Source organism: Streptomyces sp. NPDC021100, assembly GCF_044333095.1.
GTDB lineage: Bacteria > Actinomycetota > Actinomycetes > Streptomycetales > Streptomycetaceae > Streptomyces.
This window is the reverse complement of sequence record NZ_JBIRQH010000004.1, coordinates 270,288-326,183: the sequence shown is the minus strand read 5'-3', so window position 1 is coordinate 326,183 and position 55,896 is coordinate 270,288. Positions and strand designations below refer to the sequence as shown.

General features: G+C 72.0%; 54 protein-coding genes, 1 tRNA gene and 1 pseudogene (2 of these 56 running past the window's edge). 30 read left to right on the top strand and 26 right to left on the bottom strand.

Features of this window, described 5'->3' with window-relative positions; genetic code table 11:
* A protein-coding gene (locus tag ACH4PU_RS10910; RefSeq protein ID WP_398269299.1) for a glycerophosphodiester phosphodiesterase crosses the window boundary here: on the bottom strand, window positions 1-610 show its 5' portion. 590 nt of this gene lie to the left of the window's left edge; the window shows 610 of its 1,200 coding nt (coding positions 1-610); it begins with the start codon at window positions 608-610; the stop codon falls past the left edge of the window.
* A 254-nt stretch (window positions 611-864) separates the two neighbouring features.
* On the opposite strand from ACH4PU_RS10910, the gene ACH4PU_RS10905 reads away from it, so the two are divergent.
* Window positions 865-1,542 carry a lysophospholipid acyltransferase family protein gene (locus ACH4PU_RS10905; RefSeq protein ID WP_398269295.1) on the top strand — a complete coding sequence of 226 codons (678 nt, stop codon included), beginning with the start codon at window positions 865-867 and terminating at the stop codon, window positions 1,540-1,542.
* Window positions 1,543-1,572: 30 nt separating this feature from the next.
* On the opposite strand, the gene ACH4PU_RS10900 is transcribed toward ACH4PU_RS10905, so the two are convergent.
* The 5 genes from ACH4PU_RS10900 to ACH4PU_RS10880 all read right to left on the bottom strand — a co-directional run bounded on the left by ACH4PU_RS10900 (window position 1,573) and on the right by ACH4PU_RS10880 (window position 7,772).
* Window positions 1,573-2,409 (bottom strand): alpha/beta fold hydrolase, encoded by an 837-nt coding sequence (locus tag ACH4PU_RS10900; RefSeq protein ID WP_398269292.1) that lies wholly within the window; start codon window positions 2,407-2,409, stop codon window positions 1,573-1,575.
* A gap of 232 nt (window positions 2,410-2,641) precedes the next feature.
* Window positions 2,642-4,210: an MFS transporter gene (locus ACH4PU_RS10895; protein WP_398269289.1), complete on the bottom strand. Its 1,569-nt coding sequence runs from the start codon at window positions 4,208-4,210 to the stop codon at window positions 2,642-2,644.
* Entirely contained in the window at window positions 4,207-4,755 is a 549-nt protein-coding gene (locus ACH4PU_RS10890; protein WP_398269286.1) for a TetR/AcrR family transcriptional regulator, read from the bottom strand. Before ACH4PU_RS10890 ends, ACH4PU_RS10895 begins: the two co-directional genes overlap by 4 nt.
* A 289-nt stretch (window positions 4,756-5,044) precedes the next feature.
* Window positions 5,045-6,478, bottom strand: coding sequence for an argininosuccinate lyase (argH, locus tag ACH4PU_RS10885; protein ID WP_398269283.1), 1,434 nt, complete (start codon window positions 6,476-6,478; stop codon window positions 5,045-5,047).
* Between the two features lie 100 nt (window positions 6,479-6,578).
* Complete coding sequence (locus tag ACH4PU_RS10880) at window positions 6,579-7,772, bottom strand: argininosuccinate synthase (RefSeq protein WP_398269280.1); 1,194 nt, start codon at window positions 7,770-7,772, stop codon at window positions 6,579-6,581.
* 154 nt (window positions 7,773-7,926) lie between these two features.
* Here ACH4PU_RS10880 and ACH4PU_RS10875 point away from each other — a divergent pair, with 154 nt between their 5' ends.
* The 5 genes from ACH4PU_RS10875 (at window position 7,927) to ACH4PU_RS10855 (ending at window position 13,908) form a co-directional block, all read left to right on the top strand.
* On the top strand, window positions 7,927-8,550 hold the full coding sequence (locus tag ACH4PU_RS10875; protein ID WP_398269277.1) for a Uma2 family endonuclease: 624 nt from the start codon (window positions 7,927-7,929) through the stop codon (window positions 8,548-8,550).
* 37 nt (window positions 8,551-8,587) lie between these two features.
* Window positions 8,588-9,994: a HEAT repeat domain-containing protein gene (locus ACH4PU_RS10870; RefSeq protein ID WP_398269274.1), complete on the top strand. Its 1,407-nt coding sequence runs from the start codon at window positions 8,588-8,590 to the stop codon at window positions 9,992-9,994.
* 126 nt (window positions 9,995-10,120) lie between these two features.
* Window positions 10,121-10,194 (top strand) — tRNA-Pro (locus ACH4PU_RS10865).
* A 597-nt stretch (window positions 10,195-10,791) separates the two neighbouring features.
* A complete protein-coding gene (locus tag ACH4PU_RS10860; protein ID WP_398269271.1) occupies window positions 10,792-13,230 on the top strand; it encodes a sensor histidine kinase in 2,439 nt (812 codons plus the stop codon).
* A 69-nt stretch (window positions 13,231-13,299) separates the two neighbouring features.
* On the top strand, window positions 13,300-13,908 hold the full coding sequence (locus ACH4PU_RS10855; protein ID WP_398269268.1) for a response regulator transcription factor: 609 nt from the start codon (window positions 13,300-13,302) through the stop codon (window positions 13,906-13,908).
* 174 nt (window positions 13,909-14,082) lie between these two features.
* Here the strand turns inward: ACH4PU_RS10855 and ACH4PU_RS10850 are convergent, their stop codons facing one another.
* The 4 genes from ACH4PU_RS10850 to ACH4PU_RS10835 form a co-directional block, all read right to left on the bottom strand.
* On the bottom strand, window positions 14,083-15,081 hold the full coding sequence (locus tag ACH4PU_RS10850) for a glycerophosphodiester phosphodiesterase family protein (protein WP_398269265.1): 999 nt from the start codon (window positions 15,079-15,081) through the stop codon (window positions 14,083-14,085).
* A 307-nt stretch (window positions 15,082-15,388) separates the two neighbouring features.
* A complete protein-coding gene (locus ACH4PU_RS10845) occupies window positions 15,389-16,102 on the bottom strand; it encodes an NADH oxidase (protein WP_398269262.1) in 714 nt (237 codons plus the stop codon).
* Between the two features lie 129 nt (window positions 16,103-16,231).
* Window positions 16,232-17,518, bottom strand: coding sequence for an IS701 family transposase (locus tag ACH4PU_RS10840; protein ID WP_398269259.1), 1,287 nt, complete (start codon window positions 17,516-17,518; stop codon window positions 16,232-16,234).
* 217 nt (window positions 17,519-17,735) lie between these two features.
* Window positions 17,736-18,071 carry a hypothetical protein gene (locus tag ACH4PU_RS10835; RefSeq protein WP_398269256.1) on the bottom strand — a complete coding sequence of 112 codons (336 nt, stop codon included), beginning with the start codon at window positions 18,069-18,071 and terminating at the stop codon, window positions 17,736-17,738.
* Window positions 18,072-18,208: 137 nt separating this feature from the next.
* Between ACH4PU_RS10835 and ACH4PU_RS10830 the strand changes: the two genes are divergently transcribed.
* The 4 genes from ACH4PU_RS10830 (at window position 18,209) to ACH4PU_RS10815 (ending at window position 20,074) form a co-directional block, all read left to right on the top strand.
* On the top strand, window positions 18,209-19,033 hold the full coding sequence (locus ACH4PU_RS10830; RefSeq protein WP_398269253.1) for a Scr1 family TA system antitoxin-like transcriptional regulator: 825 nt from the start codon (window positions 18,209-18,211) through the stop codon (window positions 19,031-19,033).
* Entirely contained in the window at window positions 19,030-19,221 is a 192-nt protein-coding gene (locus tag ACH4PU_RS10825) for a DUF397 domain-containing protein (RefSeq protein ID WP_398269250.1), read from the top strand. The genes ACH4PU_RS10830 and ACH4PU_RS10825 overlap by 4 nt, the downstream gene beginning before the upstream one ends.
* Before the next feature lie 65 nt (window positions 19,222-19,286).
* Window positions 19,287-19,619, top strand: a complete 333-nt coding sequence (locus ACH4PU_RS10820; RefSeq protein ID WP_398269247.1) for a glyoxalase superfamily protein — start codon at window positions 19,287-19,289, stop codon at window positions 19,617-19,619.
* A 65-nt stretch (window positions 19,620-19,684) separates the two neighbouring features.
* A complete protein-coding gene (locus ACH4PU_RS10815) occupies window positions 19,685-20,074 on the top strand; it encodes a VOC family protein (RefSeq protein ID WP_398269244.1) in 390 nt (129 codons plus the stop codon).
* 741 nt (window positions 20,075-20,815) lie between these two features.
* Here ACH4PU_RS10815 and ACH4PU_RS10810 read toward each other — a convergent pair.
* Window positions 20,816-21,382 carry a TetR/AcrR family transcriptional regulator gene (locus ACH4PU_RS10810; RefSeq protein WP_398269241.1) on the bottom strand — a complete coding sequence of 189 codons (567 nt, stop codon included), beginning with the start codon at window positions 21,380-21,382 and terminating at the stop codon, window positions 20,816-20,818.
* An 87-nt stretch (window positions 21,383-21,469) separates the two neighbouring features.
* Here ACH4PU_RS10810 and ACH4PU_RS10805 point away from each other — a divergent pair, with 87 nt between their 5' ends.
* A complete protein-coding gene (locus ACH4PU_RS10805) occupies window positions 21,470-22,390 on the top strand; it encodes an NADP-dependent oxidoreductase (RefSeq protein ID WP_398269238.1) in 921 nt (306 codons plus the stop codon).
* Between the two features lie 88 nt (window positions 22,391-22,478).
* Here ACH4PU_RS10805 and ACH4PU_RS10800 read toward each other — a convergent pair.
* A protein-coding gene (locus tag ACH4PU_RS10800; protein WP_398269235.1) for an IS5 family transposase occupies window positions 22,479-23,401 on the bottom strand; the annotation gives its coding sequence in 2 pieces (ribosomal slippage) (window positions 22,479-23,057 and window positions 23,060-23,401; 921 coding nt in all).
* A 92-nt stretch (window positions 23,402-23,493) separates the two neighbouring features.
* Between ACH4PU_RS10800 and ACH4PU_RS10795 the strand changes: the two genes are divergently transcribed.
* Window positions 23,494-24,384: a GNAT family N-acetyltransferase gene (locus ACH4PU_RS10795; protein ID WP_398269233.1), complete on the top strand. Its 891-nt coding sequence runs from the start codon at window positions 23,494-23,496 to the stop codon at window positions 24,382-24,384.
* Window positions 24,385-24,495: 111 nt separating this feature from the next.
* Here ACH4PU_RS10795 and ACH4PU_RS10790 read toward each other — a convergent pair whose 3' ends face one another.
* A complete protein-coding gene (locus ACH4PU_RS10790) occupies window positions 24,496-25,479 on the bottom strand; it encodes a BtrH N-terminal domain-containing protein (RefSeq protein ID WP_398269230.1) in 984 nt (327 codons plus the stop codon).
* A 206-nt stretch (window positions 25,480-25,685) separates the two neighbouring features.
* Here ACH4PU_RS10790 and ACH4PU_RS10785 point away from each other — a divergent pair, with 206 nt between their 5' ends.
* From ACH4PU_RS10785 to ACH4PU_RS10765, 5 genes are all read left to right on the top strand, one after another.
* Entirely contained in the window at window positions 25,686-26,252 is a 567-nt protein-coding gene (locus tag ACH4PU_RS10785) for a hypothetical protein (protein WP_398269227.1), read from the top strand.
* Between the two features lie 40 nt (window positions 26,253-26,292).
* Window positions 26,293-26,631, top strand: a complete 339-nt coding sequence (locus ACH4PU_RS10780; RefSeq protein WP_398269224.1) for a hypothetical protein — start codon at window positions 26,293-26,295, stop codon at window positions 26,629-26,631.
* A 168-nt stretch (window positions 26,632-26,799) separates the two neighbouring features.
* On the top strand, window positions 26,800-27,489 hold the full coding sequence (locus tag ACH4PU_RS10775; protein ID WP_398269221.1) for a DUF3800 domain-containing protein: 690 nt from the start codon (window positions 26,800-26,802) through the stop codon (window positions 27,487-27,489).
* Between the two features lie 145 nt (window positions 27,490-27,634).
* Window positions 27,635-29,929, top strand: a complete 2,295-nt coding sequence (locus ACH4PU_RS10770) for a hypothetical protein (RefSeq protein ID WP_398269218.1) — start codon at window positions 27,635-27,637, stop codon at window positions 29,927-29,929.
* A gap of 175 nt (window positions 29,930-30,104) precedes the next feature.
* Entirely contained in the window at window positions 30,105-31,190 is a 1,086-nt protein-coding gene (locus ACH4PU_RS10765; protein WP_398269215.1) for a polyprenyl synthetase family protein, read from the top strand.
* A 23-nt stretch (window positions 31,191-31,213) separates the two neighbouring features.
* Here the strand turns inward: ACH4PU_RS10765 and ACH4PU_RS10760 are convergent, their stop codons facing one another.
* The 6 genes from ACH4PU_RS10760 to ACH4PU_RS10735 all read right to left on the bottom strand — a co-directional run bounded on the left by ACH4PU_RS10760 (window position 31,214) and on the right by ACH4PU_RS10735 (window position 37,463).
* Entirely contained in the window at window positions 31,214-31,756 is a 543-nt protein-coding gene (locus ACH4PU_RS10760) for an arginine repressor (protein ID WP_004952171.1), read from the bottom strand.
* Window positions 31,757-31,763: 7 nt separating this feature from the next.
* The gene (locus ACH4PU_RS10755; protein WP_398269212.1) at window positions 31,764-33,023 is read right to left on the bottom strand and encodes an acetylornithine transaminase; all 1,260 of its coding nucleotides are present in this window, start codon (window positions 33,021-33,023) and stop codon (window positions 31,764-31,766) included.
* Complete coding sequence (gene argB, locus ACH4PU_RS10750) at window positions 33,020-33,979, bottom strand: acetylglutamate kinase (protein ID WP_398269209.1); 960 nt, start codon at window positions 33,977-33,979, stop codon at window positions 33,020-33,022. The genes ACH4PU_RS10755 and argB overlap by 4 nt, the downstream gene beginning before the upstream one ends.
* Window positions 33,976-35,127: a bifunctional glutamate N-acetyltransferase/amino-acid acetyltransferase ArgJ gene (gene argJ / locus ACH4PU_RS10745; RefSeq protein ID WP_398269206.1), complete on the bottom strand. Its 1,152-nt coding sequence runs from the start codon at window positions 35,125-35,127 to the stop codon at window positions 33,976-33,978. The genes argB and argJ overlap by 4 nt, the downstream gene beginning before the upstream one ends.
* Window positions 35,124-36,152: an N-acetyl-gamma-glutamyl-phosphate reductase gene (gene argC / locus ACH4PU_RS10740; RefSeq protein ID WP_398269203.1), complete on the bottom strand. Its 1,029-nt coding sequence runs from the start codon at window positions 36,150-36,152 to the stop codon at window positions 35,124-35,126. The genes argJ and argC overlap by 4 nt, the downstream gene beginning before the upstream one ends.
* A gap of 321 nt (window positions 36,153-36,473) precedes the next feature.
* Window positions 36,474-37,463 carry an alpha/beta hydrolase gene (locus ACH4PU_RS10735; protein ID WP_398269200.1) on the bottom strand — a complete coding sequence of 330 codons (990 nt, stop codon included), beginning with the start codon at window positions 37,461-37,463 and terminating at the stop codon, window positions 36,474-36,476.
* 145 nt (window positions 37,464-37,608) lie between these two features.
* Here ACH4PU_RS10735 and ACH4PU_RS10730 point away from each other — a divergent pair, with 145 nt between their 5' ends.
* Both ACH4PU_RS10730 and ACH4PU_RS10725 read left to right on the top strand, forming a co-directional pair.
* Entirely contained in the window at window positions 37,609-38,274 is a 666-nt protein-coding gene (locus tag ACH4PU_RS10730; protein WP_398269198.1) for a helix-turn-helix domain-containing protein, read from the top strand.
* Between the two features lie 128 nt (window positions 38,275-38,402).
* Window positions 38,403-38,756: a hypothetical protein gene (locus ACH4PU_RS10725; protein ID WP_398269195.1), complete on the top strand. Its 354-nt coding sequence runs from the start codon at window positions 38,403-38,405 to the stop codon at window positions 38,754-38,756.
* 25 nt (window positions 38,757-38,781) lie between these two features.
* Here the strand turns inward: ACH4PU_RS10725 and ACH4PU_RS10720 are convergent, their stop codons facing one another.
* Window positions 38,782-39,441: a hypothetical protein gene (locus tag ACH4PU_RS10720; RefSeq protein WP_398269192.1), complete on the bottom strand. Its 660-nt coding sequence runs from the start codon at window positions 39,439-39,441 to the stop codon at window positions 38,782-38,784.
* Window positions 39,442-39,541: 100 nt separating this feature from the next.
* Between ACH4PU_RS10720 and ACH4PU_RS10715 the strand changes: the two genes are divergently transcribed.
* Entirely contained in the window at window positions 39,542-40,066 is a 525-nt protein-coding gene (locus ACH4PU_RS10715; RefSeq protein ID WP_398269189.1) for a GNAT family N-acetyltransferase, read from the top strand.
* A gap of 53 nt (window positions 40,067-40,119) precedes the next feature.
* Here the strand turns inward: ACH4PU_RS10715 and ACH4PU_RS10710 are convergent, their stop codons facing one another.
* Window positions 40,120-41,025, bottom strand: coding sequence for a DUF2268 domain-containing protein (locus tag ACH4PU_RS10710; protein ID WP_398269186.1), 906 nt, complete (start codon window positions 41,023-41,025; stop codon window positions 40,120-40,122).
* A 249-nt stretch (window positions 41,026-41,274) separates the two neighbouring features.
* Here ACH4PU_RS10710 and ACH4PU_RS10705 point away from each other — a divergent pair, with 249 nt between their 5' ends.
* The 7 genes and pseudogenes from ACH4PU_RS10705 to ACH4PU_RS10675 all read left to right on the top strand — a co-directional run.
* A complete protein-coding gene (locus tag ACH4PU_RS10705; protein ID WP_398269183.1) occupies window positions 41,275-42,114 on the top strand; it encodes a S1 family peptidase in 840 nt (279 codons plus the stop codon).
* Between the two features lie 437 nt (window positions 42,115-42,551).
* Window positions 42,552-43,172 (top strand): LysE family translocator, encoded by a 621-nt coding sequence (locus tag ACH4PU_RS10700; RefSeq protein WP_398269181.1) that lies wholly within the window; start codon window positions 42,552-42,554, stop codon window positions 43,170-43,172.
* A gap of 15 nt (window positions 43,173-43,187) precedes the next feature.
* Window positions 43,188-43,898, top strand: coding sequence for an MOSC domain-containing protein (locus ACH4PU_RS10695; protein ID WP_398269178.1), 711 nt, complete (start codon window positions 43,188-43,190; stop codon window positions 43,896-43,898).
* A gap of 167 nt (window positions 43,899-44,065) precedes the next feature.
* Entirely contained in the window at window positions 44,066-44,671 is a 606-nt protein-coding gene (locus ACH4PU_RS10690) for a DUF2867 domain-containing protein (protein WP_398269175.1), read from the top strand.
* Window positions 44,672-44,956: 285 nt separating this feature from the next.
* Window positions 44,957-46,612 carry a hypothetical protein gene (locus tag ACH4PU_RS10685; RefSeq protein ID WP_398269172.1) on the top strand — a complete coding sequence of 552 codons (1,656 nt, stop codon included), beginning with the start codon at window positions 44,957-44,959 and terminating at the stop codon, window positions 46,610-46,612.
* Window positions 46,613-46,690: 78 nt separating this feature from the next.
* The gene (locus ACH4PU_RS10680) at window positions 46,691-47,275 is read left to right on the top strand and encodes a hypothetical protein (protein ID WP_398269169.1); all 585 of its coding nucleotides are present in this window, start codon (window positions 46,691-46,693) and stop codon (window positions 47,273-47,275) included.
* A 183-nt stretch (window positions 47,276-47,458) separates the two neighbouring features.
* A pseudogene (locus ACH4PU_RS10675) lies at window positions 47,459-47,572 on the top strand (IS5/IS1182 family transposase); the annotation flags it as partial.
* Between the two features lie 164 nt (window positions 47,573-47,736).
* Here ACH4PU_RS10675 and ACH4PU_RS10670 read toward each other — a convergent pair.
* A complete protein-coding gene (locus tag ACH4PU_RS10670; RefSeq protein ID WP_398269166.1) occupies window positions 47,737-48,480 on the bottom strand; it encodes an alpha/beta fold hydrolase in 744 nt (247 codons plus the stop codon).
* A 188-nt stretch (window positions 48,481-48,668) separates the two neighbouring features.
* On the opposite strand from ACH4PU_RS10670, the gene ACH4PU_RS10665 reads away from it, so the two are divergent.
* The 3 genes from ACH4PU_RS10665 to ACH4PU_RS10655 all read left to right on the top strand — a co-directional run bounded on the left by ACH4PU_RS10665 (window position 48,669) and on the right by ACH4PU_RS10655 (window position 51,751).
* Window positions 48,669-49,448, top strand: a complete 780-nt coding sequence (locus ACH4PU_RS10665; RefSeq protein WP_398269163.1) for an AraC family transcriptional regulator — start codon at window positions 48,669-48,671, stop codon at window positions 49,446-49,448.
* Window positions 49,449-49,558: 110 nt separating this feature from the next.
* Entirely contained in the window at window positions 49,559-49,819 is a 261-nt protein-coding gene (locus ACH4PU_RS10660) for a hypothetical protein (RefSeq protein ID WP_398269161.1), read from the top strand.
* A gap of 705 nt (window positions 49,820-50,524) precedes the next feature.
* Window positions 50,525-51,751 (top strand): beta-ketoacyl-[acyl-carrier-protein] synthase family protein, encoded by a 1,227-nt coding sequence (locus ACH4PU_RS10655; protein WP_398269158.1) that lies wholly within the window; start codon window positions 50,525-50,527, stop codon window positions 51,749-51,751.
* A 211-nt stretch (window positions 51,752-51,962) separates the two neighbouring features.
* Here ACH4PU_RS10655 and ACH4PU_RS10650 read toward each other — a convergent pair whose 3' ends face one another.
* From ACH4PU_RS10650 to ACH4PU_RS10635, 4 genes are all read right to left on the bottom strand, one after another.
* Window positions 51,963-53,627: an ABC-F family ATP-binding cassette domain-containing protein gene (locus tag ACH4PU_RS10650; RefSeq protein WP_398269155.1), complete on the bottom strand. Its 1,665-nt coding sequence runs from the start codon at window positions 53,625-53,627 to the stop codon at window positions 51,963-51,965.
* A gap of 521 nt (window positions 53,628-54,148) precedes the next feature.
* Window positions 54,149-54,988 carry an ATP-grasp domain-containing protein gene (locus tag ACH4PU_RS10645; protein WP_398269152.1) on the bottom strand — a complete coding sequence of 280 codons (840 nt, stop codon included), beginning with the start codon at window positions 54,986-54,988 and terminating at the stop codon, window positions 54,149-54,151.
* 1 nt (window position 54,989) lies between these two features.
* The gene (locus ACH4PU_RS10640; RefSeq protein ID WP_398269149.1) at window positions 54,990-55,658 is read right to left on the bottom strand and encodes a response regulator; all 669 of its coding nucleotides are present in this window, start codon (window positions 55,656-55,658) and stop codon (window positions 54,990-54,992) included.
* A 162-nt stretch (window positions 55,659-55,820) separates the two neighbouring features.
* Window positions 55,821-55,896: the 3' portion of a sensor histidine kinase gene (locus tag ACH4PU_RS10635; protein WP_398269146.1), read on the bottom strand. 1,256 nt of this gene lie beyond the right edge of the window; the window shows 76 of its 1,332 coding nt (coding positions 1,257-1,332); its start codon lies off the right edge, out of view; the stop codon is at window positions 55,821-55,823.

Genomic DNA, 55,896 nt, shown 5'->3' with positions numbered 1-55,896 from the left:
CGACGTGCAGCCAGATCCGCCGGCCGCGCTTGCGGCCCTCCTCGTCGGCCCACTTGAGGACCTCCTCGAAGGTGGGTACGGTCCAGTGGCCGTCGTAGAGGGTGTTGTGCTGCCGGACCTGGGGCAGGCGTTCCTTCGCGCGCAGGGTCTTCAGCTCGGCGAGGGTGAAGTCCTCGGTGAACCAGCCGGTGTGGGACTCGCCGTCGACGGTCTTGGTGGTCTTGCGGGAGGCGAACTCCGGACGGGAGGAGACGTCGGTGGTGCCCGTGATGTCGTTCTCGTGGCGACAGACGAGATGGCCGTCCTTGGTGGGGACGACGTCCTGCTCGATGACGTCCGCGCCGTTCTCCAGGGCGAACCGGTAGGAGCCGAGGGTGTGCTCGGGCCGGTATCCGCTGGCGCCGCGGTGTCCGACGACCGTGGGCACCGGCAGGTCCCGCAGGCCGCCGCCGTGGCCGTGGCCCGGCCGCCGGTCGCCCGCCGTCGCCGGGGCCGCCGAGGGGGCCGCCGCCGCCATGCCCGCGCCGCCGCCGAGGGTGACCGCACCCGCGCCGAGGGCCGCCGCGGCCCCCAGCACCGAGCGCCGGCCCGGCCGCTGCTCCTGCTGCATGTACATTCGCTCCTTCGTTTTGGAGCCGGTGGTTCCGACTCCCTTTCGGACGCGCAGATCGTAGGTGCGTCCGTCTTTCGTACAGAAGGCCATGGTCGAAACGGAGTGATAACTCACGTCAACACTGCGTATCGGGTCGGTTAACCCGGTGTGCGGAAAGGCCGTACCCGCGAGTATCGTCCTCACCTGCCACCAGGCCGTCCGGCCGTCGACCGACCCAACCGAACAAGACACAAGACAAGACCGGAGGATCCGTGTCCCGCATCCTGCTCAAGGCGTTCCTCGGACTTCTCATGCGCGTCCTGTACCGCCCCAAGGTCGAGGGCATGGAGCGCATCCCCGCTTCCGGGCCGGTCATTCTCGCGGGGAACCACGTCACGTTCATCGACTCGCTGTTCCTGGCCCTGGTGGTCAAACGCCAGGTGTTCTTCATCGGCAAGGACGAGTACGTGACGGGCAAGGGGCTCAAGGGCCGGCTGATGGCCTGGTTCTTCGGCGCCTCCGGCATGATCCCGGTGGACCGCGACGGCGGTCACGGCGGGGTCGCCGCCCTGATGACGGGCCGTCGGGTGCTGGAGGAGGGCAAGATCTTCGCGATCTACCCGGAGGGCACCCGCTCCCCCGACGGCCGCCTGTACCGCGGCCGGACCGGCATCGCCCGCCTCGCGCTGATGACCGGCGCGCCCGTGGTGCCGTTCGCGATGATCGGCACCGACAAGGTGCAGCCGAGCGGCAAGGGCCGCCCGCACATCAGCCCGGTGACCGTCCGCTTCGGTGAGCCGCTGGACTTCGAGCGCTACGAGGGCATGGACCGCGACCGCTACGTCCTGCGGGCCGTCACCGACGAGGTGATGAGCCACGTCATGCGGCTGTCCGGCCAGGAGTACGTGGACATGTACGCCACCAAGGCCCGGGCGGAGAAGGCCGCCTGAGCCGGACGCCCTCCGGGCGGCCGGTGGCCGTCAGGCCCCGCCGAGGCACCGCGGCTGGAAGCCCGGATCGGCGGGGCCTTTCCGTGCCAGGGCGTTGAGCACCCACTGGTGGACGACCGGGTCCTTGGTCGCCTGGTCGTGCATGAACGGGTCGAGTGGGCACGTGTCCTGGAGGACGACGTTGGTCAGCCGCTCGGCGGGGCCGGTCAGCAGGGCGCTGGTGTAGGGGATGACGACCTCGTCGTGCCGGGTGGTGATGACGGTGTAGTCGGGCCCGGCGGGCGTCTCCTCGCCGTCGTTGAGCTTCTTCAGCAGGTCGGATCCGACGCGCTGGTCCAGGCAGGACGGGCAGAAGGTGTACCCGGCGGGGATGGCCAGCGGGTTCTTGGTCCCGTGGTTGGAGGGGACGATGCCGATGAGGTCGTCCACCTTGTCGGCGCCGCCGAGGAACTTCACGTAGTAGCGCGGCATCATGCCGCCCTGGCTGTGGCCGACGATGTCGACCTTGGCCGCACCGGTCGCCCCGCGGACGGCCTCGACGAAGTCGCGGAGTTCGGCCGCCGCCTGCGGGATGGGGTCGGTCTCCATGTGCCCGTAGTTGAAGGCGAAGACGCAGTAGCCGTTCTCCTTCAGCTTCGGGGAGAGCTTGGCCCAGTTCTCCGCCATGAGCTTGAACGTGCCGTTGACCAGGACGACGGGCTCAGGGTGGGCCGAATCCGGCTTACAGGACCAGTCGTTGGCGCCCTTGGGCGGGAGGTCGAGGACCGACGCGGAGGCGGGGGCCGCCGTGGCGGATATTCCGGTGAGGGTGAGGGTCGCGGTGGCCGCCGCGGCGAGCAGGGCTCTCACTTTGGTGCGCAGACGCATGGGGGGATTCCTTCCGCACAAGGACGACGTCGGCTCAAGGCGCCGGCTTCGTTTCACTTCTTTTCGCCGAACCACGTTCGGCAATACCGACCGGTAGTCGCAGATCGTTCCCGCGCGGTAAGGAACCCGTCAAGGCACGGAACGGCCGGAAAAAGTCACATGGGCCGGGGCTTGCCGCCCCGGCCCATCATGCGATTAGCTCATCCGAGCCCTCTTCCGCTCACAAGCGGTGTCAGTGCTCGATGTCCCTGTCCGCGCTGTCCTCCAGGCGCTGCCCGCGCAGCAGGAACCACGCCGCCACCGCCGTCCCCAGCAGCACCACCGCGCCGACCGCGGACGCCAGCCGCAGCCCGTCGACGAACGCGTGCTGTGCGGAGCTCAGCAGGGCGGACCCGGCGTCGGCCGGCAGCGTCATCGCCGCCTTGACCGCCCCGCCCAGCGACTCGTGCGCGTCCGCCGCGGCACCCGACGACACCCCGGCCGGGACGGTGAAGTCCCGGTAGACGCCGGTGACGATCGAGCCCAGCAGCGCGATGCCGAGCGCCGCGCCCAGTTCGTACGCCGTCTCGGAGACGGCCGAGGCGGCGCCGGCCTGCTCCTTGGGGACGCTGGAGAGGATGACGTCGGCGGTGACGGTGAACGAGAAGCCCGCGCCGACGCCGACGACCAGCAGGACCGCCCCGAGCAGCGGGTAGGAGGTGTCGGTCCGCACGGTGGCGATGACGGCGAGGGCGACGCCGATCGCCGCCAGGCCGCCGCCCACCACCGACCGCACCGACCAGCGGCGGGCCGCCTGCCCGGCCAGCAGGCCGGCCGTCACGGCGCCGACGGCGGCCGGGAGTTCGGCCAGGCCGGCCTCCAGCGGGTCGCGGTCCTGCACCAGCTGGAGGAACTGCGACAGGAAGAAGACCATGCCGGACAGGCCCAGCACCGTCAGCAGGTCGGCCAGGACGGCGGCCGAGAAGCCACGGTTGCGGAAGAGGCGCATGTCCAGCAGGGGCGCGGGCAGCCGGAGCTGCCGGCGGACGAACCAGGCCAGGGCCCCCACGCCGACGACCGCCGCGACGGCGATCTCGGCGCTGATCCCGTGCGTGGCACCCTCCTTGATCGCGTAGACGACGCCCACGATGCCGGCCATCGACAGGACGACGCTCAGCAGGTCCCAGGGGCCGGGCGACGGGTCACGCGACTCGGGCAGCAGCTTGACGCCGACGAGCACCAGCACCGCCATGACCGGCAGGTTGATCAGGAAGACCGAGCCCCACCAGTAGTTCTCCAGCAGGAACCCGCCGACCACCGGGCCCACGGCCGCGCCGGCGGAGGCCATCGCGCCCCAGATGCCGATGGCAAGGCTGCGTTCGCGCGGGTCGTGGAAGAGGTTGCGGATCAGCGCCAGGGTGGACGGCATCAGGGTCGCGCCGGCGACGCCCAGCAGCGCGCGGGCGGCGATCATCATCTCCGGGCTGGAGGCGTACGCGTTGAGGACCGACACCGCGCCGAACGCGACGGCACCGCTGAGCAGCAGCTTCTTACGGCCGATGCGGTCGCCCAGGCTGCCCATGGAGACCAGCAGACCGGCGATGACGAAGGAGTAGACGTCGCCGATCCACAGCAGCTGCGTGCCCGACGGCTTCAGGTCCTCGCTGAGGAACGGGGTCGCCAGGCCGAGGACGGTGGCGTCGACGGCGACCAGCAGCACGGCCAGGACGAGGACGGCGAGGGCCAGCCAGCGGCCCCGGTAGGGGGTCTCCCCCGCCCCGGGGGCGTTCGAGGGCTGGGTGATCGTTCGCTGGCCGCTCATCGTTCCATCCTCCGTCGCGCGCCGCCGAGCAGCAGCTCGGAGACCATCCGGGTGCGGTCCTTGGCCGCCACCCGGCCGTCCTGGACCGCCCAGGCGCCGATGCCGATCAGTCCGTAGAGCGCCTCGGTGAGCCAGGCGGCCGAGAGGTCCAGACGGATCGCGCCCTCCTCCTGGCCCCGGGTGAAGAGCCGCTGGACGCGGGTGTCGAGCCGCTTCCAGCCCTCGTTGCCGCCGTTCTCGTAGAGCTGGTTCTCGGTGAAGAGGAACGCCAGGATGCCGGAGACCGGCTCGGACAGGGCGATCAGCCGCGCGACCGCCTCGGCCGCGTCCCCCTCCTCCGGCCGCGCTTCGTCGAGCGCCCGCTCGAACTGCTCGATCCCCAGATCTTCCAGCGCCCGGACGAGCGCGTCCCGCCCGGCGAAGTGCCGGTGGAGCGTGGCGCGGCTGATCCCCGCCGCTCTCGCGATCTCGTCCATGGAGGCCGTCGCCTTGCGGGTGAGCAGGGACGCGGCCGCGTTCAGTACGTGCTGTCGGTCGAGCCTCATGAGACGAGAGTAACCCGAATGAGACGCTCATGTCTCATTCGGGTCGGTGGTGTCTCGCGCTGCGTGCGGTGAGGGTGCCCCGGTCCCGCCCTTTCACCGTTTCTGCGGGGGGCAAGCCCCCGCACCCCCTTGAAACCGCGCTCCGCGCGGTTGTCCTCAATCGCCGGACGGGCTGATTTCAGCCCGACCGGCGATTGAGGACGAGCGGCGAAGCCGCGAAAAGGGGGTCTGGGGGCTTGCCCCCAGGAAACGGCGAAAGGGAGGGACCGGGGCACCCTCACCGCAGGGATCACCCCCGCTTCGCGCCCGCCCACTCCCGCTGGACCACGAGGTCCGCCTTGACCTCGGCAAGCTGCGCGGCCACCGCCGACGGCGCCGTCCCTCCCCGCCCGCTGCGGGAAGCGAGCGACCCCGGGACGTCCAGAACGGTCCGCACCTCCGGCGTCAGATGCGGCGAGATCCCCGCGAACTCCTCGTCGGTGAGCCCGTCGAGCTCGATCCCCCGCCGCTCACACACCTTCACGCACTCCCCCGCCACCTCATGCGCCACCCGGAACGGCACCCCCTGCCGCACCAGCCACTCCGCGACATCCGTGGCCAGCGAGAACCCGGCGGGAGCCAGCTCCTCCATGCGCTCCCGGTGGACGGTGAGCGTCGCCATCATGCCGGTGAAGGCGGGCAGCAGGATCTCCAGCTGGTCGCAGGAGTCGAAGACCGGCTCCTTGTCCTCCTGGAGGTCGCGGTTGTAGGCGAGCGGCAGGGCCTTGAGCGTCGCGAGCAGCCCGGTCAGATTGCCGATCAGCCGCCCCGACTTGCCGCGCGCCAGCTCCGCGATGTCCGGGTTCTTCTTCTGCGGCATGATCGACGAGCCGGTCGAGAACGCGTCGTGGAGGGTGACGAAGGAGAACTCCTTCGTGTTCCAGATGATGATCTCCTCGGCGATCCGCGAGAGATCGATCCCGATCATCGCCGTGATGAACGCGAACTCGGCGACGAAGTCCCGGGACGCCGTGCCGTCGATGGAGTTGCCCACCGAGCCGCGCTCGAACCCGAGGTCGGCGGCGACCGCCTCGGGGTCGAGGCCGAGCGAGGACCCGGCGAGGGCGCCCGCGCCGTACGGGGAGACGGCCGTCCGCTCGTCCCACTGCCGCAGCCGCTCCGCGTCCCGGCCGAGCGCCTGGACGTGGGCGAGGACGTGGTGGGCGAAGAGGACGGGCTGGGCGTGCTGGAGGTGGGTCCGGCCGGGCATCGCCACGTCCTGGTGCGCCTCGGCGAGGCCGACGAGCGCTTCCTGGAGCTCGGTGAGCAGTCCGCCGATGATCCGCGCGTGGTCGCGCAGGTACATCCGGAAGAGGGTGGCGACCTGGTCGTTGCGGGAGCGGCCGGCGCGCAGCTTGCCGCCGAGGTCGGGGCCGAGCCGTTCGAGGAGGCCGCGCTCCAGCGCGGTGTGGACGTCCTCGTCGGCGACGGTGCCGGTGAAGGCGCCGGTGGCCACGTCGGCCTCCAGCCGGTCGAGGCCGTCCAGCATCGCGGCGAGCTCGTCGGCGGTCAGCAGACCGGCCTGGTGCAGCACACGGGCGTGGGCGCGGGAGCCGGCGATGTCGTAGGGGGCCAGGCGCCAGTCGAAGTGGACGGAGGCGGACAGCTTGGCCAGGGCCTCGGCGGGGCCGTCGGCGAAGCGGCCGCCCCAGAGCCGGACGTCGTCGGTGGTGCCGTTGCTCACGTGCGTGCTCCTCGTGGGTGGTGGGGGGCGGCCGGCCGCCGTGGGGGTGTCAGGCGGAGGGACACGGCGGCCGGCCGGTCCGTCGGACCGGTCCCGTCGGTCAGACCAGGTCCCGCTTGGCGGCGATCTTCGACGAGAGGCCGAAGATCTCGATGAAGCCCTTGGAGAGCGACTGGTCGAAGGTGTCACCCGTGTCGTAGGTGGCGAGGTTGAAGTCGTAGAGCGACTGGGCCGACTTCCGGCCGGTGACGACGGCCCGGCCGCCGTGCAGGGTCATCCGGATGTCGCCGCTGACGTGCTCGTTGGCCTCGGCGATGAAGCCGTCCAGCGCCCGCTTGAGCGGCGAGAACCACAGCCCGTCGTAGACCAGTTCGCTCCACCGCTGCTCGACCTGCCGCTTGTAGCGGGCGAGTTCGCGCTCGACGGTGACGTTCTCCAGCTCCTGGTGGGCGGTGATCAGCGCGATGGCGCCGGGCGCCTCGTAGATCTCCCGGGACTTGATGCCCACGAGCCGGTCCTCGACCATGTCGATCCGGCCGACGCCCTGGGCGCCCGCCCGCTCGTTGAGCTGCTGGATCGCCTGGAGGACGGTGACGGCCTGGCCGTCGATCGCGACCGGGACGCCGGCCTCGAAGGTGATGACGACCTCGTCGGCGTCGCGCGGGGTGGCCGGGTTGGCCGTGTAGTCGTAGACGTCCTCGATGGGCGCGTTCCAGATGTCCTCCAGGAAGCCGGTCTCGACGGCCCGGCCGAAGACGTTCTGGTCGATCGAGTACGGCGACTTCTTGGAGGTGGCGATCGGCAGGCCCTTGGCCTCGCAGAAGGCGATGGCCTTGTCCCGGGTCATGGCGTAGTCCCGGACGGGCGCGATGCACTTCAGGCCCGGCGCCAGCGAGGAGATCCCGGCCTCGAACCGCACTTGGTCGTTGCCCTTGCCGGTGCAGCCGTGGGCGACCGTGGTGGCGCCGTGCTTCTGCGCGGCGGCGACGAGGTGCTTGACGATCGTCGGCCGGGAGAGGGCGGAGACCAGCGGGTACCGGTCCATGTAGAGGGCATTGGCCTTGATCGCCGGGAGGCAGTACTCCTCGGCGAACTCGTCCTTGGCGTCGGCGACCTCCGCCTCCACCGCACCGCAGGCGAGCGCGCGCTTGCGGATGACGTCCAGGTCCTCGCCGCCCTGGCCGACGTCCACGGCGACGGCGATGACCTCGGCGCCCGTCTCCTCGGCGATCCAGCCGATGGCGACGGAGGTGTCCAGGCCGCCCGAGTAGGCGAGTACGACGCGCTCGGTCACGGGATTCTCCTTACCTTGCATGCGGTGATGGGTATAACTATGCAGTCCTCCGTATGTTTCGTCAATGCCTCGTGAGGGTGAATCCGTCCTGGCCGGTGTCGGCGGGCCGTTCCACGTCGCGACCATCGAGAGGCACCGACCGGGGAGGAGACCCATGACCACAGGAGGATCACTGCGCGCAGCGCGGATCGAATCCATGCGCAACGCCATCGGGCGCGTGTCGTCGGTGGTCAAGGGCTTCAAGATCGAAGCAGTGGGAGACCGCATCCTCATGACACCGCGAAGCAGCGTGCAGAGCTGGACCGTCTTCGACGTCCAGACCGCCATCGTCGCCTGCGGCGTCGGCAGACAACGAGTGCTGAGCGACGTGGAGTTCGGCTTCCCTGGGGAGCCCGATCGATGCCCGGACGTGGCGATCACCGAAGACGGAGCGACAGCCCCGTACTCGCACGAGGACCTCTTGGCCGCGATCGAGATCGTCTCGTCGAGGAACGACAAGAACGACTATGCGGTCAAGAGGTGGCAGTACGCCCGCTTCGGCGTGCCCGCGTACCTCACCATTGATCCGTTCCGCGGCGCGTGCGACCTGCTCACCAACCCCAGGGATGACGCGTACGCCTCCCGGCGGACGTACAAGTACGGCGACACCGTCCCGCTGAGCCTGCGGGACGGCGCCGGCATCGAGATCCCCACCGCCTCCTTCAAGCTCCTTCAAGCGCCGGAGCCGAGCCCGCCCCCAGCCCGTCCCCCTTTCCCGCCGGATCTACGATCACCTTGAGACGATCGAAACGACCGGAACGAGGGCACTCCCCTATATGAACCGCGAGTACGGCCTCGCCTACGCGACCCTCCGGGCCGCCCGAGCCGGGGACGACGTCCCGTTCGACGCCGCCGATCCGGCGGCATGGATCGACTTCGACTACGGCACGCGCGAGCACCTGCTCTGGGAGAACCTGTCCGTCGACTGGCTGCGCACCGGCGAGCCGGCGCCCGGCGGCGCGGCGGTGGCGGTCGCGCTGTGCCATCCCGACGGGCGGGTACGCGAGGCGACGCTGCGACGGCCGGAGGCGGCCGAGTTCCCCGCGCTGGTGGTGCTGCGGTGCGCGGACTGGGCGGGGCCGGTGCGCGAGGAGGCGCGGCGGGTGCTGGCGGAATCGCTGCCCGGTGTCTCACCGAGCACCGTGGCGCCGGTCGCGGCGGTCGCCCTGCGTACGGCCGTCCGACAGCAGGGCGACTTCGCCCGTGACCTGGTCATGTCGTTCGTCCGGTGCCCCGAGCGGATCGACGCGCTGCTGGCGTGCCCGGACCGGGGAGCCCGCCGGCTGGGGTACCGGGTGGCCGTCGAGGAGGAGCACCTGTCCGCCGCCGAGCTGGCGCGGGCCGCGGCCACGGACCCGGACGTCGTCGTGCAGGACCTGTGCGCGGACGCCGCGCTCGCCCGTACCCGGGACGGGGATCACGGGGACGTCCTGCGTCCGCTGCTCACCTCCCGGCAGCCGCGCGTCCGCGCCGCCGGGGTGACCGCGCTCGGGCGGACCGGGGAGACCGGGGAGGCGGCCCGCTTCCTCGCCGACCGCTCCGGGCTGGTCCGCGCCTGCGCCCGCTGGGCGCTGCGGCGGCACGGCGTCGACCCGCTGCCGCTGCACCGGGCCGCCTGCGCCGGCCCCGACGTCCTCCCCGGCGCGCCCGCCGGGCTGGGCGAGACCGGGACGCGCGCGGACGCGGCGCTGCTGTGGCCGCTACTGGGCCACCCGCGCCCGGCCGTACGAGCGAAAGCCGTCGCCGCCCTGCGCGCGCTGGACGCGTGCGAAGCCGCGCGGCTGGAACCGCTGCTGGACGACCCGTCGGTCTCCGTCGTCCGCGAGGCGACGACGGCGCTCCTGCCCGCCGCCGCCCGGCTCCCCGAGGACTGGCTGTACGACCGGCTGGCGGACGACCGCCCCCGGCACGTCCGCGTCTCCGCCTTCCGGCTGCTGTCCGCCCACCGCTCGACCGCCCAGCTGCGATGCTTCCTGCGGCTGTCGGACGACGAGGATCCGGTGCTGCGCGAGCGGGCCCTGACCGCCCTCGACGGCTGGGCGCCCGCCGGTGCCGCGGCGGCCTACCGGGCCCTGCCCGGGCCCCGCCGCGCCGAGCTGGACGCGCTGCTGGAACGGGCCGCGGCCGGGCCGGGGGAAGGGCAGGCCGCCCGGGTCCGCTGGTTCCTGGGCGCCTCCTGCTGACGGCCCGGCGACCTCTCGGCGGCCCTCGGAGCGTCCCCGCCCACCCCGGATTTGGATCACGGCGCGGAACAGGATATTTTCTTCCTGCACGCCCCACCGGGAAGAAAACCGGAGGGAACGGGCAAACGGGACGTGGCGCAGCTTGGTAGCGCACTTGACTGGGGGTCAAGGGGTCGTGGGTTCAAATCCCGCCGTCCCGACGTGAGGATCACCCTCGCCGGTCTGCGGAATTCCGCGGACCGGCGAGGGCTTTCCGCGTTCTCTCGTTCCCTGTTTCCGCGTTTTCCGGTCCCGCCACGGGCCGCTTCCATGGCGCAACGGCGTTCATCACGGTACGACGTGATCCCCGTGGCGGAGGACCCGCGCCATGGGCAGGGCCGGACGGCGCGGGCCCTCTCGCCGCGAGAACGCCCCGACGAGGACGGGAGAGGACCGCCGGTGCGATGAGCAGCCGGTCACAACGTCCCACCGGCACCCACCCCCGCGCCCGTACACCTCGGCGCCCCTCGGGCGCCCCTGCGAGGCGCCCGGCGGAACGCGGGTGCGGCGCCGCCGAATTGGCGGCTTCACGACGGCCGTCCGCTCCGGACGAGCGGCATCGCGGGCGATTCGGTGACGGCTCGGTGCACCGCTCGCCCTCCGTCGGGCATGGAGCGCGGCCAGGCGACACGACCAAACCATCGGTAACCCTGACCATTGGTCAAGTAACACGCATTCTTTACTGCGACCCCTTACGCCCGTCCCTTATGCTGCCGTCACATGTGAGACGCGTGTGATCGGGGAGGGCGGCGTCGCAGATGGGATCTCGCGATCGGTTCGGGGGAACGAGCGGGTCGGGAAACGACGCCGAGGGGGACGGCAGACAGGGGACCACCGAGCAGGGCGACGCCCGTCACCGGGAATCGACGGAGTTCCCAGGTCCTCCGACGCCCTGGCTGGCCCGCATGCTCTTCGTCGGCGTCCTGATCTCGTATTCGAGCATGTGCATGCTCAACCTCACCGAGGTGGTGGGCCTGGGCAAGCTGTTCTGGGCCGGCGTGCTGATCGTCGTCCTCTGTGCCCTTCAGTGCGCCCACTCCTCATCGACGATCAGGGGCCGCCTGGGCCGCTATGCCTACCTGACCCTGGCCGCGCAAGGGGTCCTCACCTTCCTGCCGCTCACGGTCTTCGGTTTCTACTGGGTGACGATGGCCGGCCTCTTCGTCGGATCGGTTCTCGTGGTGCTGCCGCCGCGCCTGACCTGGGCGCTGTTCGGCCTGCTGGGTGTCGTACTGCTGGCCGTCACCGTCCACCACGGCTACGGGTGGGTGGAGTGCGTCTACTGGCCCCTGGGGCTGGAGGGCTGCGGTTTCATCGTCTTCGGCCTCTCGCACCTCTCCAAGCGCACCCGCGATCTCCGCGACGCCCGGACCGAGTTGGCCCAGGCCGCCGTGACCAGGGAACGCCTGGCCTTCGCGCGCGACGTGAACGACCTGCTCGGCAGCAGCCTTTCCTCCATCACCCTCAAAAGTGAACTCGTCCGCCGCCTCATCCCCACCCGCCCCGACCGGGCCGTCGACGAGGTCGCCGGGGTGCTGACCGTCTCCCGGCAGGCGCTCTCCAACGTCCGTGCCGTCACCAGGGGCTACCGCGACATGTCGCTGGAGCGCGAGTTCACCTCCGCGCGCGAGGTGCTCGTCTCCGCCGACGTCGACGTGCGGACCCGGGTCGCGGTGGGGACCCTGGACCGCCGGGCGGAGACCGCCCTCGCGGCGGTCCTGCGCGAGGCCGTCACCAACGTCCTGCGCCACAGCCGGGCCACCACCTGCGACATCACCGCGGCCCGCACGGAGCACGGCGTGGTCCGCCTGTCGGTGACCAACGACGGCACCGCTTCCGCCCCGCTCACTCCCTCCGAGGGCGACGGCACCGGGCTGGGCAGCCTGGCCGCCCGGCTCCGGGCCCTCGGCGGCGGCCTGACGGTCGGTCGTACCGCCGGCGGCGGGTTCCGCCTGGTCGCCGAGTTGCCGGCCGAACACGCGGAGGCGCCCTCCGCGCACCGCCGCCGGCCGAAGGACCGGGCGAGCCTCTTCCCCACGCCGGCGTCCCGGACGGCGCTGGGCATCTCCGTCGCCGTCCTGCTGGACTACGTGGTGACCATCGCCATGAACATCCTGCGCCGGGACATGTCCACCACCGCCACCCTGGCCTCCCTCACCGGCCTGGCCGTGAGCGCGGCGATCCAGTGCGTCCACTTCTGTCCGCGCACCCGCCGCCGGCTGGGCCGCCGCGCGTACGTCACCCTGGGCGTCCAGGGCGTGCTGGCCTACCTGCCGATCGTCGTCCTTGGGCAGTGGTGGGGGTCCATGGCCGGATTCTTCTGTGGCTCCCTCCTGCTGCTCCTGCCCTCCCGGCCGGCCTGGGTGCTGTACTGGGTGGCGGGGCTGAGCCTGCCCGTCTCCGCCTGCTTCGGCCGCCAAGCCGGCTCGTGGTGCTACTACTACGGCCAGTCCACGCTGCTCTGCGGCATCGTCGTCTACGCGATCGCCCACTTCTACGACGTCATCTGGCAGTTGCACCGCACCCGCGATGAACTCGCCCGCGCCGCCGTCGCCCAGGAGCGGCTCCGCTTCGCCCGCGACCTACACGATCTCCTCGGCTACAGCCTCTCCTCCATCACGCTCAAGAGCGAGCTCGTCCGCCGCCTCATCCCCGTCCGCCCCGAGCAGGCGATGGCGGAGGCCGACGAGGTGCTGGCCGTCGCCCGGCAGTCGCTCGCCGACGTACGGACCGTCGTCAGCGGTTACCGCGATCTGTGCCTGGAGGACGAGATCGCCTCCGCGCGCTCGGTGCTGTCCTCCGCCGGGATCGCCCTGTACGTCGAGTGCGCGCCCGGTTCCGTCGGGCCGGAGGCGGACACCGTGCTCGCCACCGTGCTGCGCGAAGCCGTCACCAATCTCCTGCGCCACAGCAAGGCGCGGCACTGCACGCTCTCCGTGACCCGGACGCGCGACGGCCGCGTCCGTCTGACGGTCCGCAACGACGGTGCCGCGCCCGCCCACCGCGACACTTCGCCCGACGGCGGCAGCGGTCTCGGCAACCTCATCGCGCGGCTGGAGGCGATCGGCGGGCGGCTGAGGTACGAGCTGGGGGAGAACGGAACGTTCCGGTTGACCGCCGAGGCTCCCGCGCAGTGCCCCACGCTCCCCGCCCGCCCCGTAACCCCCGTAAATGAGCGTGCGCTGGCGGTGCGTTGATAAGATCACGGACCTTGCGGGACCTCACCGGACGCCGGTCCCGCGGCACGCTACAGACGAGGGCACCCCGTGATACGGATACTTCTGGCCGAGGACATGCACATGGTCCGCGGAGCACTCGTGGCCCTGCTCGACCTCGAACCGGACATCGAGGTCGTGTGCCAGCTGGAGCGCGGTGACGAGATCGTCGAGGCCGCGCTCCGGCACCGGCCCGACGTGGCGGTCATCGACATCGACCTGCCGGGGACCGACGGGCTCACCGCCGCCGCCGAGTTGCGCGAGCGGCTGCCCGAGTGCCGCACCCTCATCCTCACCAACCTCGGCCGTCCCGGCACCCTGCGCCGCGCCCTCGCCGCCCACGTCTCCGGCTACCTCTTGAAGGACGCGCCGCCGGACGAACTCGCCGCCGCCATCCGCCGGGTGGCCAAGGGCCAGCGCTCCATCGACCCCGAACTGGCCCTCGCCGCCTGGGGCGGTGTCGAGAGCCCGCTGACCGCCCGCGAGACCGAGGTGCTGTGCCTGGCGGCGGAGGGCGCCGAGGCCGGGGAGATCGCGTCCCGGCTCCACCTGTCCGCGGGAACCGTCCGCAACTACCTGACGACCGTGGTCACCAAGCTCAACGCCCGCAACCGGGTGGACGCCATCCGGATCGCCCGGGACTCGGGCTGGCTCACATAGGCGACAGCCGCCCGGCGACGGCGGAAGCCCCGCGTCCACGACCCGCCCTGAACTCGGGTCGTGCACACGGGGCGGTATGGATCCGCGGCCGCTGCCGTCCGCCGTCCGGAGCCGTCTCGGGCGCCCGGAGCCGCCTGAGGCCGCCTGGAGCGCCCGACGCCGCCTGAACGGGCTCTACTTGAACAGGCGGTCCGCGCTGGTGGCCATCCGGTGCGTCCCGCCGTGGCGGTCCACCCAGTCGCGGATGAGCTTGATGGCGTTGGCGCACTGCCAGCCGTTGTCGTACTCGCGCACACCGGTGAAGGCGCCGTAGCCCGCGATGATGCCGTCCACCCGCGCGTCGCCCAGCAGCTTGTCGACGTACCACGGGTCGTTGTACGTGGCCGTCCAGGACAGCGTGGCCGCGAGGCGGCCGGCGGAACGGTCAGCGGCGCCCTTCTTCAGCTCGGCACAGGTGTTGTAGGAGGGTTCCGTGCAGTTGCCGAAGCCGTTGGGGATGTTGGTGTCGCCGTAGTCCATCACCCGGCGGCCGTTCGGGAAGCCGGCACCGGACCGGTTGAAGGCGTCGATCACCTTGTCGCGGGCCCCGGTCGTCGTGATGCCCTCCAGCTTGCCGAGCTTTCCCTCCAGGCTCTTCCAGCCCCGGCCGCCGACGTCCGGGTTGTCGCCGCCGTGGTACTCGTAGAAGCCGTACAGCACCTGGATCCCCGCGGCCGTCAGCCGCTGCGCCTTGTCGCGCAGCCCGGCGACGCTGCAGGTGCGGTTGGGCTGTTCACCGCAGTAGTTGGGGTCCTTGATGTCCAGCCAGACGAGGGCCAGCCGGCGCCCCGCCTTGGCGTTGGAGAGGATGCGGTCGATCATGCTGTCGAAGCTGGGGCCCCGCCGGTTCTCGCCGGCCGAGGAGCAGTCGTGGTAGGCGCGCCATTCGTTGGGGTTCCACCAGGCGCAGACGTCGATCTCGATGGCGTTGGCACCGTGGTTGAGCGCGGCGTCCACGCCCTCCACGGTGTCGACGCGGTGCGCGATGGCGTAGATCGCGTGCCGCTGGTCGGCCGCCGCCGCCGGCGTCGGTCCGAGCGCGGTGGCACCGACGATCCCGCACAGTGCCGCCAGCAGCGCGAGCACCGCCCGCGGGCCGGTGGCGCGTCGAAGGTGAGTGGTCAAGGAAGGCACTCCTTCACGTGTCACATGGGTCCCGTCCTGAACGTGTGATCACCTGAGCTTGCGGGACAACGCCGTCCGGCCGCCATGCGGACCGGCTACTTCGGGACACGGGAACGTGAACACGGGCCTTCACCAGGGGAGATGAGGGCCGGCTGGAACGCCGGGGTGGAACGACCGCCGGATCGTCCGGGGCCTCGCGGGGAGGGCGGGACGGATCGCGACACGTACGGGTCGGATGGGACGCGTGACACGTACGTACGGGTGGGACGGGACGCGTGACACATACGTACAGGCCGGACGGTCGCACGGCACGTCCTCACCCCGCGCGCAGCCTGCCCCGCTCACCCGCCGGCGCGAGCATCTCCGCCGCGGCCAGATAGGCCAGAATCTCCTGGGTCATCTCCCGCGGCAACGGCAGCCCGGCGGACGCCGCTTCGGGCGTCACCGGCCACGCGAGCATGCCGAGCACCCACACGGCCTCCGGCCGGTGCAGCACCACGCGGTACCGGGCGTCGGCGCGTTCCAGCGTGAACCCGGACCGCCAGGGCGTCAGTACGACGTCGGCCGGCAGCCGTACGGGGGTCTCCTCCGGGAGCCTGGACGGTGCGAACGAGGCGGTCCTGGTCACCGGGGAGACGGAGAGTAAAGGGCCCTTGAGGTCGTCCACGCCGAGCGTCCGCACGATCAGGTGCGACAGCCGGCCCACCACCCGCATCATGATCACCCGGCCCGGGTCCGGCCCGTCGCCCCGCCGCCGCCCGCGACCCTGTCGGGATCCTTGCCCGGGTCCGGATCCCGGCCCCTGCCCGGGCCCGGCGCCGCCCCGCTTCCCCGTCTCGACGTTCGCCAGCAGGACCGGCCCCAGCTCCATCCGCCGCAGCGCCTCCCGCACCGCGGGCACCGGCCGGTCGATCCACTCCGCCCCCCAGCGGCCCCTGATCACCATCGCACCGCCGGCCCGGTGCTCGACCACCACGTCCTCGCTCAGTGACCACAGGTGCAGCACGCGGTGTCCGGCGCCGATCTGCATCGTCCCTCCCCCCGGCCCCCTGTCGCGCTCAGTATGCGATCAGTCGCCCATCAGGTAACAGCCATTCGGTCATCCCGGTGGTGTGAAGTTTTCACATGACGCGGTCTCTTTCAGATGACACCTTCTGTTTCACACGACGCGGCGGCCCGCACCACCCGGGGCGGAGGCCGCGTCCGGCAGGCACGCACCGTCGACGACGCCGGCGTCGTCGCCCGCCGGGTCGGCCGGCGGGGTCAGCAGGGCGACGGCGTGGGCGACGGACGCGAGCGTCGCGTGCCGGTGCCAGCCGCCGAACGACCGCCCGGTGAAGTCCCGGATGCCCACCCGGTCGGCGACGCACGTGAAGTCGCGGTCCACCCGGTGCAGCAGACCGCTCAGCCGGACGAGCGTGGCCGGCGCCACGTTCACCAGGTCCGTCAGCCACAGTTCGGCCGGCCAGCGGTCCGCGCTCTCCCCCATGCCCACCAGCAGCATCTCCCGCAACCGCCCCCGGCCCGCGCCTCCCTGCGCCACCGGCAGCCCCACCCGCACCCCGGCGGTGAGCGACGTGCCCAACGCGTCCGAGCCCGGGTCGTGCCGCCAGATCACCGGGCGGCGCAGTTCCCGCGCGCCCGCCATCACCCGCGACGCGGGCACCAACCGCGTCTCGCGCCCCGACAGCGGTGAGTCCGACACCGCCAGCCGCAGCGAACCGCTCACCCGCGCCAGTACGGGCACCCCGCAGGCACGCAGCCGGTGCAGCGCCGCCAGCGCGTCCGGCTCCCGCGCGTCCAGCACCAGGGGGCGCACCGGCAGGCCCCAGTCCCGCATCATCCCGGCGTACGCCTCCACCGCGCACGCCCCCGGCGTCTCCGTCCGCACCGCCTCCGGGATCGCCGCCTGCCCGCGCCGCACCGGGTCCTCCAGCCACGCCTCCGACAGGAGCAGCCGCCAGTTGACCGGCGCGCTGCGGTACGCGGACGCGGCCCAGACACCCACCGCCTGCTGGGCGTTGAGGACCTGCCCCGCCTCCGGGAAGAACCGCCGCTCGACCCCCACCGAGTTCTCCCCGGCCTTCGGTATCACCATCGGCCGCACCACCCACGCCTGCGGCGCGAGCGTCCGTACGAGGTGGTGCGCCAGCGCCTGCCGCATCGGCCGCCAGTCCCACGGCGAACTGGAGACGAAGTGGTGCAGGCTCTGCTCCGGCGCCGCACCGCCCGCCAGCCCCGCGATGTTGCGGATGGACTTCCGCCCCCGCGCCCGCAGCAGCCCGCGCAGGTACGCCTCGCCGTGCCGCCGCTGGTCACTGCGCGACAGCGTCGCCAGCGCGACGCCGCACAGTTCGGCCAGCACGTCGTCCTGCGTCCGCGCCCGCGCCCCTGCCCGGAACCGGGGCCGCGTCCCCCCGCCGGCCGGCATCACGGCGGGCCGCACGCCCCGCTCCGCACCCGGTCTCAGGGCAATGGCAGCACCACTCATGGGGATCCCTCACATCCGCTGTACGAACACCCGCCCGGGTTCCCCCGGTGATGGTGTCGACCGTCCCAGGTGACAGGTGCCGCCCGGCAGTGAGCCGGGCACGAGTTGAGGGATGAATGCGAGCAGGCCCCGGGTATGTTTTTTTCATACCCGGGGCCTGCCGGGCCGCCTGTTACGCGTGCACCAGTCGGAGATGGACCCCCATGGCCTCGGTCAGCTCCACCGCCGTCTTCAGGTCACTCGCCGCCAGCGCGAGGCTGCGCCTCCGCTTGATGTCCCGGCACTCCGCGCACCGCGACGGCCGGTACACCCGCCACGCGTCCTGGTCCGTCGCCGGCCGCACATCACACGGCAGCGCCTCCCACGGTTCCCCGCCCGTCGGCGGCCGCAGCCGCACCCTCCCCTCACCGGTCCCGGTGACCTCCCCGACGCGCTCACGCCGCGCGTCGACCACCAACTCGCCCACGGCGGGCGTCCGCTGGTGCTGTGAGCCGGGTGGCTTGTCCATGCTGGTGTTCCTCTCGCGGGATCTTGCGATGTGATTCCCAGCATCTCCGCGCAGCGGTAGCGTGACCAGGAGTAACTGCTGTAGGAAGGCCGCTCCCGTTGCAGGGATGCCCGGCTTCAACGGAGGGGCGAACAACTGTGCCCGCACCAAAGCGGATCGAACCCACCAATTTGAATGAGTGGTTCGGCAGGAAGATCCGTGACCTACGCGACGCGCGCGGCTGGACGCAGGTTCAGCTGGGTGAAGAGGTACGGCTCTCGGGCAGCCGCATCGCCCAGTTCGAACGGGCGGAGGACGTTCCGCCGCAGGACATCACGGAGTTGCTCGACGAGGCACTGGGCGCGAATGGCCTCCTGGTGGAGATTCGGCCGTTCCTGAGCCGGACCCCATACCAGAAGTGGGCCGACGAGTTCGTAGGGTTCGAGGCGAAGGCCATCAGAATCCAGCAATACACGTATGTCGTCCCGGGCCTGCTGCAGACCCGCGAATACGCCACAGCACTGCTGGCAGCCGGAATTCCGTTCTTCGGCGGAGATCTGGACGAGAAAGTCGACTTGCGCATGGCACGCCAAAGCGTCCTGGACGGGCCGAACCACCCCTGGCTGCGGTGCGTCATGGACGAATCGGCCATCCTCCGCGCCGTCTGCCCTCCCGATGTCATGCACGACCAGCTTGAACACCTGCTCAAGGAGTGCGAGCGTCCCCGTGTCCGGGTGCAAGTACTGCCGTTCTCCCGGAACCGTATGGTCCTCACCGGAATCGGACTGGCCACACTGTGGACATTCGCCGACGGACAGACCGTGGTGTACAAGGAGGGGGTCAACGCCGGAGGCGTCTTCGTGACGGACCCCCGGGAGGTTTCGCTGTTCGCCAGCGTATACGACCAATTGCAGTCGGACGCCCTGGACACTGACGCGTCGAAAGCCTTCATCCGCAAGGTGCTTGAGGAGAACTACTCGTGAACTGGCGCAAGAGTTCCTACAGCCAGGGGGGCACCAACGAATGCGTGGAAGTCGCCGGAACCCCCGACGACCTCATACACATACGCGACAGCAAGCGGACCGCCGCCCCCACCCCGATCCTCACCACGCACCCCGCCGCCTGGACGGCGTTCCTCTCCTCCCTCAGGCGGGGCGCCCTGCTCCGCTGACCCGCCGCCGGAGGCTCGGGCACGAGCGGTATCCGAGGGCCGGGACGGTCTGCGACGATGGCCTCATGGACGAGGAAGTCATCCCCATTCTCCGCGTCGAGGACGCCGCGGCGGCGGTCGCCTGGTACGAGCGGCTTGGCTTCGCCAAGCAGTGGGAGCACCGCTTCGGACCGGAATTCCCCGCGTTCGTCGAGATCGCCCGGGGCGGGATGCGGTTGTTCCTTTCGGAACACGAGGGCGACGCGCGCCCGGACACGCTGGTCTATCTCCGCACTCTCGACGTCGAAGCCATCGCATCCGAGTTCGGCGTGCAGGTGCGGGACGTTCCTTGGGCGCGCGAGATCGAGCTGCGCGATCCTGACGGCAACCGGCTCAGGATCGGCACACCGACGGAATGAGGTGTGCCGGGCAGCGGCCCGTTAAAGGGAGTTGGGAAACGGCGCTCCCTTGCTAGGGTGACCGAATGACATCGGTCAAACAGTTCCAGGTCACCTTCGACTGCGCGGAACCCGTGCGCGTCGCCCGCTTCTGGTCCGCGGCGCTGGGGTACACCGTCACGCTGCCGCCGGACGGTCAGGACGCATGGGCCGTATGCGCCGATCCTTCGGGGGCGGGCCCGCGGATGTACTTCCAGCGCGTACCCGAGGGGAAGGTCGTCAAGAACCGGGTGCACTTGGACGTGCGGGTCGGCACCGGTCTCGTCGGCGAAGAGCGCCTGGCCGTGCTGGAGGCCGAATGCGCACGGCTGGTCGCACTCGGCGCGACTCGCGGACAGTTGCTGCTTGCCGACGACGAGAACGAGTCGTGCCTCGGAATGCAGGACGTCGAGGGCAACGAGTTCTGCCTCGACTGAGTTCGAGCGCGAAGTAGCGCGAGGCGCCGAACGGGGCCTCGATGCGGGGCCCCGGGAACCTGGCCCGGTTCCTCTTCGGCCTGATGGGGCGATAGAGCCCGTCCTGGCCCAGATCGTAGGCGGCGAAGGGGTGCCGGCCCCCGTGCGGGCGGACGCAGGTCACCCGGCGGCGGGGTCTCGGCCCCGGTCGGGCCACGGGCACGCTCTGGGCCGACAGCACCTCCCTGTGCGCCCGGCGCCAGGTCACCCTCGTCCCCAGTGCCCCTGCGGACGACCCGCGGCAGCCGCCTGCCCTCGTCGTCATTCGCTCTCACGAGCCCGCACTCGCTCTGCCACCAGCACAGCTTGCCGGGTGCGCGCCGCCGGAGGGGAATCCGGACGGCGCGTCACCTGCCGACCACGATGCGGAAGCTCATCGTCCGCGCGTGTGCGCCGAACTCGGCGACACGCACGTCCTCGATGCGCTCGTACCGCCTGATATCCGGTCGGTCCACTCCGTATCGACGCCGAACGCCACCCGCGCGAAGCCCGCCCGGCCGACAGCCTCGGCCAGGCCCGGGTCGCCGAGAGCCGGCAGCCGTACCGGCGCGTCAAGCACCACGGTGTGCGGCGGCACGGCGTACGCGTCCGGTCAAACCGTGCGCGCATGCACGAGTGCGCCGACAGCGACAACCGAACCGGCCCCCAACCGCGCGCCCCGCAGGACTCCGGCGGACGGTCCGCCGGGCGGGCCGGCCTTCTTCAGGAACCCAGTACCGCGCGTACTTCGGCGAGCGCCTGCCGTGCCAGCGGCCCGAAGTCCTCGCCGTTGCCGGGGTCGAGCCACCGGTCGTAGGCGATCTCCCAGACGAGCATGCCCAGTTGCGCGGCCACGCGCGCGGTCGGGCTCGGGACTCCGCGACGGTCGAGGGCCTCGATCGCCGCGGCGGTGAGGTCGGTTCTCTTCAGGGCATCGCGTTCACGCAGCTCCGCATGGGCGTTCAGCACGGCCTGGCGCCGGCGGCTGAACTCGCGGCGGTCGGCGGTGAAGAACGTCCGGCCGAGCGCGTCGAGGGCGTCCGCCACCGCGTCGAGCGGTCCGGACGCCGGCGGCGCCGAGGCGATCCCCTCGGCGAGCAGACCGGTCACCGTGCCCCCGCCGAAGAGCACCTCGCGTTTGTCCGGGAAGTGCCGGAAGAACGTGCTTTTGGTGAGCCCCGCGCGCTCCGCGATCTCGATCACGGTCGTGTTCTCGTAGCCGCGCTCCTCGAAGAGGTCGAGGGCGGCCGCGGCGAGTCGTCCTGGTGCGTCGGGTTGCCAGCGAGCCATGGGAGCAGTGTACGGGACTTCGTCCCATCACTGGTGTACGGTCGTTGACGAGACCAAGTCCCATCACTGTCCCTTGAGAGGTCGCTGATGAGCAGAGCTGTCCGATACCGACGATTCGGCGGTCCCGAAGTACTCGAACTGGAGGCGATACCCGAGCCGCACGCCGCACCGGACGAGGTGCGCGTCCGGGTCACGGCCGCCGGACTCAACCCGATGGACTGGCAGATCACCACACAGCCCGGCATGGCGGCGCGGTTCGGCATCACCTTGCCGGCCGGCTTCGGCAGCGACTTCGCCGGAGTGGTGGACGAAGTGGGCGCCGAAGCCGCGGGATTCACGCCCGGCGACCGGGTGTACGGGGCTGCGATCGGCCGGTCCGTCGCAGATTTCGTGCTGGTCAAGACTCCCGCGGCAACGCTGTGGCCCACCCCGGACGGCATCGGCGACGAGGTGGCGGGCACGCTTCCGGTGTCCGGTCTGACGGCCGCCGCCGCACTCGCCGCGATCGGGCTCCGCACCGGGGACACCGTCCTGATCGGTGGGGCGGCGGGCGGCGTGGGCATCTTCGCCGTGCAGCTGGCGAGGCTCGCGGGCGCCCGGGTGCTCGGCACCGCCTCCGAGGGCACGTTCGGATTCCTGCGCGGGCTCGGCGCCGAACCCGTGGCGTACGGCCCCGGCCTGGCGGACCGGGTGCGGGCCCTGGCGCCCGAGGGGATCACCGCCACGGCCGACCTGTTCGGAAGGGAGGCGGCCGAGACCGCGCTCGAACTCGGCGTGGCACCCGAGCGGATCTGCGTCGTGGCCGACGGCCCCGCGCCGCCGCCCGGTGTGCGCCAGGCGGGCGCCCTCGATGCGGCCCCGGGCTCCCTGGAACGGATCACCGAGGCGATCCGTTCCGGCGCAATCACGGTGCCGATCGCGGCGATCTTCCCTGTCGAACGGATTCGCGAGGCCGTGACGATGCAGGCGGAGCGGCATGTTCACGGAAAGATCGTGATCGCGCTCTGAACCGGCGCCCGAGCGAGCACCCACGGCCGCCGGACTCCGAACTTCCGGCACAGTAAGGAAGTTGCAGAACTAGGTTCTGTTTCTCCGATCATGATCGGAGCCAGATGAGGAGTGCGGCGACATTGACGGTGCCCAGGAAGACGTATCCGCGCTTGTCATAGCGGGTGGCGACAGCACTGAACTGTTTCAGCTTGTTGATCGCCCGTTCGACGGTGTTGCGCTTCCTGTACCGCGCTGTGTCGAAGCCCGGAGGCCGTCCACCATGTGACCCCCGGCGTCGGCGGCCGGCTGCCTGGTCCTTCTTCTCCGGGATGACATGGCGGATACCGCGTCCGCGCAGGTAGGCGCGGGTCTTGCGGTTGCTGTACGCCTTGTCGGCACCGACGCTGTCAGGCGTGCGGCGTGGGCGGCCAAGTCCCGTGCCAGGGACGCGGATCTCCTCCACTACCGGTTCGAACCGGGTGCGGTCCGCCCGCTGTCCGGGCGTGATGACCACGGCCGGCGGGCGGCACCTCCCGTCCGAGGCCAGGTGGATTTTCGACGTCAGCCCGCCGCGGGAGCGGCCGGGCCCCTCGTCTGCCGCACCGCCTCCTCCAGCAGGAGCCGCAGGCTTGCGCGCGCGTGGACCAGGCCGTGGACAGCCCCCTTTGACGGCATGGGCGGCGGGGCCTCCGGGGCCCCGGCGGCATGCTGATGGGCACGTACCGAAGTGGAGTCGACGTTGTTGTCCCAGTCGATGCCGCCGGCGGCATCGGCCTCAGCCTGGACGTGCTGGAGCAGCCGCTCCCAGGTGCCGTCGGCCGACCACAGCATGAGCCGTTTGTGGATGGTCTGCCACGGGCCGAAGTGTCCGGGCAGCGTGCGCCACTGGCAACCGGTCGAGAGGCGGCGAATGATCCCGTTGATCACCTGACGGTGGTCCCGCCACCGGCCACAACGGCTGTTGGTCTTGGGCAGCAGCGGCTCCAGCGCTTCCCATTCCCTGTCGGTCAGGTCACCCCTGCTGAGCATGCCCTGGACAACGAGTCGGGCTGATCGAGCAGGTACTCCACCAGCTGGAAAATCGAGTGCGTCCCGGCCTGGCTGATCCTTACGCTGAAGTGATGGACCCTGTGCAGGTCAGGCCGATGCAAGAGAACGACCTCCTTTCGGCAGAGCGGGCTTCGGCGGTGACGTTCTTCGAGGCGGAGCGGAGCACCAGGCGAGTCAGCGATCCGGAGGCCGATCTGCGCTCGGCCGCCGCTTCGAAGCAGTGGATCGAGCGGGTGCGCTTCTACCTGAGCGTGGACCCAGCAGGGTGCTGGGTCGCGGTCGACGAGGAAGCAGGCGCCAACGGAGTTGTGGGCTTCGCCATCTCACAGAACCGCGGCCGTCTGTGGTATCTCGCCACGTACGGAGTGCTGCCCAGTCATCAGGGACAGGGCATCGGCAAGCGACTGCTGGACGCCGCCCTCACCCATGCCGACGGGCGCCCTGGCGTCTTCTCCTCCAGCGTCCACCCCGGTGCCACACGTCGATACCGGATGGCAGGTTTCTCACTCCACCCGCAGATGCGGATGGTCGGCACCGTGGACCGCTCCACGCTCCCTGCGGTCGACGGCCTCCGAGAGGGCCAGGCTGACGACTTCGCGTGGATGGACCGGTTGGACCAGAACCTGCGTGTGGCGGGCCACGGCCCGGACCACAGCTACATGCTCGACACCTTGCGACTGGTCGTATGCAGGGACAGGGCCAGGCCGGGATACGTCTACCTCGACCATCGGGGTCGAGCGTCACTGCTGGCCGCCGCACACCCGCAGACCGCACAGAAACTGTTGTGGGAAGCCCTGGCCTCGTCACGGGGAACAACCTTGGTCAACTGCATCACCACCCCCAACGAGTGGGCGGTTGATGTCGGTTTGGCCGCACGTCTCGACATCGGCCAGGAAGGCTATATCGCCGTCCGTGGCATGCCCGTCCCCGCGCCCTACCTCGCCAGCGGGCACTTCCTCTGACCCTCCACCGGGCCATCTCCCAGTTCGACGGAATCGGTGACGGGCGCACCTCTCGCGGCACTCCAGCAGCGCAGCCCTTCTCATCTGGGTTCATGATCGGAGAGACACCGCCTAGACCTCGCTGAGCGCCCGCATCGCGTCGCGTTCGATGCGCGCGAGCTCGTGGAGGACGGAACCGGCCTCCACGAGTCTCTCCGCATCCCCGGACTCACCCGCCGCCTCGACGAGTGCGGCCACCCGCGTCCAGCCGGCGGCGGCCTCCGCGTACAGGCGGTGCCCGGTGCGCAGGTGGCCGCTGTCGATCGACTGGACGCACTCGGCGAGGAAGTCCCGGTAGAGGTTGCGGAAGAGGGCACCTCCCGTGCCGGCTCTCTCCATGAGGGCGGCGGCCCGCGGCAGGTCCTCCTCCGGATTCCCGCTGCGCCGCAGCCACTTCGGCACCTGCCGGGCGGCCTTCTCGACGCCCCGGTGGCCGAGGTTCGCGATGGGCGGGTTCAGGAAGGTGTCGGCACAGGTCTTGATCGCGGGGACGATGCGGGTTTCCGGCGACGGCAGGCCACCGGGCACTGTGACGGTGAACGAGCGGTGCCTGGCGGTCATGGGACCGCGCTCGGCCCGGGCCCTGGCCAGGCCGGCGAGGCCGGTCGAGACGGCTCCGCCCTGAGGAGCGGTGTCCACCAGGTGGGCGTCGTGTTCGTCATAGCCGTACATGGCCACGATGTGCCCGCCGAAGTGCGCCTTGGTGCTGAAGTAGTCCAGGTGGTAGCTGTCGAGCTGAAGGCCGACCGGCCGGCCGCCGTCGATGGGTTCCGCCACGTTCTGCCACGCCTTGCGCGGGGACGTGGTCTCCCGGACCAGCAGTTCGAGCCCGAGGACGGCGGTCAGGTTCCTGGTGAGCTCGAACGGCTTGACCCGGCCGCCCAGGAAGGGGAAGCCCATGCCCTTGCCGTCCCAGTAGATGAAGGACAACCCGGAGCCGAGCCCGAACAACATGGGCTCGGACAGATCGAGCCCCTCGTGCCGCAGCAGCACGCCCAACGCCGTCGTCTCACAGTGCCGCATACCGCGCGCGTCGACGCCTTCCACCATGGCCATGCCGCACATTCTGCCCCCGGCGACCATCCGAGCCCCATCGGGCCTGGCGATACGACGAGTTGGCGGCCCTGGGGGGGGATCGCCCCCCCTGTGACGACGTCCCCACCGAGCTCCAGGACGGCACCTGGCTACGATCGGCGTCCTGAACCCTCGCCGCCATGACACCCGAACCACGAACGCCGAACCCCGAACAGCCGGGAGAGAACGTGAGCCGACCACTCCTGTTCCTCGACGTGGACGGGCCGCTCAATCCCTACGCGGCCCAGCCGGAGCGGCGTCCCGACGGCTACACCACGCTCAGGGTGCCACGGGACGACGGAGCTCCCGCGAGGGGCGATGAACCGTCGCTCCGCCGACGCCCCCTACGGGTCTGGCTCAACCCGGAGCACGGCCGGGCCCTGCTCCGGCTCGGCTACGAGCTGTGCTGGGCCACCACCTGGATGGCGGATGCCAACCGCTGGATCGCCCCGGTGCTCGGCCTTCCGGAACTCCCGTTCGTCGACTTCGGCGAGGCCCTGTTCCGGGAGCGGCCCGACGGCGTCCACTGGAAGACCGCTCCCCTCGTGGAGTACGCCACCGGCCGCCCCTTCGCGTGGGTGGACGACGAGCAGAGCGCCGCCGACAAGGCGTACGTGACCGCCCACCACCCCGCACGCACCCTCCTCCACCACGTCAACCCCCGAATCGGCCTCCGGAACGCCGACTTCCGCGCCCTCGCCGCCTTCGCCCGCTACGCGGCGACATCCTCCCCCCTCACAGGAGTAGTCGCGTGAACCCAGTACACAGTCAACTAACCTAGTAGTGTGCTAAGTTATGGACTTCACTGTTATCGCGCACGCGGTCGAGGTCGACCACGGCATCAAGCGCCTCTCCATGCGCTTCATCAAGAAGTGCGCAGCGCCGGAGCGCGCCCGGCTCAGTCCGGAGCTCTGCGAGCAGATCTCCGAAGCTTTGGAGCGGCAGGGGTTGATCACACTGCCCAAGCGATTGCCCACGACAGAAAATGAGTTTGTCTTCGTCATCCAGAAGGACTGCCCCCTGGGCGAGTCCATCCAAATCGCCAAGCTCGTCACCATCTTGGACAGCATGGGAACGAGTCCTATTGCGAACCTGAAGGGGATGTTCCCTACACTTTTGGAGCAACTTGCCTGAAGCGACCAGCGTTTACCAGCCAATTGGTCAACTTCCAGCCGGGTCTGTCCACTTGAGGCACACCGCCACTGGCCGAGCGTTATCGTCACTCGGCATTACACAGATATGCCGTGAGCCCGAGGGTGCACCAGAGGCTCGCCGTCGAGCCGGTGCAGGGGAGTGCGGCGCATGGAAGTTGACAGGCCCACCGAAGGGAGCATTCCGCACTACACCTATTATATGGATGAATCCGGATTCTCCGGCATGTCCGTCATCGGCTGGTTGGCCATCGCCCCCAGTGCCCGGCAGACCGTCCTGGAACACTTGCTGAGGTTCCGAGAGAAGCTGGCGGCCGATCCCGTCCTGCCCATTCCGTTCGAGTGGCCGCTCCATGCCGTGGACCTCGCGGGCGGCCGGGGAGGGCCCCTGCATATGAGGCCCGGGCACGGCCCGGACGCTCCCATGAAGAAGGCTTTCCGTGAGGTCATAGCGCGCGTGCTCGATGAGCTGGCAGGGCTGTCGGGGGTCTCCGTGGGGGCGGTCTACCGCCGTCACGCCACCCGGGAGCAGCTGTATCGGGACCTCGTCCCGCTGCTCAACGCCCGGCACACCGCGCTCGGCATACCCGCCCGGATCCACTTCGACGGCAACGGCACGGAGCAGGGCCTCAAGGGAGCGCATCGCGGGCTGCCCGACGAGGGACGGTACATCGACACAGAGCTCGTCCTCGAACCGTCGTGGGCGAGCCCACTGCTCCAGGCCGCGGATCTCGTCGCGTACGCGGCCTTCCAGTCCGTGATCAGGCGGGAATCGCGTCGCTTCCTGTGGGACTGGTATCCGCGGCGGCTCCCGGAGGCCGAGGGTCCGTACCCCCTGTGAGCGAGAACCCGGGCCCCGGCAATTACAGCCGGGGCCCGGCGGGCGGACCTGGTACCCCGGATGCCCGGGCCAGGACCGCACCTCCAGCTTCCCACATCAGACCGCCCAGGACGGAGGCACTGTGCCCAATTCCATCCCGCAGCCCATGACAGTCCCGTGGGGATCCGAACGGATCCTGATCTCCAACGCCGAGCTAGCCCTCCCGGAGCCGCCCGCCGGACCCGACCTCGACGAGGTCGTCGCGGCGGGTACCGCGAACACCACGACCACCCTGCCCGAGGCGGCCTGGCGGGCCGTGGCACGGGGGATCACCACGCCCGGCACCGCCGCCGTACAGCTCCGGCCGGCCCCCCGGCAACCTGCCGGGTTCCTCATGGAGGAGAACGTCGAAGGGGCGACCCTGTGGTCGGTCGTCACCCGGATGTGGCTGAGCGAACTGCTCCCCGGCATCCAGCCGCGGACCGGGATGGAGGTGATGGACGTCCCGGACCCGCACGTGGTGGGCACCACCGTGCAGGGCAGGCCCTGCGCGGTCGTCCGGTACCGGTTCCGGGATCTGGACCACCTCAGGAACCATGTCTGGCAGACGCTCAACAGCACGCTGGCGAAGAACGACTACACGTCGTCCATCTTGGCCCGCAAGGTGACCCGCAACCTCATCGCTCATTCGGTGGAGTTCACGTTCGAGGACGGCGGCGAGCCGTTCCACGCCCTCGTGGTACGAGACGGGATCACTCGGCTGGCCAGCGCCTGGAAGGTTCAGGCGGGGCCGGACGCCGACGCCGCCGAGACGGCGACCCTGGCGGTGGAGGCGTTGTTCGGCAGGTCCGGGACGTCACCGGGCGGTGACAGCGGCACCCTCGGCGAGCGGTTGGCGGTGCGGCGGGCGGCCTGGCGGGCGTCTCTCGCGGAGGAGTTCGCGACGGAGATGGCGGGCCCGGAACCGGGGCTGCGGGCCGTGCAGATCGCGCAGACCCATGTCGTACCGGCGCAGATCGCCGTCGGCGTGGAGGGTCATCGGGGGCATCTCCTCGCACCCGAGGACGTCTTCGACGACGCGATGCGGTCGATCCTGGCCTCCGTTCACGTGGAGTTCAAACCGTGGGACGACGCCGCGCAGAACGTCGAAGTCATCACGCGAGCCCTGAAGCGCGTGATCCAGCAAGGTGACGCCCTGGTGAAAAAGGACAGCCTGCAAGCCGTCTACGGCCTGGCGGTGGGCCGGATCAGCTCGGACGAGCTGCCCCGGGAGTTCGGTGACGCCAGGATTCCCGGCACCGCGCTGTGGCGCGGCGTCTACCTGGTGCACGCTCTGACGCGGCCGGAGTTGCACGAGCGGCTCAAGGACCAGGCCAAGGCGATCAAGGGCGGCAAGCGGATGGGGCTGAAGGGGTTCGCGGAGCTGCTGGGGCCCATCGTGGATCTGCCCTGGCGCAGTCACAAACGGGCCGTGTCCAGTCAGGCCCGCAACGCCTGGAAGAACGGGGGCGTGCTCACGGCGGACGTCGTCAAGGAGTGGGAACCCGTCCCCACGGACGACTTCACCACCCTGGTCGCGTCCGCTCTGACCGGTGACGCCGATGCCCGCTGCACCCTCGCGGTGGCGGGCGGCATCGCGCTGATCGCCGACAAACAGCTGACACGCAATGTCGGTTCGGCCCTGATGGCCCCCAAGGAGAAAGGCGGCGTTCCGTTCCGGGCGGACGTCAGCCAGATCGTCGAGGACCTGTCCCACCCGGGCAACGAGCTCGGGCTCTGGACGCTCGCACTCGCCGCCAACCGGTTCCGGACTGACGAGTTGCCGCAGAACGCCGTGACCCTCCGGCAGTTCATCAGGAGGGGAAAGGGCGGGGAGAACGAGGATCCGGCGGCCGGCTACGTCCACTTCAGGGTCGACCTCGACCGGCAGGACAGGATCGCGCGAAACGACATGGGCCTGCCGGAGACCCTGTTCCAGTGGGATGTCGTCTGGGCCTCCAACGGCGCGCGCGCCGAGAAGGCCTGGCGGGCGCATCTCGCCCGGACAGCCCCCCCTCCGGTGGCGGCCCCTTCCGCCGGAGACAACAGGAGCGATCCGAAGAGCCGGGAAGGAGACGACGACGCGCCCATCGCGGAGGGTCAGGCGACCGTCGGGGTGACGGAATCACCGACGCCCGGCAGCGATTCCCTTCCCGCCGCCCAGCGTGCCGTCGAACACCGGCGCACGCTGCGCCAGTCCTTGTCGATGGCACGGGACGCGCTGGACCGACTGCTGGAACTCGACGCCCAAGCGGGGTCCTGGCCGCCCCTCATGGACGTCGACGAGTTGGACGGGCTGCGAGAAGCGTTGCTGAACCTCCAGACGGACGTCCAGAACCTGCGCCGGGTCATCCATGACGGCGAGGACGAGGGGCACGTGGACGAGACGGATGAGGCAGTAGGAGCGGCCGCCGGCATGTAGCCGTCGAATCGGGGAGGCCCAGGCCGGGAAAGCACCGGGTCGCCGGACGGGCGGCATCACCAGCCTGGGCGGACGCCGAGCCGGATGCCAGCACGAAAAGGCGGCGCCTCGCAAGGCACGGTGGCGGGAACGCTCGCCGGTCAGCCGCGCCCCCCCGACCAGGGAAAATAGCCGCATGAACGACACACCCCGCGCCGCCGCCCTCGCCCGCCTCGCAGCGCACCAGCGGCGGTTCGACGACCGTTTCGCGGCGTACTTCGACGCGCTGGCGGCGGACGTCGGCGCGCCGCCGGTGAGCCGGTTCACCCCGCGTGCTCTCGAACTCCTCCGCGCCCTCTCCCTGCGGGGCGGAAAGCGGCTGCGGGTGGCGCTGTTGCACGAGGGGGCTGGGCTGGTGACGGCGGACGACGACGTTCCGGGGCTCGCGGAGGCGGCGTTGAGCATCGAGCTGCTGCAGACGCACGGCCTCGTGCACGACGACATCATCGACGACGCGCCGGTCCGCCGGGGCGGGCCCTCGACCTATTACGCCTACCGCGGCGAGTTCCCGGCGCACGAGCGCACGGCGCTGGGGCTGGCGTTGCTCGCGGGGGACCTGGCCGCCTTCCTGTCCGTCCGAGTGCTGCTGGACGCGCCGGTTCCGGCCGAGCTGCGGCAGGCGCTGACGGACGTGCAGACGCGGGCGGCGGCGGACACGGTCGTCGGTCAAGTGATGGATCTGGAACGGGACTTCCTCCCCCGGCCCGACGCGGGCCTGCTGGACACCGTCACCGACTACAAGAGCACGCGCTACTCGGTTCTCGCGCCCCTGCGGATGGGCCTGCTCGTCGCGGGCGGGGACCTGGCGGCGCACGACGAGCGGCTGCGCCGGTACGCGGCGCCGGTCGGCGTCCTCGGACAGTTGCGGGACGACTACCTGGACCTCTTCGGGGACGAGGAGGTCGTCGGCAAGCCCGTCGGTTCCGATCTCCGCGCGGGGCGCCGCGGCTACGTGCTGAGCGCGATCCTGGCGGCGGCCACCGGCCCGGAGCGGGAGGCGGTCGAACGCGCCCTCGGCGACCCGGACTGCCCGGCCGCGGCCGTCGACCGCGTCCGGGACATCGCCCGGCGCCACGGCGTGGACGACCGCGTCCGCGCCGAGCTGCGCCGGCTCGCCGGGACGGCGTCCGCCGAGGCCGCGAGCTGGCGGTCGCGGTGGCGCGCCGAGGCGGTGGACTTCTTCGAGCACCTGCCGTTCTGGGCGGCGGAACGGGCCCTCTGAGGCCTGCGGGACGGCCGGGGCCCTCAGCGCTCCTTCTGCGCCAGCCGCAGCAGGTGATCGGCCAGCGCCTGGCCGCCCGTCGGGTCGCGGCTGATCAGGAGGACCGTGTCGTCGCCGGCGATGGTGCCGATGATCTCGTGGACGCCCGCCTGGTCGATGGCGGAGGCGAAGAACTGGGCGGCGCCCGGCGGGGTGCGGAGGACGACGAGGTTGGCGGACGCCTCGGCGGAGATGAGGAGCTCGGCGGCGAGGCGGCCCATGCGCGCCTCCGTGGCCGACTCGCCGAGGGGCGCGCGGGGGGTGCGGTCGCCGCCCTCGCCCGGGACGGCGTAGATGAGCTCACCGCCCGTGTTGCGGATCTTGACGGCGCCCAGTTCGTCGAGGTCGCGGGAGAGCGTGGCCTGGGTGACGGAGAGGCCGTCGTCGGCGAGCAGCCGGGCGAGCTGGCTCTGCGACCGGACGGCCTGCCGGCTGAGGATGTCCACGATCCGGCGGTGGCGTGCGGTGCGGGTCTGCGGCACGGCCTGCCCGCCGTGGACCGGCTCGGTCTCCTGCGCCTCGGTCATCGTCTCGTCAGTCTCCGGATCGTGGTTCTCCTGAGCCCCCCGTCAGGGCTGCGGCGGCCGCCCCTGCCTCGGCGGCGACAGCGGCGGTGGCGGCGACGGCGTCGAGGACCCCGGGGAGCACCCGGAGGAACGTCTCCACCTCATCTTCCGTGATGATCAGCGGAGGAGCCAGCCGCACCACGTCGGGTGCGACCGCGTTCACCAAGAGACCGGCTTCCTGAGCCGCCCGCTGCACGTCCGGTGCGAGGGGCTTGGAAAGGACAATACCCAGCAGCAGGCCCGCGCCACGGACGTGGTCGACGAGAGGGTGGCCGAGCGCAGCGATCCCGTCACGGAGCAGGGTCCCGGTGCGGCCCGCGCGCGCGGGGATGTCCTCGGCGGCGAGGGTGTCGAGGACGGCGAGGGCGGCGGCGCAGGCGACGGGGTTGCCGCCGAACGTCGAGCCGTGCTGACCGGGGGTCAGCAGGCCCGCCGCGTCGCCGAAGGCGAGGGTGGCGCCGATGGGGAGGCCGCCGCCGAGGCCCTTGGCGAGGGTGACGACATCCGGTTCGACGCCCTGGGCGAGGTGCTCGAACCAGTGGCCGGTACGGCCGATACCTGTCTGGATCTCGTCCAGCACCAGCAGGGCGCCGGCCGCGTCGGTGATCTCGCGGGCCGCGGCGAGATAGCCGGGCGGTGGGACGACGACGCCGTTCTCGCCCTGGACGGGTTCGAGGACGACCGCGGCGGTCCGCTCCGTCACGGCGGCGCGGAGGGCGTCGGTGTCGCCGTAGGGGACGTGGGTGACGTCGCCGGGCAGCGGGAGGAAGGGTTCTTGTTTGGCCGGCTGGCCGGTGAGCGCGAGGGCGCCCATCGTCCGGCCGTGGAACCCGCCCTGGGCGGTGACGATGTGCGGCCGCCCGGTCCGCCGGGCGATCTTGAACGCGGCCTCGACCGCCTCCGCCCCGGAGTTGCAGAAGAACACCCGGCCGTCACGGCCGGCCAGCCCCAACAGCCGCTCGGCCAGGGCCACCGGGGGCTCGGCCACGTGGAGGTTGGAGACGTGGCCCAGGGTGGCGATCTGGTCGGAGACCGCGCGGACGACGGCCGGGTGGGCGTGGCCGAGCACGTTGACGGCGATGCCGCCGACGAGGTCGAGGTACGCCGTGCCGTCGGCGTCCCAGACCGTGCTGCCCTCGCCGCGCACGAGCGGGACGCGCGGGGTGCCGTAGGTGTCCATCAAGGCGTTCTGCCAGCGCCGGGTCAGGGCGGCGTTGGTCGCGGTCATGATGCGGTACCCCCGGGCTGTGTCGGGTGATCGGCGCTCTCCGGAACGTCCGGGACGACCATCGTGCCGATCCCCTCGTCCGTGAAGATCTCCAGCAGGATCGAGTGCTGCACTCGTCCGTCGATGACGCGGGCGTTGGCGACGCCGTTGCGGACGGCGTACAGGCACCCCTCCATCTTGGGCACCATGCCGCTCGACAGTTCCGGGAGCAGCGCTTCCAGTTCGCTCGCGGTGAGGCGGCTGATGACGTCGTCGCTGTGCGGCCAGTCCGCGTAGAGGCCCTCGACGTCGGTGAGGACCATCAGCGTCTCGGCGCCGAGGGCGGCGGCGAGCGCGGCGGCGGCGGTGTCGGCGTTGACGTTGTAGACGTGCCCGTCCTCGGCGCTGCGGGCGATCGAGGAGACGACCGGGATGCGGCCGTTGTCGAGCAGGGCCTGGACGGCGCCGGTGTCGATGGCGGTGATCTCGCCGACGCGGCCGAGGTCCACGCGTTCGCCGTCGATGCGGGCGTAGTGCCGGGTGGCGGTCATGGTGTGGGCGTCCTCGCCGGTCAGGCCGACGGCGAGGGGGCCGTGCCGGTTGAGCAGGCCGACGAGTTCGCGCTGGACCTGCCCGGCGAGGACCATCCGGACGACGTCCATCGCCTCGGGCGTGGTCACCCGCAGGCCGGCCTTGAACTCGGACGCGATCCCGAACCGGTCGAGCTGCGCGCTGATCTGCGGTCCGCCGCCGTGCACGACGACCGGGCGGAGCCCGGCGTGCCGGAGGAAGACGACGTCCTGGGCGAAGGCGGCCTTCAACTCGTCGTCCACCATGGCGTTTCCGCCGAACTTGATGACGACCGTCTTGCCGTGGTGCCGCGTCAGCCAGGGCAGCGCCTCGACGAGGGTGCGGGCCTTGGGGAGGGCGGTGTGTTTGCGGGTGCTGCCGCTTCCGCTGGTGGTCGTGGTGCTCATGAGGAGTAGGCGCTGTTCTCGTGGACGTAGTCGGCGGTGAGGTCGTTGGCCCAGATGACGGCGGATTCGGCGCCCTCGGCCAGGTCGGCGGTGATGCGGACTTCGCGGTAGCGCATGTCGACGAGGTCGCGGTCGTCACCGACGGAGCCGTTGCGGCAGACCCACACGTCATTGATCGCCACGTTGAGCTTGTCGGGGTCGAAGGCGGCGGAGGTGGTGCCGATCGCGGAGAGCACCCGGCCCCAGTTGGGATCCTCGCCGTGCAACGCGCACTTGAGGAGGTTGTTACGGGCGATGGACCGGCCCACCTCCACCGCGTCCTCCTCGCTGGCGGCGTTGATCACCTCGATGCGGATGTCCTTGCTCGCCCCCTCCGCGTCCCCGATCAGCTGCCGCGCCAGGTCGTCACACACCTCGCGCACGGCATCGGTGAACGCGGCGGCGTCCGGCGCGACGCCCGAGGCGGCGGAGGACAGGAGCAGAACGGTGTCGTTGGTGGACATGCAGCCGTCGGAGTCGACCCGGTCGAAGGTGGTCCGGACGGCGGCACGCAGCGCGTCGTCCAGACCGGGAGCGTCCACGTCGGCGTCGGTGGTCAGGACGACGAGCATCGTGGCCAGCCCCGGAGCGAGCATCCCCGCACCCTTGGCCATACCCCCGACCACCCAGCCGTCCCGCTCCACCACCGCCGTCTTGTGCACGGTGTCCGTCGTCTTGATCGCGATGGCGGCCTTCTCGCCGCCGTGCGCCGACAGGCTCGCCGCGGCCTTCTCCACGCCCGGCAGCAGCTTGTCCATGGGCAGCCGGACGCCGATCAGCCCGGTGGAGGCCACCGCCACCCCGCCGGCGCCGCAGCCGAGCGCTTCCGCCGCCTTCTCCGCCGTCGCGTGGGTGTCCTGGAAACCCTCCGGGCCGGTGCAGGCGTTGGCGCCACCGGAGTTGAGGACGACCGCCGCCACCTCCCCCGCCTTCAGCACCTGCTGCGACCACAGCACCGGAGCCGCCTTGACCCGGTTGGAGGTGAACACCCCCGCCGCCGCCCGACCCGGGCCCTGGTTCACCACCAGCGCCACATCCGGCGCACCACTGTCCTTCAGCCCGGCAGCCACACCGGCCGCCGTGAACCCCTTCGCCGCCGTCACACTCACGGAGCCACCCCTGTCGTGGAAAGTCCCAGCTCCTCGGCCAGCCCGAGGGCGATGTTCATGCTCTGCACCGCACCACCGGCAGTGCCCTTCGTCAGGTTGTCGATCGCGCTCACCGCGATCACGCGGCCCGCCGCGTCGTCCACCGTCACCTGCACCTGCACCGCGTTGGAGCCCAGGACGGCCGCGGTCGACGGCCACCTCCCCGGCGGCAGCAGCCGCACGAACGGCTCGCCCGCGTACGCCTTCTCGTACGCCGCGCGGACGGCCTGGGCGGTGGTGCCGGGGAGCGCCTTGGCGCTGCACGTGGCGAGGATGCCGCGGGGCATGGGCGCGAGCGTCGGGGTGAAGGAGACACTCACCGGCCCCCCCGCGACAGCGGCCAGGTTCTGCGCGATCTCCGGCGTATGCCGGTGCCCGCCCCCGACCCCGTACGGACTCATCGACCCCATCACCTCACTGCCCAGCAGATGCGGCTTGACGGCCTTCCCCGCACCGGACGTCCCCGACGCCGCCACGACCACCGCCTCCCTCTCCACCAGCCCCGCCGCGAACACCGGCCACAACGCCAACGACACCGCCGTCGGATAACACCCCGGCACCGCCACCCGCCTCGCCCCCCGCAACGCCTCCCGCACCCCCGGCAACTCCGGCAACCCATACGGCCACGTCCCCGCATGCGGCGACCCGTAGAACCGCACCCACTCCCCCGCGTCCCGCAGCCGGAAATCCGCACCACAGTCGATCACGAGGACGTCGGGACCGAGCTGCTCGGCGAGCGCGGCGGACTGTCCGTGCGGCAGCGCGAGGAAGACGACGTCATGCCCGGCGAGCGCGTCGGCGGAGGTCTCCTGGAGTACCCGCTCGGCCAGTGCCGGCAGATGGGGCTGCACCTCGCCGAGCGTCCGCCCGGCACTGCTGTTGCCGGTCAGCGCCCCGATCTCGACACGGGGGTGTCCGAGCAGCAGACGCAGCACTTCGCCGCCCGCGTATCCGCTCGCTCCGGCCACTGCCGCTCGTATTGCCATCGGGGTGCCTCCTTGTCGATGGCATGACTATACGAAGGAGAGAAGATTTATTCAATGGGGGCGGTCGCGTGCGGCCGCCTACGCCGCGGCTGCGACTTTTGGTTGGCGGATGCGGGTTCCAGTTAGCGGATCCTGGTCCCGTAACGCCGTGTGCCGGCAAATCGACGAACGGTAGTTGCCATGCAGGCGCGCTCGTTGTCACCGGCGTAGTGGAGCAGGTGCGGTGCGGCTGTTCGGCGTCACCCGAGCAGAACGGCATGTGCTATCTCGGCGTGGCCCACCCGAAACGCACCGCCAAGCTGCTCTCCTGGTCGGCCTGGTTCAGCTCTGCATCGTGGCGAGCCAGTCGGTCAGCAGGCGGTTGACCTCGTCGGGGCGTTCCTGTTGGGTCCAGTGGCCGCAGTCGTCCAGGAGATGGGAGGCGGTCAGGGCGGGGAGGGTGGTGGGGTAGGCGTCGATGGCGTCGGCCATCCAGGTGGTGGAGGCGTCCAGGGCGCCGCCGATGAACAGGGCGGGCTGCTTGATCGGGGCTCCGCGGTGCGGGGCGAGGTCTTCCCAGTCTCGGTCCATGTTGCGGTAGCGGTTGAGTGCGCCGGTGATCCCTGTGCGCTCGAACTCCCCGGCGTAGACGTCGAGGTCGTCCTTGCTCAGCCAGACCGGGAGGACCCCCGTGGGGAAGCGGTCGCGCAGCCGGCCGCCGGCGCGGGCGACGAAGTGCGGGTCGGGTTCGCCCTGGGCGGGCATGGTGTCGGCGGACAGGGCCGCGTAGAAGCCGGCGAGCCAGCTCCGGACGTCGGGCTCGATCTCCGCCTCGGCGCGGCCGGGCTTCTGGAAGTAGGAGACGTAGAACTCCTGCTCGGGGCCGCCGATCCGGCCGAAGACGTCGGTGGGGCGGGGGCCGCCGGGCGGCGCGTAGGGGACGCTCAGCAGGCCGACGGCGCGGAAGACTTCGGGGTGGAGCAGGGCGGAGACGGCGGCGATGTTGGAGCCCCAGTCGTGGCCGACGATCACCGCGCTCTCCTCGCCGAGGGCGCGCACGACGGCGACGTTGTCCTCCACCAGGTCAAGCATTCGGTAGGCGTCGGTCGCGGCGGGCTTGGAGGAGCGGCCGTAGCCGCGCACGTCGATCGCCACTGCCCGGTACCCGGCCGCGGCGAGGGCCGGGAGCTGGTGGCGCCAGGAGTACCAGGACTCGGGGAAGCCGTGGACGAGCAGGATCAACGGGCCGGTGCCCTGCTCTACCAGGTGCAGGCGCCCGGCTGGGGCCTGGACGGTGCGGTGCCGGAGTGCGGCGGTCGGCTCTGATCGCATGGGGGACTTCTCCTCTGGTCGTGGGCGGCCGGCGGGAACCCATCGATCATGCGGTGCTGCGGCCGCTCAGCGCGATCAGCGTTGCCATTCTGGCAAGGTTGCAGGACAGGGCGGTGAGGCGGCACGGCGGAAAGGAACGGGGACGATGGCAGGTGACGACGTGACCCAGACGCTGGCGGCGATGGGGCCGCGGCTGCGGGTCCTGCGCGAGCGCCGTGGCGTCACACTCGCCGCTGTCAGCTGCGCGACCGGAATCTCGCCCAGTACGCTGTCGCGGATCGAGACCGGTCGGCGCAAGCCCACCCTGGAAGTGGTGCTGCAGCTGGCGAAGGAATACGAAGTCGCCCTGGACGAGCTGGTCGGCACCGCATCCGCCCCCGCGGCCGAGCCCCGCAGCACGGCGCCGCACGGCTTCGGCGACGACAAGGCGGTGTTGCCGCTGACCCAGTACGTCGGCGGCCTGCATGCCCACAAGCACGTGCTTCCTGCCGTCGCGGAGCCGCCTGGACGACCCCGCCAGGTGTCCCACGAGGGCTACGAGTGGCTGTGCGTCCTGTACGGGCGGTTGTGGATCGCACTCGGCAACCAGGACCTCGTCCTGACTGCCGGGGACGTCGTCGAGTTCGACACCCGCGTCCCCCACGGAGTCGCGAACGCCGGATCCGCCGGACCGGTCGAGTACCTGATCATGTTCGGGCCCCAAGGAGAACGCCTACGGCTGCGCACCCCGCCGACCGCTGGTCGCGGGACCATCGACTCAGGAGCTGCTCCCAACCAGAGCATCAAACACCCGGACACTCAGGCACAGTGAGCATCCACAGTCATGATCCGCCAATTGTCTCTGAAGTCCGCCGACAGGAATTTCTCAAGGCTCCCCTGACCTGCAGGTTCAAAGCGTGATCCGCCAACTGAAAGTCGCAGTCACATACGCTGCCTGTCATGCACAGCACGCTGACCGAGCACGCCCGCTGCCTCTACGGGGACGAACACCGGCCCACGCCGGAGTGCGCCGCGCGGCACGCGGAGCACTACTTCGTCGAGGAGCTGACCTTCGCCGGCGCGGACGAGATTCTCGCCATGCTGCGCGAGCTGAGCCCGCACCTGGTCGACGGCTACCTGCCGGTGTGGATACGGAACCTGGCATACCGGCTGGCGCTGTTGCAGCGGCCGGACGATCCGGTGCTGCTGCGGGAGGCGGCGGAGAGCCTGTGGCTGCACGGCCCGGACTGGGACGGCATCGCCGCGGAGCTGAAGGAGCGGGCCGCCGCCCTGGAAGAGGCGGGCGGGGTCTGAGCGGGCCGCCCCGAGGGCGGGGCCGTCAGCCCGCGTTCCGTTCGGCCCGCTGCAGGCGGTCGGCCTGGGCGCGGGCGAGGGCGAGCAGGACCTGGGCGCTGTCCTTGTCCTTGTCCGCGTCCTGGTACGTCAGCTGGGCGATGACCGTGCCCACCCGCACGACCATGTCGGTGCCAGGGGTGGCGTAGCGGGCCGCCGGGACGGAGTAGGCGGTGCTTTCGTCGCCGACCTGCGGCATGGCAATCCGCGGCGTCTTCTTCCGGTTCCCGAAGGCGGTCGCGGCCGCCTTCCGGTCCGGATAGGAGAACAGCGTCCAGACCACGGAGCCGGAGTCGCCCGGCGCCTTGTACTGGACGTCCGCGACGCCGTGGAAGAGCGAGCAGTCGCCGTGCGCGACGCCCTCCGCACACCACCGCGCACGCGGCACCTCCTTGGCCCTCGGCGGCGTGTTGCCCGCCCGCCAGCCGGGAGGCAGGCTCCGCAACGTCGGCAGGGCCTTCCGCAGCGTCCCGGCGTCCAGCGCGGCTCCGGCACGCGACGCCGGTTTCCCGGTCGCGCCGGCTCCGGCCGCCACCCCCGAGTCCGTCCCGCCGCCCCCGCCGCCCCCGCAGGCCGCCGCGCACAGCAGCACGCCCGCCACCAGCGCACCCGCCCGCGAGCGCGCTCCCCACCCCGTGCGACGCACGTCTCTCCCCCTCAGCCGAAGCCGATCATCCGGAACGCGGTCGAGCATAAGGTGCGCTCGCCCCGGGAGCCGTTCCGCGCGCCTTGCGAAGATCACCACCATGAACGAGACGACGCGCTTCCGACGTGCCACCGACGACGACGCCGACCTCGCGGCCCTGGTCCGCCTGCGGGACGAGGCCGCCCGCTGGATGCTCGCCCGGGGCGTCGACGGGCAGTGGAGGCCGGGCGAGCTGGGAACGGACCACTTCCGACGGGCCGTCGAGTGCGGCGAGGCCTGGTTCGCGGAGGCCGGCGGGCGGGTGGTCGGCGCGTGGGAGCTGTGGTGGGAGGACGAGGACGCGTGGGGGCCGCAGGCGCCCGTGGCCGGATACGTCCACCGGCTGATGGTGGACCGGGAGGCCGCCGCCCCCGGGACGGGCCGGCAGTTGCTGCGGGCGGCCGAGCGGCGCGTGGCCGCGGCGGGCCGGAACGTCGTCCGGCTGGACTGCCTGGCCGGCAACGCGCGCCTCACCGCGTACTACCTGGACGCCGGCTACCGCGTCGTCGGGCACAAGGCCGGCAAGCCGCAACCGGGCGGCGCGCCCAAGTCGTTCACACTGCTGGAGAAGGAGCTGCGGGGCTGAGCACGGCCGTCGTCGTGCCCGGCCTGTGATCAGGCGGACGGCCACGCAGGAGGTCACGCCTCCGTCGCCACCCCCGCGTTGCGCAGGATCTCGCGGGCCGGCAGCGCCACGCTTTCCGCGGCGGTCAGACCGGTGGCCGCCGTGTGCGCCTCGACGATGCGCAGGCCGACGCCGTAGCCCGCGAAGTCCGGGAGCCCGACGGGCTCCTGGCCCACCAGGCGGGCGGTGGCGTCGCCGAGGACGTAGGCGAAGGCGTTGCCCATGCCGGCCACGTCGATGTCGGCGGTGATCCGCTCGTAGGCGCGGTCCAGGCGGTCGCCGGTCAGCGCCCGGGTCCAGGGGCACAGCCCCTGCTCACCGGCCAGCTCCCGGGCGAACGCCTCGGCGAGCCCTTCCGCGACGACGTGTTCGCCGACGGTCACGGCCGCCGGGTCCCAGGCCACGTTGGCGTAGCGCACGTTGTGGTGCAGCTCGTGGGCGGCGGCGTGGCCGATGTTCCGGAGGCTGGTCTCCGTGGGCCACATGACGAGCTGGATGGCGCCCGGGAAGCCGCCGAGGCCGAAGTAGCCGGAGCTGCGGACGGTGAGGTGCTCGTCGTCCGGGTTGCCGAGGACGATGACGACGTGGACGGTCTCGGCGTGCGCGACGCCGGGCACCGCGGCGTCGATCCGCTCCCACGCGGCGGCGAGCGAGTCCGCCACCCGCTCCCACACGCCCGCCTCCCGCATCCGGTGCAGGGCGGCGGGGAGCCGGGGATCGTCGCCGCCTTGGCCGCCGTCACCGCCGAGTGGGAAACCGCTGCCCATGCGGTGGGCCTGGACGGGGTCGAAGTGCCCCGTGACGGACATCGGGCCTTCGAGAGGCGCGTAGATGTCCCGCAGGGCGTCGGGGCGCTCCGCCGGCGGGCGGCGGAGGAGGTCGAGGGTGGCGGAGGCGGTGTCGTGCACGATGATCTGCATGGGACGGGACGGTAGAAGTTGACGTTGCGTCAAGGTCAAGCGCGGGGATGCGGACCGTGGGGCGCGACTGGGGTCCTCGCGGTGCCGTCCACCGTTCCCGGCCGCCATTCCCTGCACGGACATGTGCGCAGGTCAGAGCGGGAAGAACCATTCCGGCATCCCGTATCGGGCGGTGGGCATGGCGGACCGGCGGGACGCGGCGGCAGGGTGATCGCCATCAACCACCGCACAGCCGGACCAGGGGGATCCATGCCCGCGAGCACGCCCACGCCCATCAGCGCGTCCGCACGTACCAACACGCCCGAGCGCACATCCGCGCCCGCACGCCGCCGGCTCGCCGCCGCCCTCCTGGGCGGTGCCGCCCTCGTCGCCGCCGCCGGCGTCGCGGCCCCGCCGGCCGCCGCCGTGCGCGGCGGGGCGCCGGCCACGGTCGGCGAGGCGCCGTTCGCCGTACTGATCAAGAACCCGGACGCCGCCGAGGGGCCGGACAGCACCTGGTGCGGCGGCACGCTGGTCGCGCCGGACAAGGTCCTGACGGCCGCCCACTGCGCGTCCAACGCCCCCCGCCCCACCGCGCTGACCGTCGTCGGCGGCCGTACCGACCGCCTCTCGACGGCCGGGCAGGAGCGGCGCGTCACCCGCGTCACACTGGACCCTAAGTACACCCACGACCTCGTCCACGACGCGGCCGTGCTCACCTTGGACCGCCCGCTCCCCTACAAGCCCCTGCGCGTCGCGCGGGACAAGGACGCCGCGCTGTACGCGAACGGGCGCACCGCCACCGTCTACGGCTGGGGGCACACCAGCGGGGACACCCAGGGCCGGAAGCTGCGGAAGGCCACGCTGACCCTGTCCCCGCTCGCCGCCTGCGAGCCGTTCTCCGACACCACGGACACCACCCTCAAGGTCTGCGGCACCTCGGCGGAGGGCCGGTCGGACAGCATCTGCTCGGGCGACTCGGGCGGGCCGCTGGTGGCGGACGGCGTGCTCATCGGGATCGTCTCGACGGGCAACAAGTACTGCGACGCGACGTACCCGGTGTCCGTCTTCACCAAAGTGAGCACGGTCGCTCCGGAACTGGGGCTGTGACCGAAACCGCCGCGAAAACCCCCGCGGAGACCGCTGTGGGAACCCCCGCGGAGGCAAGCCGTCCGCCAAGGCGACCGGAAGGCCGGACTCCGCGATGACCGCGCGAAGGACGCCCGTCGGATACGCCTCGGGAATGATGCACCCGCGACCGCGGGGCGACGCGCGCCGCCGCCCCGCGGTCGCGGCATGACCCCAGGCCGAAGACGAAGTCTCTCCCGAACATGCCCCGTTGGGCCCGCCGCTGACCGTGGTCACCGTGCACTGCCACCGGCGCCGGACGTCCGGCCCGGCCCCCGTGCCGGCGTGACGCCCGCTCCCGGCGGGACGGCCGGAGGTGCTGCGTAGGATCGCCGGAAGGCCCGTCCCACCGCACAGGAAACCGCGGCAAGTCGGACGGATGGACGCACAGCCGACGAGACACGACGGGGGAACGAACGATGTGGACGCAGACGGCGACGGCCGCGGGGGTGCTGGCTCTGCTGACCGTGGTGCCGGGACCCGACATGGCCGTCGTCACCAAACGGGCCGTCGCCGCCGGCCGGGCGGAGGGCCTGCGCACCGCCGCCGGCATCACCGTCGGCCTCCTCGCCTGGGGCGTGTTCACGGTGGTGGGGCTGGCGGCGGTGCTCGCCGCGTCGGCGGGGGCGTACCTCGCCGTCAAGCTGCTCGGCGCCGGCTACCTGGCGTTCCTCGGCCTGCAGGCGCTCCGGCAGAGCCGGCGCGGGGCGCCCGCCCCCACGGCGGAGGCAGCCCCGAGGAACCCCCGGGGCGCGTTCGTCAGCGGCCTGGTATCGAACCTGCTCAACCCGAAGATCGCCGTCTTCTACACCGGCGTCCTGCCCACCCTGGCCCCGGACGGCCTCTCCGCGACGGCCGGCATGAGCCTGCTGGTCCTGCTGCACGCGGTGCTGACCCTGTCCTGGCTCGGCACGTACGTGTACGTCGTCTCACGCGCCCGGTCGGTCTTCGAACGGCCCCGGGTGCGGCGCGCGTTGGACCGTGTGACGGGTGTCGTCCTGCTCGGCTTCGGCCTCCGCATCGCGGCCGAGACCGGCTGACCGGGGCGGGGACGGATGAGCTCGGCACTGGGCACGATCGAACGGATCTGGCGCTACCCGGTGAAGTCCACCGGCGGCGAAACGCTGGAACGGGTGGACATCGAGGCGCGGGGGCTCGTGGGCGACCGGCTGTACGCGGTCCGGGACGCCGAGGGCCGGTTCGGCTCGGGGAAGAACACCCGCCGCTTCCGCCGGATGCCGGGCCTGCTGCGGCTGCGTTCGCGCTACCCGGACGGGTCGGACGTGCCGCGGCTCCTCGACCCGGACGGCGTCCCCGTCCCGGACGCCACCGCCTACCTCCGCGACTACCTGGGCCGCGACGACGTCGAGGTGGCCCGCGAGGGGGCGGTCTCGCACTTCGACCAGCTGCCCGTCAGCGTACTGACCACCGCCACCCTCGACTGGGTGCGGGCGGCGGTCCCGGGCGTGCCCGTCGACGAGCGCCGCTTCCGGCCCGACCTCCTGGTCCGGACGCCGCCGGGCACCCGGCCGTTCGTCGAGGACGAGTGGTTCGGCCGCACGGCGTCCGTCGGCGGCACCGCGCGCCTGCGCTTCGAGCGCTCCAGCGAGCGGTGCGCCATGACCAACGAGGCCCAGCGGGACCTGCCGCACTCCCCGCTGGTCCTGCGCGCGATCGCCCGCGGGCACGACATGCGCCTGGACGCGCTGGCGACGGCGGTACGGGCGGGGACGGTACGGGTCGGGGACGCTCTGGTCGCGGACTGACGGCCGGGGCCGGTGCCCTTCCCGCCCGGCTCGCGGGGGCACTTCCCGCGAGCCGGGCGCCCCCCTCCTCCTGTGTCCCCCTTCACTCCACCCCGGTCTATACGCCTCCGTATAGCTGCGGCTAGTCTGCCGTCTATACGGCACCGTATAGACCGAGGGGGCCACCCATGCGTCTTCCGAACACCGCCCACACCACACGCCCCTGGCGGATCCACGAGATCGCCGGCGACTTCCGCCTCGACGACGTCTGGGCCCTGCCGACGCCCGGCGGCCCCGACGGCCTCGACCGCCTCGTCCGCCAACTCACCGGGCCCCGGCTGCCGTACGCCGACTCGCCCGTCGCCCGGACGCTCTTCGCGGTCCGGTGGAAGCTCGGGGCGCTGCTCGGCTGGGACCGCCCCGAGGCCGGGGCGGGCGCTCGGGTACCGACGCTGCTCGACCGGCTGCCCGCCGACCTCCGCGAGGGCCCGAGGGGGCCCGAAGTGGCCGGCGGCCCGTTCCGTTCCCTCTACCAGACCCGGGACGAGTGGGCCTCCGAGATCGCCAACCGGACCGTGCACGCGGTGCGGCACATCGGCTGGGTGCCGGACGGCAAGGGAGGCTACCGCGGCCAGATGGCCGTCCTCGTGAAGCCGAACGGCCTGCCCGGCAGGGCCTACATGGCGGCGATCAAGCCGTTCCGGTACCTCGGCGTCTACCCGGCGGTGCTCCGGGGCATCGGCCGCGCGTGGCAGAGCGAACCGACCCGCGCGGCGCGCGCCGACGCGGGCTGACGGCGGGCCGGCGGGGCGCGCGAAGGGAGGCGGCAGGCGACGGGCGCGGTGGGCCGGTACGGGGGTACGGCCCACTCCCGCCCTCGCCCCCTGCCTCCCGCTCCGCCGCGCACGCACACCGCCCGGCACCCATCACCCCTACCCGGTCGCACTTTTGGCCACTAGGTCCGCATTGCGGATAATAGGCCGGACGTGGGGGTGCATTCCGTTCGGTGTCGCGCGACGCCGTGCGCCGCCCGGACCGGCACCGCCCGGCGCGAAAGCGCCGGTGACGAAAGCAGCACCGTGACGACGACCTCGCCCCAACCCGTCCTGCCCCGCACCGTCCCGTCCGGCGCCTCCGGCGCGCCCGGCGGCCGTGCCCGCTGGGCGCGCGTGGCCGGCTGGGCGATGCCCGTCGTCGCGTTCATCATCGGCGTGTGGGGGAACACTCGGCCCTCCGCGTGGACCGACGAGATCGTCACCATCGACGTGGCGCGGCGGTCCTGGCCGGAACTGATCGACCTGCTGGGGCGGGTCGACGCCGTACACGGCCTGCACTACATCCTGATGTACCTGGTAGGGCAGGCGAACGGCAGCCTCAACGAGTTCACGGCGCGGGTGCCCTCCGCGCTGGCGGTGGCCGTGGCGGTGGCCGGTCTCGTGTGGCTGGGGCGGCTGCTGGGCGGTCCGCGGCTCGGGCCGGGCGCGGGACTGCTGCTCGCCGTCCTGCCGACCGCGTCGCGGTACGCGCAGGAGGCCCGTTCGTTCGCCTTCGTCATGGCGGTGGCTGTCCTGGCCACGGGCGCCCTGGTGAAAGCGCTGGCCGGACGGGACGGACCGGCCGGACGACCCCGGAAGCGGTGGCTCGCCGGTTACGCCGTACTGGTCGCCCTGCTGGGCTGGTTCAACGTGCTGGGGCTGCTGCTGGTGCCCGCCCACGCGGTCACCGTGCTCCTCCGGCGCCCCGGCCGCCCCGCCGTCGTACGCCTGCTCGCGGCCCAGGCCGCGGGCGTCGCCGCCGTCGTCCCGCTGCTGGTCCTCGGCTCCGCGCAGAGCTCCGCCGTGGGCGAGGCCGCGCCGGTCACGGCCGGGACCCCGGTCAACTACTTCACCTGGCTCCTCACCCCCGGCCAGGACACCCTGCCCACCGCGCTGCGGCTCCTGCTCACCCTCACCGCCCTCGCCGCGCTGGCCGTCCTCGTGGCGCGCCGGCGCGCGGCCCCGCCGTCGGCCCTCGCCGTCGGCGTGCCCTGGCTGGCCGTCCCCCCGCTGCTCCTGATGGCCGTCTCCCTCGGCCACCCCCTCTTCGCCTACCGCTACCTGCTGTTCTGCCTGCCGGCCCTGGCCCTGCTGCTCGCGGCGGCCGTCGCCGTCGTCCCCCCGCGCCGGCGGCTGGTGCTGCCCCTCCTGGCGGCCGTGCCCCTCGCCGCGTCCCACGTCGCCATCCGCCAGGAGGACAGCCGCCAGTGGGACACCCGCGCCGTGATCAGGACCCTGCGCATCCACGACGCCCCCGGCGACGCCGTCCTCTTCAGCGGCGCCCGGTGCGGCCTGATCGCCACCGCGTTCAAAGAGGCGTTCACGAACCGCCCGGACCTGGGCCGGGCACGGACCGCCGCCGGGCTCGGCGCCCTGGACAACCTGCCCGCCGACCCGGCCCTGCTCCGCGACCGCCTGGACCGGACGTCCCGCGTCTGGCACGTCACCTGCACCCACCTCTCGTCCGGCGCCCGCGAGGCCGCCGCCCGTACCACCGAGGCCCAGGAACGGGTCCTCAGCCGCGCCGGCTTCTCCCCCGCCTTCCACCACAGCGCCCGCGGGGTGGACATCACCCTCGAACAGCGGGCCGGCGCGGGACCGTCGGTCCGGGCCGCCGGGGCGCGGCGCGATCCGGCGCCGGTCCCGGTGCCCGTGCCTGTGCAGGCGCCCGCACGGGCCCCCGGCGGGGGCGACGGCTGAAGGGCCAACCCCATAGGTCTGGCCGCGCGTTTACAGTGCGGGTGGCGTTGAAGGGTGGCTCTGCCAAATGATCACGTCATGACGAGTCCTGCCGCCTTCCGGGACCAGGCCAACTGGTCCGACGGCTTCTACGAGCTGGCCATAGAGGTCGGGTCGAGCGATAACGCCCGGATCCAAGCCGTCCTGAGTGCTCTGTGGTCTGCCGCAGACGTTCACGGGTGCTTCGGGCGGAAAGACCGTGAACCCGAGGAGCAGGATCCCGTGCCGTGCACCGTGGAATCACTGGCCGAATTCGGCAATCTGTACGGTCAGGTCCGGCTGCCGACGGGCCGGCCGGCTGTGTGCGGTTGTGTGGCGATCCGGGGCGGGGATGAAAACAGTGACTGGCTGGACTTCTACGTCCCCGTCGGTGCCCTGGACAAGGCAGGTATCGCCTACTGGGACGGTCGGCCGTTCTTCAGGTCCGCCGCGATGGACGAATGGCTGGCTGCCATCGGGGCCGAAACCTTCACGAGCGTCTCCTTCAGCCTGGGGGTCATCGGTTACGAGGTCTCCGGTTGCACCGACGCGTCGACACTGGCGGGAGTGCTGCCGCAGACGCGTGACATCGGATACCTGCTTCCACAAGGCGACGTCCTGCACTATGGCGCCGCGAACACCTGAGCCCTGTCGCTCCGGGTGGGCATGAGCCTGCGGCGGCGAAGCCCGCAGCCCACCGCGCCGACCGATTGAGACGACCCCCAAGAGGGCGATATGTAAGGCGATGTCGCTTCTGTCATCACCGGAACGTGTGGCGCCATCGGCATCCACGCCGTTCGGAGTGTCCGGCCGCGCTGGGGGGTTCCCGTGAGTGACCGCCGGCCTTACAGGAGCGACCTATCCGACGAGCGGTGGGCCCTGATCGAGCCCGTCGTCACCTCCTGGAAGGCCCAGCACCCCTCCGTCAGCGGCCACCAGGGCGATGCGCGGCGCATGACCGGCGGCGAGCCGACCTTGGGGGCAGTACTGGCACGGCTGGAGGAGCGGGAACAGGAGGTCGTCGCCGAGGCCGAGGCCGCGCGGGAACGCATCGCGGAACCGGCCGCGCAGCCGGAGCGGTGAGCCCGCGATCAGCTCACCCACCCCTACCGTGAAACGGACATCGCGTGACGTGCCGCATCGGACGCAGCCTGGCGTCGGTACGTTGATGCGTCCGCGACAGGCTCGCCGAGCAGGAGCGCGGCCACCGCCTCCGGGTCCTCACGCATGGCGTTGTGGACGGTCGGGAGGTCGTGGACCTGCCACTCGGGATCGGCCTGGAGCCGGGTACGGAGGCCGGCGAACGGCGTCCTGTCCTCCCACCCCGAGCAGTAGACGAACTCCCGATGGGGCACTCGGGCGAACGCGCCGGTGAGCCGGATTTCCTGCAGCAAAGAGGCGAGGGGGTGCGGCCGCCGGCGGGGATCGCCGCCAGTCGACGGCTGGACGGCGTAACCGGTGCCCGCCGCACCGGCGACGAACGCCTCCCGGTAGCCGTCGCTCGTCGACGACCAGCACGACTCACCGTCCCGCGGCACGTAGGCATCGAGATGCACGAGTCGGGCGACCCGGCCGCCGGCGCGGTCGGCGGCGGCCGCGATCACCATCCCGCCGTAGCTGTGGCCGACGAGCGTCGCTTCGGTGATGTGGGCGCGATCGAGCAGCCGCAACACGTCGCCGGCGTGCGTGTCGAGGTTGGTGGTCGCGACCGTCGCGTCGTCGTCCTCCGGCCGCAGGCCGGTCAGGGTCAGGGCGTGAACGGTATGTCCGGCGTGTTCCAGCAGCGGAACCACCGCCTCGAACGCCCAGGCGCCGTGCCAGGCACCCGGCACGAGGATGAACGTAGCCATGCGTTTCTCCTACTCCCTCAGGCCGCGGCATCGAGGCACGCTGCTCCGATGCACCGCGGTTCGGTCGGGAGCGCCGCGCGACCGGCGACCGCTCCACACGAGGAAGTCTCACCGGGCCGTGGTGCGGCCCGTTACCGCTAGGCTGCCAACCGATGCCCGTTCACCGCCAAACTCCTCCGACCGCCGGTGTGACCTCGCACGTGTGGCCGTCCGGCGGGCGCCACCTCTGGCCGTCCGGCGAGGCAAGCAAGACGCAGTCGCACCCGCGCGGACACCTGGTCTACGCGGCCGGCGGCGTCCTGGCGGTGCACACCGAGCGCGGCACGTCGATCGTTCCGGCCAACCGAGTCGCCTGGACCCCCGCCGGGTTCACGCACCACCACCGGGCCCACGGCGACACCGACATGCGCATCGTCTTTCTCCCGCCGTCCCTCGCCCGGCTCGTACCGGACCACCCCGCCGTGTTCCTGGCCTCCGGCCTCGCCCGCGAGGTCCTGCTCGCTCTGACCGGCCCCCGCAACCACGGCGACGCACCCGGCTACAGCCGCAGTGCGCGCGCTCGCCTGCTGCGGGTCCTCGTCGACGACCTCCGCGAAGCAGACGAACAGCCGCTGCACCTGCCGGAGCCGCAGGACGATCGACTGCGGGCCCTTGCCCGCCTCCTGCACGAGAACCCGGCAGACAACGCCACCCTGGCCGAACTCGGGGCGACGATCGGGGCCAGCACCCGCACCCTCAGCCGACTGTTCCGCAGCGAACTCGGCATGACCTTCTACGAGTGGCGCACACAACTGCGCATCCACCACGCGCTCGTGCTACTCGCCGACGGCCACGACACCATCCGCACCGCCTACGCCTGCGGCTGGGCCAACCCGAGCAGTTTCATCGCCGCATTCACCGACATCGTCGGAACGACTCCGGGCCGCCACCGCGCCCTCCGCGGGAACACCGGCAGCGGGGGACGCTGAGTCGGGGGCCGACCCGGAGCGCCGGCCATGGCGCCGGGGCGCAGGGAAATCCGCTGGTTTACGACCGACGTACCGTCGGCGAGTGCCGGACCGCAAGCGCGGTGTGACCCGTGGACGTCCTCGGCCCGGTCATCGCCGTGGACGTCCTCGCCGCGACCGTTCACGACCACACCGCGGGCATCACCCTGCCGAGCGGGGTTGCCGAGAAGGCCGGCGGCAGCACCGTCGGCAGAGCTTTGGCCGACCAGGGCTTCAAGACCCAGGTCGTCACACGCGGAGAAAACCCAGGTCGTCACAGACTGAGCCGGCCCTGGTATCGATGTGAGGTCACGATCCGGCGGGCGTGCCGGTCCTCCGGGCCCATGTCCTGAACTGCCTGCCGGGCCTCTTGCACCCGACTCGTCTCGCACAACAGGCGAAGAAGGACGTACAGAGCGTCGCGGTCACCGTCTTCGGCGCGCATACGCAGCGCCGCCTCCATACCCCGCTCGCCGAGTGCCCGGTTGAGTCTCCGACGTGCGTGGACATCCGTGAGAGCGCGTTCCGTGAGTTCGGGGACCCGTTCCGCTCGGGCAAGCAGATCCATGTGCCACAGATGGTTGCCGTGCTTGTCGGGATCGCTGGAACAGCACGCGGCGCGAGCGCTCACCAGCGCGATCGCCGCGTCCCAGTCCCGTCCCCGTTCCGCCGCCCGGGCCTGCTCGAACCAGTTCGCGGGACGAGTATGGCGTGTTGACCGCACCGGCCGGCAGCGTAGGAGCGACCGCTGAAGCGCACCCTTCAGAACCGCGGCGGCCCCGCGAGCGGTCCACCGCGGGCGTGACCGTGTGGTCGGGGTCCTCGGCGAGGGTCGTGGACCGTCCCACCGAGCGGCGAGGCGCGGCGCCAGGTGAGTCTCTTGTAGGGATCCCACAGGGGAACGTCGTCGGAATGTTTTGATCACGGTATCCACGAATCCCCACTTCCCTTGACAGGGTGGGCACATAGGCGGCCGACGCCCGCACCGCTTCCGGGATGCGGGCGCTTGTCCGCTTGTTCTCGTACCACAAAGCTTGCACTACAGAGGGGGTCAACCAGTGAGCGCTGGGAACACCGACGCCGTACTGGTCACCGGGCTGGGAGCCACGACACCGCTGGGCGGCGACACCGCGTCCACCTGGGCGGCGATGCTGGCCGGGGAGTCGGGCATCGGGTCGATCGAGGAGGAGTGGGCGGCCGCCCTCCCCGTCCGGATAGCGGGCCGGCTGAAGGTGGAGCCCACCGAGGTGCTGGACCGGGTGAAGGCCCGCCGGATGGACCGCTGCGAGCAGATCGCCCTGATCGCCGCCCGTGAGGCGTGGGCCGACGCGGGCCGGCCCGAGGTCGACCCCGAGCGGCTCGCCGTCGTCATCGGTACGGGCACGGGAGGCGCCCTGACCCTGCTGGGCCAGGACGACATCCTGGAGACCTCCGGCGTCCGGCGGGTCTCCCCGCACACCGTGCCCATGCTGATGGCCAACGGTCCCGCCGCCTGGGTCAGCATCGAACTGGGCGCCCGGGGCGGCGCCCACACCCCCGTCAGCGCCTGCGCTTCAGGGGCCGAGGCCATCGCCCAGGGTCTGGACCTGATCCGGCTGGGCCGCGCCGACGTGGTCGTGGCGGGTGGCACCGAGGCGTGCGTCTGTGCCCTGCCGATGGCCGGGTTCGCCCAGGCCAAGGCGCACTCGACGCGCAACGACGAGCCCGGGCGGGCGTCCCGGCCGTTCGACGTCGACCGCGACGGCTTCGTCATCGGCGAGGGGGCCGCCGTGGTCGTCCTGGAGCGCGCCGGCTTCGCGGCGGCCCGGGCGGCCCGCGCCCACGCGGCGCTGGCCGGGGCCGCCGTCACCTCCGACGCGCACCACATCACCGCCGCCCACCAGGACGGACAGGTACGGGCCATGCGCCGGGCCCTCGCCGACGCCGGGCTGTCCCCGCGCGACATCGCCCTCGTCCACGCCCACGCGACGTCCACCCAGCTCGGCGACCTCACCGAGGCCCGCTCGGTCACCGAGGCCCTCGGTACCCACCCGGCCGTGACGGCCACCAAATCCATGACCGGGCACCTCTTCGGCGCGGCGGGCGCGCTCGGCGCGATCGCCACCATCCTCGCCCTCCGCGACGGCACCGTCCCGCCCACCCGGAACCTCGAGGTCCAGGACCCGGACATCCCCCTCGACGTCGTCGCCGACAAGCCGCGCCACGGCGCCCTGACGGCGGGCCTGGCGAACGCGTTCGGCTTCGGCGGGCACAACGCGTCACTGGTGTTCACACCGGCACCGTGAGGCGCGCGGCCGGCCTCGGCCGACCCGCTTTCCGGCAGGGAGGCGGGGGGGCTTCGCGCCACGTTTGAGGCACCGGGCGCCCACCCCCGCGCTCAACGCCGCCCGACGCCGCCCGACGAACGCGGTCCGTCGCCGGTGGCGTGGACGTCCGGCACGGCGTCCGTACGCGCCCGGGCAGCCGTTCCGCACCGCCCGGCGTCCGCGCCCCCGCTCAGCCGCCGGCCGTTTCCGCTCGCACCTCCTCGCCCGTCGTGTCCCGCAGGCCGCCGTCGAGCCGGAGCCAGCGGGTGACGCCGATGGACTCCAGGAAGCGGAGGTCGTGGGAGGCCACGATCAGCGCGCCCTCGTACGACTCCAGGGCCGTCGTCAGCTGCCGGACGCTCGCCATGTCGAGGTTGTTCGTCGGCTCGTCGAGGAGGAGGAGCTGCGGGGCCGGCTCCGCGAGCATGAGGGCCGCCAGGGCGGCGCGGAAGCGTTCGCCGCCGGAGAGGGTGGCGGTACGCTGCGCGGCCCGGGCGCCCCGGAACAGGAAGCGGGCCAGGCGGGCCCGGATCTCGTTGGGGGTCGCCTCGGGGGCGAACCGCGCCACGTTCTCGACGACGGTCAGCCCGTCGTCGAGAACGTCGAGCCGCTGGGGCAGGAACCGCAGCGGGACGTGGGCGGTCGCCTCGCCGGAGACGGCGTCGAGCTCGCCGGCGATCGTCCGCAGGAGCGTCGTCTTGCCGGAGCCGTTGCGGCCGACGAGCGCGATCCGCTCGGGCCCGCGGAGCTCCAACTCGCCATCCACGCCCGCCCCGTGGGGCAGCCGCAGTTCGCGCAGCGTCAGCACCGAGCGGCCCGGCGGTACGGCCGTGTGCGGGAGGTCGACGCGGATCTCGTCGTCGTCGCGCACGGCCTCCGCCGCCTTGTCGAGGCGTTCCCGCGCCTCGGCGACCCGCTCCTCGTGCAGGATGCGGTGTTTGCCGGCGGAGACCTCGGCCTGGCGCTTGCGCGCCCCCATGACGATCTTCGGTTCGCGTTTGCTGTCCCACATCTTCTGGCCGTACCGCTTGCGGCGGGCCAGGACGACGTGGGCGTCCGCCAGTTCGCGCCGCTGCTTGCGCAGGTCGGACTCGGCCGCCCGGACCATGCGCTCGGCGGCCTCCTGTTCGGCGGCCACCGCCTCCTCGTACGCGGAGTAGCCGCCGCCGTACCAGGCGACCCCGCCCGCGCGGAGATCGGCGATCCGGTCGACGCGTTCGAGGAGTTCGCGGTCGTGGCTGACGACGATCAGGACGCCGGACCACGCCTCGACGGCCGCGTGGAGGCGGCGGCGCGCGTACAGGTCGAGGTTGTTGGTGGGTTCGTCGAGGAGGAGGACGTCCGGCCGGCGCAGCAGCAGCCCGGCCAGGCGCAGCAGGACCGACTCGCCGCCCGACAGCTCGCCGGTGGTGCGGTCGAGGCCGATGTGGCCCAGCCCGAGGCCGGCGAGCGTCGCCGTGGCGCGCTCCTCGACGTCCCAGTCGTCGCCGACCGCGGCGAAGTGCTCCTCGCGGGCGTCGCCCGCCTCGATGGCGTGCAGGGCGGCACGGGTGCCGGCGATGCCGAGGACGTCCTCGACACGGAGCGCGGTGTCCAGCGTGACGTTCTGCGGGAGATAGCCGACCTCGCCGGCCACCCGGACGCTGCCGCCGGCCGGCCGGATCTCCCCGGCGATCATCTTCAACAGGGTCGACTTCCCCGATCCGTTGACGCCGATGAGGCCGGTCCGGCCGGGCCCGAAGGAGACGTCGAGCCCGTCGAAGACGGTGGTGCCGTCAGGCCACTCGTGGGCGAGGGCCGAGCAGGCGACGGAGACGGACGAAGAAGAGGAGGAATAGGGGGAGGAATGTGACATACGGGCCTCGCAAGGTCGTGTGAGGTGGACACGTGGGCGGCAGCGCACGAGAACACCGCGGGGCGACCTTGCGAAGCGGGGGAACCACGAAAGCACGACGAGGATCCCCGCACCGGCGGGAGGACGGCTGAAGCGTCGAGGTCGCACACGGAGCGCGGGCAGCGGACGCGGGAACGGCGTGGCTGCGCGGCGCGCGGTGTCTCAGGACCTCAGACGAGCAACGTCCTTCTCCGATCGACGGCAACAGGGGCGAGATACACGGTAGGGAGCGCGGCGGGGACCCGTCAACGCGGTTTTTCACCGCCGCGTACCGTCGAGGACCCACACCCCCCTCTCCTCCCCGTCGGCGGCTCACCCGCCGGCCACCGTCCGGGCGGGGTTCTCCTCCAGCCGTCCCGGCGCCCGTAGAGCAGCGGACCGCTCGTCGGCGCCGAGGCCGCCGGTGGCCGCGTCCTCCGGTTCGGTCCGGACGCGTCCGGCCTCGTGCCACAGCGCGCGGCCGGCCGCAAGGGGTACACCGGCTACCCCGCCCTGCCCGCCTGAACGGCTCCCCCGATACCGTCCCGGTCCCGGCAGAACCGGCGGTCGCGCCCGGACAGCCGCTCGCGGGGGCCCGCCGCGCGGAGGACGACGTCCAGGGCCCGTTCCGGGTCGGCCGCGTAACAGTTGCTGAACCAGGCCATGTTGGCCTCCACCACCGCCCACTCCGCGTCCGGCGCCCGCTCGGTGCGCAGCAGCCCGACGTCGACGACGACCGCGCTGGGCAGCGAGTCGCCGCAGGCGTCCAGGAGGCGGCGGGCGAAGGAGAGGACGGCGGCGCGGTGCCGGTGCCCGTCGAGCGGGGCGGAGTCCGGCCGCCCGTGCACGGCGTATCGACTGCCGGTGCGCACCTCGCCGTCCAGGACGAACAGCCGGAACTCGACGGCCCACTCCACCACTTCGGCGATCTGCACCGGCGTCCCGTCCGGCAGGTCCGCCGCGGCCGGGAGCCCGCCGCCGTCGGCGTGGACGGCGGCCCGGAAGCTCTTGTCGGACGGCGGTTTCACGAAGGCGGGCCGGTCCAGCCGGCGGGCGGCGCCCAGGGTGGTCAGGACCGTGTTCCGACGGCGGAAGGCGAACGGCAGCCGGGGCAGCCAGTCGTCGGCCGGTTCCAGGAGGGCCACCCCGAGGCCGGCGCCGAACCGGGCGGCGTAGTGGGGGCCGCCGTAGTAGTGGCCGCCGGGGCCCGTGCCGTCGCCCGTCGGCCGGGCGGGCAGCGTCACGACGTCCATGCCCCGGCGTCGGGCGGCGCGCGCCAGCAGCTCGCGGGTCGACGTGTACTGCGGGGCGAGGCAGAGGGGTCCGTCGGCGCCTGACGGCATGTCAGAGCTCCCCGGCGTCGTTCACCAGGAGCGCGATCTGCACCCGGTTGTTCAGGTCGAGCTTGGTGAGGATGCGGGAGACGTGCGTCTTGACCGTGGGGACGCTCAGGTAGAGGTGCGCGGCGATCTCCGCGTTGGACTGCCCGCGGCCGACCGCGACGGCCACCTCCCGCTCGCGCTCGCCGAGCAGCGCGAGCCGCCGCCGGGCCGGGGCCGCCCGGTCGCCGGGCCCGGTGCCGTCCGCCACCTGGGCGATGAGCTGCCGGACGACGGCCGGGGAGAGCACCGGCTCCCCCGCGGCCACCTTCCGTACGGCCTCCACGATCTGCGGCGGCGGGGTGTGCTTGAGGACGAAGCCGGCGGCACCGGCCCGCAGGGCGCGCAGGACGTGGTCGTCGGTGTGGAACGTGGTCAATATGACGACCTCGGGCGGGCGCGGGCGGCGGCGCAGCGCCTCGGTGGCCGCGAGCCCGTCGACCGTCGGCATCCGGATGTCCATCAGGACGACGTCCGGGGCGTGCGCGTCGACCAGCGGCTCCACCTCGGCGCCGTCCGCCGCCTCCCCGACGATCTCCAGGCCGGAGTCGCCGCCCAGCATCAGCCGCAGCCCCGACCGGACCAGCGGGTCGTCGTCGACCAGGAGGACGCGGACGGTCGCGGGCTCGGTCACCGGGGTTCCTCGGGCTTCTCGGGCTCCCTCGGGGGTGGAGGGCGGCTGCGGGTGGGGTCGGCTCGCTCACCTTATCGGCCGGCCGGGCCCGGCGCCGGGGGAGAACCGGGCCGCGGAGAGGGCCCCGGGCCGGGCCGCCGGCCCCCGCGGTCCCGGGCGGACTCATGGCACCCGTGCGCCGGCGCCCCCACCACCCCCGACCGCCTCGCGCGGCGGGGACGACGGGGTGCGCCGGCCG

Coding starts and splice junctions, on each gene's coding strand:
- ACH4PU_RS10900 (WP_398269292.1), bottom strand. CDS start 2,409: ATGCGTCTGCGCACCAAAGTGAGAGCCCTGCTCGCCGCGGCGGCCACC.
- ACH4PU_RS10895 (WP_398269289.1), bottom strand. CDS start 4,210: ATGAGCGGCCAGCGAACGATCACCCAGCCCTCGAACGCCCCCGGGGCG.
- ACH4PU_RS10890 (WP_398269286.1), bottom strand. CDS start 4,755: ATGAGGCTCGACCGACAGCACGTACTGAACGCGGCCGCGTCCCTGCTC.
- ACH4PU_RS10875 (WP_398269277.1), top strand. CDS start 7,927: ATGACCACAGGAGGATCACTGCGCGCAGCGCGGATCGAATCCATGCGC.
- ACH4PU_RS10870 (WP_398269274.1), top strand. CDS start 8,588: ATGAACCGCGAGTACGGCCTCGCCTACGCGACCCTCCGGGCCGCCCGA.
- ACH4PU_RS10860 (WP_398269271.1), top strand. CDS start 10,792: ATGGGATCTCGCGATCGGTTCGGGGGAACGAGCGGGTCGGGAAACGAC.
- ACH4PU_RS10845 (WP_398269262.1), bottom strand. CDS start 16,102: ATGCAGATCGGCGCCGGACACCGCGTGCTGCACCTGTGGTCACTGAGC.
- ACH4PU_RS10835 (WP_398269256.1), bottom strand. CDS start 18,071: ATGGACAAGCCACCCGGCTCACAGCACCAGCGGACGCCCGCCGTGGGC.
- ACH4PU_RS10820 (WP_398269247.1), top strand. CDS start 19,287: ATGGACGAGGAAGTCATCCCCATTCTCCGCGTCGAGGACGCCGCGGCG.
- ACH4PU_RS10815 (WP_398269244.1), top strand. CDS start 19,685: ATGACATCGGTCAAACAGTTCCAGGTCACCTTCGACTGCGCGGAACCC.
- ACH4PU_RS10810 (WP_398269241.1), bottom strand. CDS start 21,382: ATGGCTCGCTGGCAACCCGACGCACCAGGACGACTCGCCGCGGCCGCC.
- ACH4PU_RS10805 (WP_398269238.1), top strand. CDS start 21,470: ATGAGCAGAGCTGTCCGATACCGACGATTCGGCGGTCCCGAAGTACTC.
- ACH4PU_RS10795 (WP_398269233.1), top strand. CDS start 23,494: ATGGACCCTGTGCAGGTCAGGCCGATGCAAGAGAACGACCTCCTTTCG.
- ACH4PU_RS10790 (WP_398269230.1), bottom strand. CDS start 25,479: ATGGCCATGGTGGAAGGCGTCGACGCGCGCGGTATGCGGCACTGTGAG.
- ACH4PU_RS10780 (WP_398269224.1), top strand. CDS start 26,293: ATGGACTTCACTGTTATCGCGCACGCGGTCGAGGTCGACCACGGCATC.
- ACH4PU_RS10775 (WP_398269221.1), top strand. CDS start 26,800: ATGGAAGTTGACAGGCCCACCGAAGGGAGCATTCCGCACTACACCTAT.
- ACH4PU_RS10770 (WP_398269218.1), top strand. CDS start 27,635: ATGACAGTCCCGTGGGGATCCGAACGGATCCTGATCTCCAACGCCGAG.
- ACH4PU_RS10765 (WP_398269215.1), top strand. CDS start 30,105: ATGAACGACACACCCCGCGCCGCCGCCCTCGCCCGCCTCGCAGCGCAC.
- ACH4PU_RS10760 (WP_004952171.1), bottom strand. CDS start 31,756: ATGACCGAGGCGCAGGAGACCGAGCCGGTCCACGGCGGGCAGGCCGTG.
- ACH4PU_RS10755 (WP_398269212.1), bottom strand. CDS start 33,023: ATGACCGCGACCAACGCCGCCCTGACCCGGCGCTGGCAGAACGCCTTG.
- argB (WP_398269209.1), bottom strand. CDS start 33,979: ATGAGCACCACGACCACCAGCGGAAGCGGCAGCACCCGCAAACACACC.
- argC (WP_398269203.1), bottom strand. CDS start 36,152: ATGGCAATACGAGCGGCAGTGGCCGGAGCGAGCGGATACGCGGGCGGC.
- ACH4PU_RS10735 (WP_398269200.1), bottom strand. CDS start 37,463: ATGCGATCAGAGCCGACCGCCGCACTCCGGCACCGCACCGTCCAGGCC.
- ACH4PU_RS10730 (WP_398269198.1), top strand. CDS start 37,609: ATGGCAGGTGACGACGTGACCCAGACGCTGGCGGCGATGGGGCCGCGG.
- ACH4PU_RS10725 (WP_398269195.1), top strand. CDS start 38,403: ATGCACAGCACGCTGACCGAGCACGCCCGCTGCCTCTACGGGGACGAA.
- ACH4PU_RS10715 (WP_398269189.1), top strand. CDS start 39,542: ATGAACGAGACGACGCGCTTCCGACGTGCCACCGACGACGACGCCGAC.
- ACH4PU_RS10710 (WP_398269186.1), bottom strand. CDS start 41,025: ATGCAGATCATCGTGCACGACACCGCCTCCGCCACCCTCGACCTCCTC.
- ACH4PU_RS10705 (WP_398269183.1), top strand. CDS start 41,275: ATGCCCGCGAGCACGCCCACGCCCATCAGCGCGTCCGCACGTACCAAC.
- ACH4PU_RS10700 (WP_398269181.1), top strand. CDS start 42,552: ATGTGGACGCAGACGGCGACGGCCGCGGGGGTGCTGGCTCTGCTGACC.
- ACH4PU_RS10695 (WP_398269178.1), top strand. CDS start 43,188: ATGAGCTCGGCACTGGGCACGATCGAACGGATCTGGCGCTACCCGGTG.
- ACH4PU_RS10690 (WP_398269175.1), top strand. CDS start 44,066: ATGCGTCTTCCGAACACCGCCCACACCACACGCCCCTGGCGGATCCAC.
- ACH4PU_RS10680 (WP_398269169.1), top strand. CDS start 46,691: ATGACGAGTCCTGCCGCCTTCCGGGACCAGGCCAACTGGTCCGACGGC.
- ACH4PU_RS10670 (WP_398269166.1), bottom strand. CDS start 48,480: ATGGCTACGTTCATCCTCGTGCCGGGTGCCTGGCACGGCGCCTGGGCG.
- ACH4PU_RS10650 (WP_398269155.1), bottom strand. CDS start 53,627: ATGTCACATTCCTCCCCCTATTCCTCCTCTTCTTCGTCCGTCTCCGTC.
- ACH4PU_RS10645 (WP_398269152.1), bottom strand. CDS start 54,988: ATGCCGTCAGGCGCCGACGGACCCCTCTGCCTCGCCCCGCAGTACACG.